Origin of the sequence: Methanothermobacter sp. KEPCO-1 (assembly GCF_008033705.1) — an archaeon.
Classification (GTDB): Archaea; Methanobacteriota; Methanobacteria; order Methanobacteriales; family Methanothermobacteraceae; genus Methanothermobacter; species Methanothermobacter marburgensis.
In genome coordinates this window covers 1,283,932-1,339,325 of sequence record NZ_CP042937.1, presented here as the reverse complement: position 1 = coordinate 1,339,325, position 55,394 = coordinate 1,283,932, and the positions used below count along the sequence as shown (strand labels likewise).

67 protein-coding genes and 2 tRNA genes (2 of these 69 only partly in view) are annotated in these 55,394 nt (G+C 47.4%); 41 read left to right on the top strand and 28 right to left on the bottom strand.

Translation table 11 applies throughout. The features are described from left to right. The 4 genes from hemC to FVF72_RS07170 all read left to right on the top strand — a co-directional run. Window positions 1-478, top strand: partial view of a hydroxymethylbilane synthase gene (gene hemC, locus FVF72_RS07185; protein WP_147671691.1) — the 3' portion only. The gene continues 392 nt to the left of window position 1, outside the view; the window shows 478 of its 870 coding nt (coding positions 393-870); the start codon falls outside the window, past its left edge; it ends in the stop codon at window positions 476-478. After that, complete coding sequence (locus FVF72_RS07180; RefSeq protein WP_147671690.1) at window positions 475-1,431, top strand: Gfo/Idh/MocA family protein; 957 nt, start codon at window positions 475-477, stop codon at window positions 1,429-1,431. The genes hemC and FVF72_RS07180 overlap by 4 nt, the downstream gene beginning before the upstream one ends. Window positions 1,432-1,441: 10 nt before the next feature. Further along, window positions 1,442-2,050, top strand: coding sequence for an orotate phosphoribosyltransferase-like protein (locus FVF72_RS07175; RefSeq protein WP_147671689.1), 609 nt, complete (start codon window positions 1,442-1,444; stop codon window positions 2,048-2,050). Window positions 2,051-2,398: 348 nt separating this feature from the next. Next, window positions 2,399-3,262 (top strand): UbiA family prenyltransferase, encoded by an 864-nt coding sequence (locus FVF72_RS07170; protein ID WP_147671688.1) that lies wholly within the window; start codon window positions 2,399-2,401, stop codon window positions 3,260-3,262. 29 nt (window positions 3,263-3,291) lie between these two features. Here FVF72_RS07170 and prf1 read toward each other — a convergent pair whose 3' ends face one another. Further along, complete coding sequence (gene prf1, locus FVF72_RS07165; RefSeq protein ID WP_147671687.1) at window positions 3,292-4,515, bottom strand: peptide chain release factor aRF-1; 1,224 nt, start codon at window positions 4,513-4,515, stop codon at window positions 3,292-3,294. A 153-nt stretch (window positions 4,516-4,668) separates the two neighbouring features. On the opposite strand from prf1, the gene pyrH reads away from it, so the two are divergent. Next, complete coding sequence (gene pyrH / locus FVF72_RS07160; protein WP_147671686.1) at window positions 4,669-5,343, top strand: UMP kinase; 675 nt, start codon at window positions 4,669-4,671, stop codon at window positions 5,341-5,343. A gap of 96 nt (window positions 5,344-5,439) precedes the next feature. Continuing rightward, window positions 5,440-5,628: a DUF2116 family Zn-ribbon domain-containing protein gene (locus FVF72_RS07155; RefSeq protein WP_013296085.1), complete on the top strand. Its 189-nt coding sequence runs from the start codon at window positions 5,440-5,442 to the stop codon at window positions 5,626-5,628. Window positions 5,629-5,647: 19 nt separating this feature from the next. Here FVF72_RS07155 and FVF72_RS07150 read toward each other — a convergent pair whose 3' ends face one another. Together FVF72_RS07150 and FVF72_RS07145 are read right to left on the bottom strand one after the other, a co-directional pair. After that, the gene (locus FVF72_RS07150; RefSeq protein WP_147671684.1) at window positions 5,648-6,127 is read right to left on the bottom strand and encodes a DUF308 domain-containing protein; all 480 of its coding nucleotides are present in this window, start codon (window positions 6,125-6,127) and stop codon (window positions 5,648-5,650) included. A 121-nt stretch (window positions 6,128-6,248) separates the two neighbouring features. Beyond that, the gene (locus tag FVF72_RS07145; protein WP_147671683.1) at window positions 6,249-7,028 is read right to left on the bottom strand and encodes a sulfite exporter TauE/SafE family protein; all 780 of its coding nucleotides are present in this window, start codon (window positions 7,026-7,028) and stop codon (window positions 6,249-6,251) included. Window positions 7,029-7,129: 101 nt separating this feature from the next. Here FVF72_RS07145 and FVF72_RS07140 point away from each other — a divergent pair, with 101 nt between their 5' ends. Continuing rightward, window positions 7,130-8,113, top strand: a complete 984-nt coding sequence (locus FVF72_RS07140) for a hypothetical protein (protein ID WP_147671682.1) — start codon at window positions 7,130-7,132, stop codon at window positions 8,111-8,113. 12 nt (window positions 8,114-8,125) lie between these two features. Next, window positions 8,126-9,880, top strand: coding sequence for an MJ1255/VC2487 family glycosyltransferase (locus FVF72_RS07135; RefSeq protein ID WP_147671681.1), 1,755 nt, complete (start codon window positions 8,126-8,128; stop codon window positions 9,878-9,880). Window positions 9,881-10,099: 219 nt separating this feature from the next. Here FVF72_RS07135 and FVF72_RS07130 read toward each other — a convergent pair whose 3' ends face one another. The 5 genes from FVF72_RS07130 to FVF72_RS07110 form a co-directional block, all read right to left on the bottom strand. Continuing rightward, window positions 10,100-11,032, bottom strand: a complete 933-nt coding sequence (locus tag FVF72_RS07130; RefSeq protein ID WP_147672016.1) for a transcription initiation factor IIB — start codon at window positions 11,030-11,032, stop codon at window positions 10,100-10,102. Beyond that, window positions 11,029-11,307 carry a Gar1/Naf1 family protein gene (locus FVF72_RS07125; protein WP_147671680.1) on the bottom strand — a complete coding sequence of 93 codons (279 nt, stop codon included), beginning with the start codon at window positions 11,305-11,307 and terminating at the stop codon, window positions 11,029-11,031. Before FVF72_RS07125 ends, FVF72_RS07130 begins: the two co-directional genes overlap by 4 nt. Window positions 11,308-11,420: 113 nt before the next feature. Continuing rightward, complete coding sequence (locus FVF72_RS07120) at window positions 11,421-12,476, bottom strand: UPF0104 family protein (protein ID WP_147671679.1); 1,056 nt, start codon at window positions 12,474-12,476, stop codon at window positions 11,421-11,423. A gap of 9 nt (window positions 12,477-12,485) precedes the next feature. Next, window positions 12,486-13,145, bottom strand: coding sequence for an RraA family protein (locus FVF72_RS07115; protein ID WP_147671678.1), 660 nt, complete (start codon window positions 13,143-13,145; stop codon window positions 12,486-12,488). Between the two features lie 4 nt (window positions 13,146-13,149). Further along, window positions 13,150-13,443, bottom strand: coding sequence for a DUF211 domain-containing protein (locus FVF72_RS07110; protein ID WP_013296094.1), 294 nt, complete (start codon window positions 13,441-13,443; stop codon window positions 13,150-13,152). A gap of 154 nt (window positions 13,444-13,597) precedes the next feature. On the opposite strand from FVF72_RS07110, the gene FVF72_RS07105 reads away from it, so the two are divergent. The 10 genes from FVF72_RS07105 (at window position 13,598) to FVF72_RS07060 (ending at window position 20,871) form a co-directional block, all read left to right on the top strand. Next, on the top strand, window positions 13,598-14,014 hold the full coding sequence (locus FVF72_RS07105) for a toprim domain-containing protein (RefSeq protein WP_147671677.1): 417 nt from the start codon (window positions 13,598-13,600) through the stop codon (window positions 14,012-14,014). Window positions 14,015-14,075: 61 nt separating this feature from the next. Further along, window positions 14,076-15,221 carry a DNA primase DnaG gene (gene dnaG / locus FVF72_RS07100; RefSeq protein ID WP_147671676.1) on the top strand — a complete coding sequence of 382 codons (1,146 nt, stop codon included), beginning with the start codon at window positions 14,076-14,078 and terminating at the stop codon, window positions 15,219-15,221. Window positions 15,222-15,240: 19 nt separating this feature from the next. Beyond that, window positions 15,241-16,746, top strand: a complete 1,506-nt coding sequence (locus tag FVF72_RS07095; protein ID WP_147671675.1) for an ATP-binding protein — start codon at window positions 15,241-15,243, stop codon at window positions 16,744-16,746. A 31-nt stretch (window positions 16,747-16,777) separates the two neighbouring features. Continuing rightward, window positions 16,778-17,713 carry a site-specific tyrosine recombinase/integron integrase gene (gene xerA, locus FVF72_RS07090; RefSeq protein WP_147671674.1) on the top strand — a complete coding sequence of 312 codons (936 nt, stop codon included), beginning with the start codon at window positions 16,778-16,780 and terminating at the stop codon, window positions 17,711-17,713. 119 nt (window positions 17,714-17,832) lie between these two features. Beyond that, complete coding sequence (locus tag FVF72_RS07085; RefSeq protein ID WP_147671673.1) at window positions 17,833-18,801, top strand: permease; 969 nt, start codon at window positions 17,833-17,835, stop codon at window positions 18,799-18,801. Between the two features lie 13 nt (window positions 18,802-18,814). Further along, window positions 18,815-19,045, top strand: a complete 231-nt coding sequence (locus FVF72_RS07080; RefSeq protein ID WP_013296100.1) for an MTH895/ArsE family thioredoxin-like protein — start codon at window positions 18,815-18,817, stop codon at window positions 19,043-19,045. Window positions 19,046-19,067: 22 nt separating this feature from the next. After that, window positions 19,068-19,262 (top strand): hypothetical protein, encoded by a 195-nt coding sequence (locus tag FVF72_RS07075; protein ID WP_147671672.1) that lies wholly within the window; start codon window positions 19,068-19,070, stop codon window positions 19,260-19,262. 8 nt (window positions 19,263-19,270) lie between these two features. Continuing rightward, window positions 19,271-20,026: a pyrroline-5-carboxylate reductase gene (locus tag FVF72_RS07070; protein ID WP_147671671.1), complete on the top strand. Its 756-nt coding sequence runs from the start codon at window positions 19,271-19,273 to the stop codon at window positions 20,024-20,026. Window positions 20,027-20,058: 32 nt separating this feature from the next. Continuing rightward, window positions 20,059-20,502, top strand: a complete 444-nt coding sequence (locus FVF72_RS07065; RefSeq protein WP_147671670.1) for a universal stress protein — start codon at window positions 20,059-20,061, stop codon at window positions 20,500-20,502. A gap of 15 nt (window positions 20,503-20,517) precedes the next feature. Then, the gene (locus tag FVF72_RS07060) at window positions 20,518-20,871 is read left to right on the top strand and encodes a helix-turn-helix transcriptional regulator (RefSeq protein ID WP_147671669.1); all 354 of its coding nucleotides are present in this window, start codon (window positions 20,518-20,520) and stop codon (window positions 20,869-20,871) included. A gap of 31 nt (window positions 20,872-20,902) precedes the next feature. Here the strand turns inward: FVF72_RS07060 and FVF72_RS07055 are convergent, their stop codons facing one another. Then, on the bottom strand, window positions 20,903-21,958 hold the full coding sequence (locus tag FVF72_RS07055; RefSeq protein WP_255503680.1) for a histidine kinase dimerization/phosphoacceptor domain -containing protein: 1,056 nt from the start codon (window positions 21,956-21,958) through the stop codon (window positions 20,903-20,905). Window positions 21,959-21,960: 2 nt separating this feature from the next. Further along, window positions 21,961-23,343: a sensor histidine kinase gene (locus FVF72_RS07050; RefSeq protein ID WP_147671667.1), complete on the bottom strand. Its 1,383-nt coding sequence runs from the start codon at window positions 23,341-23,343 to the stop codon at window positions 21,961-21,963. Window positions 23,344-23,473: 130 nt separating this feature from the next. On the opposite strand from FVF72_RS07050, the gene FVF72_RS07045 reads away from it, so the two are divergent. The 11 genes from FVF72_RS07045 to FVF72_RS06995 all read left to right on the top strand — a co-directional run bounded on the left by FVF72_RS07045 (window position 23,474) and on the right by FVF72_RS06995 (window position 32,759). Further along, complete coding sequence (locus FVF72_RS07045) at window positions 23,474-24,409, top strand: DUF523 and DUF1722 domain-containing protein (RefSeq protein ID WP_147671666.1); 936 nt, start codon at window positions 23,474-23,476, stop codon at window positions 24,407-24,409. 10 nt (window positions 24,410-24,419) lie between these two features. After that, window positions 24,420-25,754, top strand: a complete 1,335-nt coding sequence (locus FVF72_RS07040; RefSeq protein WP_147671665.1) for a deoxyribodipyrimidine photo-lyase — start codon at window positions 24,420-24,422, stop codon at window positions 25,752-25,754. A 144-nt stretch (window positions 25,755-25,898) separates the two neighbouring features. Further along, window positions 25,899-26,561 (top strand): biotin transporter BioY, encoded by a 663-nt coding sequence (locus tag FVF72_RS07035; protein ID WP_013296109.1) that lies wholly within the window; start codon window positions 25,899-25,901, stop codon window positions 26,559-26,561. Beyond that, window positions 26,515-26,946, top strand: a complete 432-nt coding sequence (locus tag FVF72_RS07030) for a DUF1284 domain-containing protein (protein WP_147671664.1) — start codon at window positions 26,515-26,517, stop codon at window positions 26,944-26,946. Before FVF72_RS07035 ends, FVF72_RS07030 begins: the two co-directional genes overlap by 47 nt. Window positions 26,947-26,952: 6 nt before the next feature. Next, on the top strand, window positions 26,953-28,062 hold the full coding sequence (locus tag FVF72_RS07025; protein WP_147671663.1) for an aldo/keto reductase: 1,110 nt from the start codon (window positions 26,953-26,955) through the stop codon (window positions 28,060-28,062). Window positions 28,063-28,071: 9 nt separating this feature from the next. After that, complete coding sequence (locus FVF72_RS07020; RefSeq protein WP_013296112.1) at window positions 28,072-28,269, top strand: hypothetical protein; 198 nt, start codon at window positions 28,072-28,074, stop codon at window positions 28,267-28,269. Between the two features lie 273 nt (window positions 28,270-28,542). After that, on the top strand, window positions 28,543-29,166 hold the full coding sequence (locus tag FVF72_RS07015) for an RIO1 family regulatory kinase/ATPase (RefSeq protein ID WP_013296113.1): 624 nt from the start codon (window positions 28,543-28,545) through the stop codon (window positions 29,164-29,166). Window positions 29,167-29,195: 29 nt separating this feature from the next. Further along, window positions 29,196-29,612, top strand: a complete 417-nt coding sequence (gene tfx / locus FVF72_RS07010) for a DNA-binding protein Tfx (protein WP_074359241.1) — start codon at window positions 29,196-29,198, stop codon at window positions 29,610-29,612. Between the two features lie 77 nt (window positions 29,613-29,689). Continuing rightward, on the top strand, window positions 29,690-30,232 hold the full coding sequence (locus FVF72_RS07005) for an FmdE family protein (protein WP_010876550.1): 543 nt from the start codon (window positions 29,690-29,692) through the stop codon (window positions 30,230-30,232). A gap of 17 nt (window positions 30,233-30,249) precedes the next feature. Next, window positions 30,250-31,452 (top strand): formylmethanofuran dehydrogenase subunit C, encoded by a 1,203-nt coding sequence (locus tag FVF72_RS07000; RefSeq protein WP_013296115.1) that lies wholly within the window; start codon window positions 30,250-30,252, stop codon window positions 31,450-31,452. Further along, window positions 31,449-32,759: a formylmethanofuran dehydrogenase subunit B gene (locus FVF72_RS06995; RefSeq protein ID WP_010876552.1), complete on the top strand. Its 1,311-nt coding sequence runs from the start codon at window positions 31,449-31,451 to the stop codon at window positions 32,757-32,759. Before FVF72_RS07000 ends, FVF72_RS06995 begins: the two co-directional genes overlap by 4 nt. Window positions 32,760-32,766: 7 nt before the next feature. Here the strand turns inward: FVF72_RS06995 and FVF72_RS06990 are convergent, their stop codons facing one another. The 10 genes from FVF72_RS06990 to FVF72_RS06945 form a co-directional block, all read right to left on the bottom strand. Beyond that, window positions 32,767-33,840, bottom strand: coding sequence for an ATP-binding cassette domain-containing protein (locus FVF72_RS06990; protein WP_013296116.1), 1,074 nt, complete (start codon window positions 33,838-33,840; stop codon window positions 32,767-32,769). Next, window positions 33,818-34,567 (bottom strand): ABC transporter permease, encoded by a 750-nt coding sequence (locus FVF72_RS06985; RefSeq protein WP_255503679.1) that lies wholly within the window; start codon window positions 34,565-34,567, stop codon window positions 33,818-33,820. Before FVF72_RS06985 ends, FVF72_RS06990 begins: the two co-directional genes overlap by 23 nt. Window positions 34,568-34,608: 41 nt before the next feature. Beyond that, the gene (locus FVF72_RS06980; protein WP_187239623.1) at window positions 34,609-34,803 is read right to left on the bottom strand and encodes a Rossmann-like domain-containing protein; all 195 of its coding nucleotides are present in this window, start codon (window positions 34,801-34,803) and stop codon (window positions 34,609-34,611) included. Further along, window positions 34,784-35,317, bottom strand: a complete 534-nt coding sequence (locus FVF72_RS06975) for a hypothetical protein (protein WP_147671661.1) — start codon at window positions 35,315-35,317, stop codon at window positions 34,784-34,786. The genes FVF72_RS06980 and FVF72_RS06975 overlap by 20 nt, the downstream gene beginning before the upstream one ends. 21 nt (window positions 35,318-35,338) lie before the next feature. Further along, on the bottom strand, window positions 35,339-36,121 hold the full coding sequence (gene modA, locus FVF72_RS06970; protein ID WP_010876557.1) for a molybdate ABC transporter substrate-binding protein: 783 nt from the start codon (window positions 36,119-36,121) through the stop codon (window positions 35,339-35,341). A gap of 2 nt (window positions 36,122-36,123) precedes the next feature. Next, complete coding sequence (locus FVF72_RS06965; RefSeq protein ID WP_010876558.1) at window positions 36,124-36,834, bottom strand: Rossmann-like domain-containing protein; 711 nt, start codon at window positions 36,832-36,834, stop codon at window positions 36,124-36,126. Between the two features lie 32 nt (window positions 36,835-36,866). Beyond that, entirely contained in the window at window positions 36,867-37,865 is a 999-nt protein-coding gene (fwdF, locus tag FVF72_RS06960) for a tungsten-dependent formylmethanofuran dehydrogenase subunit FwdF (protein WP_013296119.1), read from the bottom strand. Beyond that, complete coding sequence (locus FVF72_RS06955; RefSeq protein ID WP_048175579.1) at window positions 37,855-38,058, bottom strand: ATP-binding protein; 204 nt, start codon at window positions 38,056-38,058, stop codon at window positions 37,855-37,857. The genes fwdF and FVF72_RS06955 overlap by 11 nt, the downstream gene beginning before the upstream one ends. 168 nt (window positions 38,059-38,226) lie before the next feature. Next, window positions 38,227-38,622, bottom strand: a complete 396-nt coding sequence (locus tag FVF72_RS06950; RefSeq protein WP_048901217.1) for a hypothetical protein — start codon at window positions 38,620-38,622, stop codon at window positions 38,227-38,229. Window positions 38,623-38,777: 155 nt separating this feature from the next. Continuing rightward, entirely contained in the window at window positions 38,778-39,473 is a 696-nt protein-coding gene (locus FVF72_RS06945) for an endonuclease/exonuclease/phosphatase family protein (protein WP_013296121.1), read from the bottom strand. A 159-nt stretch (window positions 39,474-39,632) separates the two neighbouring features. Between FVF72_RS06945 and FVF72_RS06940 the strand changes: the two genes are divergently transcribed. The 5 genes from FVF72_RS06940 to FVF72_RS06920 all read left to right on the top strand — a co-directional run bounded on the left by FVF72_RS06940 (window position 39,633) and on the right by FVF72_RS06920 (window position 42,917). Continuing rightward, window positions 39,633-40,460 carry a hypothetical protein gene (locus FVF72_RS06940; RefSeq protein WP_013296122.1) on the top strand — a complete coding sequence of 276 codons (828 nt, stop codon included), beginning with the start codon at window positions 39,633-39,635 and terminating at the stop codon, window positions 40,458-40,460. Further along, window positions 40,432-40,929 carry a MarR family transcriptional regulator gene (locus tag FVF72_RS06935; RefSeq protein WP_048901218.1) on the top strand — a complete coding sequence of 166 codons (498 nt, stop codon included), beginning with the start codon at window positions 40,432-40,434 and terminating at the stop codon, window positions 40,927-40,929. Before FVF72_RS06940 ends, FVF72_RS06935 begins: the two co-directional genes overlap by 29 nt. 4 nt (window positions 40,930-40,933) lie before the next feature. After that, window positions 40,934-41,665: a DUF6544 family protein gene (locus FVF72_RS06930; RefSeq protein ID WP_013296124.1), complete on the top strand. Its 732-nt coding sequence runs from the start codon at window positions 40,934-40,936 to the stop codon at window positions 41,663-41,665. A gap of 74 nt (window positions 41,666-41,739) precedes the next feature. Then, a complete protein-coding gene (locus FVF72_RS06925) occupies window positions 41,740-42,471 on the top strand; it encodes a nitroreductase family protein (protein WP_013296125.1) in 732 nt (243 codons plus the stop codon). A gap of 2 nt (window positions 42,472-42,473) precedes the next feature. Further along, complete coding sequence (locus FVF72_RS06920; RefSeq protein WP_013296126.1) at window positions 42,474-42,917, top strand: hypothetical protein; 444 nt, start codon at window positions 42,474-42,476, stop codon at window positions 42,915-42,917. Window positions 42,918-42,927: 10 nt separating this feature from the next. Here the strand turns inward: FVF72_RS06920 and FVF72_RS06915 are convergent, their stop codons facing one another. Both FVF72_RS06915 and FVF72_RS06910 read right to left on the bottom strand, forming a co-directional pair. Continuing rightward, window positions 42,928-43,218 carry a carboxymuconolactone decarboxylase family protein gene (locus tag FVF72_RS06915; RefSeq protein WP_013296127.1) on the bottom strand — a complete coding sequence of 97 codons (291 nt, stop codon included), beginning with the start codon at window positions 43,216-43,218 and terminating at the stop codon, window positions 42,928-42,930. Window positions 43,219-43,251: 33 nt separating this feature from the next. After that, window positions 43,252-43,647 (bottom strand): metal-dependent transcriptional regulator, encoded by a 396-nt coding sequence (locus FVF72_RS06910; RefSeq protein WP_013296128.1) that lies wholly within the window; start codon window positions 43,645-43,647, stop codon window positions 43,252-43,254. A 66-nt stretch (window positions 43,648-43,713) separates the two neighbouring features. Here FVF72_RS06910 and FVF72_RS06905 point away from each other — a divergent pair, with 66 nt between their 5' ends. Next, window positions 43,714-44,013 carry a TIGR04076 family protein gene (locus tag FVF72_RS06905; RefSeq protein ID WP_048901219.1) on the top strand — a complete coding sequence of 100 codons (300 nt, stop codon included), beginning with the start codon at window positions 43,714-43,716 and terminating at the stop codon, window positions 44,011-44,013. A 15-nt stretch (window positions 44,014-44,028) separates the two neighbouring features. Beyond that, entirely contained in the window at window positions 44,029-44,364 is a 336-nt protein-coding gene (locus FVF72_RS06900) for an Mth938-like domain-containing protein (RefSeq protein WP_010876571.1), read from the top strand. On the opposite strand, the gene FVF72_RS06895 is transcribed toward FVF72_RS06900, so the two are convergent. From FVF72_RS06895 to FVF72_RS06880, 4 genes are read right to left on the bottom strand one after another with little or no spacing between them, the layout of a single operon-like run. Beyond that, the gene (locus FVF72_RS06895) at window positions 44,361-44,927 is read right to left on the bottom strand and encodes a M48 family metallopeptidase (protein ID WP_010876572.1); all 567 of its coding nucleotides are present in this window, start codon (window positions 44,925-44,927) and stop codon (window positions 44,361-44,363) included. The genes FVF72_RS06900 and FVF72_RS06895 overlap by 4 nt on opposite strands. Before the next feature lie 4 nt (window positions 44,928-44,931). Next, on the bottom strand, window positions 44,932-47,973 hold the full coding sequence (locus FVF72_RS06890) for an HsdR family type I site-specific deoxyribonuclease (protein WP_147671660.1): 3,042 nt from the start codon (window positions 47,971-47,973) through the stop codon (window positions 44,932-44,934). A 12-nt stretch (window positions 47,974-47,985) separates the two neighbouring features. Beyond that, the gene (locus FVF72_RS06885) at window positions 47,986-49,227 is read right to left on the bottom strand and encodes a restriction endonuclease subunit S (RefSeq protein WP_147671659.1); all 1,242 of its coding nucleotides are present in this window, start codon (window positions 49,225-49,227) and stop codon (window positions 47,986-47,988) included. Next, window positions 49,224-50,996 carry an N-6 DNA methylase gene (locus FVF72_RS06880; protein WP_013296131.1) on the bottom strand — a complete coding sequence of 591 codons (1,773 nt, stop codon included), beginning with the start codon at window positions 50,994-50,996 and terminating at the stop codon, window positions 49,224-49,226. Before FVF72_RS06880 ends, FVF72_RS06885 begins: the two co-directional genes overlap by 4 nt. A gap of 230 nt (window positions 50,997-51,226) precedes the next feature. Between FVF72_RS06880 and ppcA the strand changes: the two genes are divergently transcribed. The 5 genes from ppcA (at window position 51,227) to FVF72_RS06855 (ending at window position 55,075) form a co-directional block, all read left to right on the top strand. Next, entirely contained in the window at window positions 51,227-52,678 is a 1,452-nt protein-coding gene (ppcA, locus tag FVF72_RS06875) for a phosphoenolpyruvate carboxylase (protein ID WP_147671658.1), read from the top strand. A 132-nt stretch (window positions 52,679-52,810) separates the two neighbouring features. Next, window positions 52,811-53,635, top strand: a complete 825-nt coding sequence (heR, locus tag FVF72_RS06870) for a heliorhodopsin HeR (RefSeq protein ID WP_147671657.1) — start codon at window positions 52,811-52,813, stop codon at window positions 53,633-53,635. A 108-nt stretch (window positions 53,636-53,743) separates the two neighbouring features. Then, window positions 53,744-53,815, top strand: a tRNA-Gln gene (locus tag FVF72_RS06865). 67 nt (window positions 53,816-53,882) lie between these two features. Beyond that, window positions 53,883-53,954, top strand: a tRNA-Gln gene (locus FVF72_RS06860). A 26-nt stretch (window positions 53,955-53,980) separates the two neighbouring features. Then, the gene (locus FVF72_RS06855; protein WP_147671656.1) at window positions 53,981-55,075 is read left to right on the top strand and encodes an ATP-grasp domain-containing protein; all 1,095 of its coding nucleotides are present in this window, start codon (window positions 53,981-53,983) and stop codon (window positions 55,073-55,075) included. Window positions 55,076-55,129: 54 nt separating this feature from the next. Here the strand turns inward: FVF72_RS06855 and FVF72_RS09265 are convergent, their stop codons facing one another. Both FVF72_RS09265 and FVF72_RS06850 read right to left on the bottom strand, forming a co-directional pair. Further along, window positions 55,130-55,294, bottom strand: a complete 165-nt coding sequence (locus tag FVF72_RS09265) for a hypothetical protein (protein ID WP_187239679.1) — start codon at window positions 55,292-55,294, stop codon at window positions 55,130-55,132. Then, window positions 55,294-55,394, bottom strand: partial view of a DUF61 family protein gene (locus FVF72_RS06850; RefSeq protein WP_147671655.1) — the 3' end only. The gene runs 307 nt beyond the window's last position; the window shows 101 of its 408 coding nt (coding positions 308-408); its start codon lies off the right edge, out of view; it ends in the stop codon at window positions 55,294-55,296. Before FVF72_RS06850 ends, FVF72_RS09265 begins: the two co-directional genes overlap by 1 nt.

Sequence of the window (55,394 nt, the reverse complement as noted above, 5' to 3'; positions counted from 1 at the left end):
CCAAAAAAATTTTAAGATGGAGCCCCTAAGAGGAAATATAGATACTAGGATAAGAAAGGTGATGGAAGGGGAAGTCCATGCAACCATAATGGCCGAGGCGGGTTTAAAGCGTCTAGGACTCGAAAATTGCATTAAAAAAAGATTCACTCTGGAATACTTCACGCCCGCCGCTGGGCAGGGGGCCCTGGCTGTTATAACAAGAAGAGACAGTGAACTGAGGGAATCAATTGAGAGGATAACCCACTACCCCTCCCAGCAGGAGGTCGCAGCCGAGAAGGCTCTCCTCCGGGAACTGGGTGCTGGGTGCCAGTGCCCACTTGGCGTTATAGCAAGGGCCTCTGATGGAGAGATCAATCTCTATGCTGTTCTTCTAACAAGAGATGGTGAGATACTCAAAAGAGTTAATGTTAAAGGATCTGTTGATAAAGCAGAGGAAATCGGTAAAAAAGCTGCCAAAGAAATGGAGGATTATATTTGAGAAAGATAAATGTGGGTGTAATCGGCGTTGGAGCCATGGGTTACAACCATGCCAGGGTTTACTACAGACTTAAAAATGCGAATCTTATGGCCGTATCCGACATAATGAAGGGAACACTCCAGAAGGTTGCCAACAAGTACGATGCTGTAGGGTATGTGGACTACGAGAACCTCCTTGAGATACCAGAGATAGAGGTAGTCAGTGTCTGCGTGCCAACCACCCACCATTACCGTGTGGTCATGGATACCCTTGAACACGATAAAAACGTTCTTGTGGAAAAACCCATTGCATTCACACTTGAAGAGGCCAAGGAGATGGTGAAAACAGCCCGCAGGAAGGGTCTGAAGCTGGGGACAGGACATGTTGAAAGGTTCAACCCTGCTGTTCAGAAGGCGAAGGAGTTAATTGAAAATGATGTGATAGGGGACGTGGTTTCCGCATCTGCAAAGAGGGTAGGCCCATTCCCTCCAAGGATAAAGGACGTTGGTGTTACAATTGACCTTGCGATACATGACCTTGATGTCATGCACTACCTCTTCAGTGAACCCGTGGCAGAGGTGTACGCGGTCATGGGGAGCATACTAGAGAAGTGTGAATATGAGGACCATGCAGAGATAATGACAAAGTTCAGAAGCGGAATCACAGGGATGCTTGAGGTTAACTGGCTCACCCCCTACAAGAGGAGGAAGCTCGCCATCACAGGAACAGATGGTATAATAAACGTTGACTATATCGATCAGAAGCTGGATGTGTACGGAAAGTTCGCCCAGGACATCCAGATCAAACATGAGGAACCCCTCAGGAATGAAATCAAATCATTCCTCTCATCGGTTATCAACGATGAGGAGCCTGAGATAACCGGTGAGGATGGCATATACGCCCTTAGAACTGTACTTGCAGCCATGAAATCTGCGAGGGAACACAGGCCCGTGAAACTTAACGGTGATATTTGAGGTGCTTGTAATGGAAAATGAGCTTATAAAGAAGGCTAGGGAACTGAGGAAAAGGGGTTTTACAACAGGGGAAATTGCAGATGAACTGAACGTATCAAAGGATACTGCCAGGTGGCTGACGCTTCAGACCGCCAGTTCAGTTTCCCCAAAGGAAGTCCCTGTGGATTTTGCCATCAACTGGGAAAGCCTCGGCGGCAGTTCATCCCGTATGAGGTATGTTTCGGCTGCAATGGCAGACATGGCACTCAAGTACGGTGTTGCAGATGTTGTGCTCGGTATAGCCATAAGCGGCATACCATTCGCCACCCTCATGGCCGATGTTATGGGAGCTGAGACAGGTCTTGAAACATCCCTTGCCGTCTTCCACCCCGTGAAACACAGGAAGGATGAGGGGGCAGAGGGTGCCATAAGCAGCAACTTTGCAAAGGTGAAGGGCAAGAGGGTTGTGGTTGTTGATGATGTGATAACCAGCGGGAGGACCATAGGTGAGGTTGTAAGGGTCCTCAGGGAGCATGGAGCCAAACCCCTGGCGGTCACCGTCCTCATAGATAAGAAGGGGATCTCTGAGGTTGATGGTGTACCGGTCGAGTCACTCATAAGGGTCAGCAGACTTGGATGATAACCATCCCAATTCATTATCCCCACCTTACCCATGAGCACATCCCTAAAGACTTTTTTCATTCTCTAAAAACCTGAAATTTCACTCTAAATCCTTTTATGGTTTTTATACCCTATTTAACCTTTTAAATGGTTTTAAACCTTAATATCATCCCATTCAATTAAATGTGCTCTCCAGCACCTGTATACTGAACTCCATTTTTTAAATGCATTCAGTGTTCTGCCTAATACTGGGCTGCAGATCAGATGATTGATTAAAAGATTACCACAATCCCATCTAATTTTGAATTATTTTTTCAGATAAAATCGTCAGATATCGATAAGATTTCATTTAAACATAGTTAATACTATGTCAGGTCATGTATATGAAATCGGTTTTCTGAAAAACGTCAAAATTTTAAGGGAATTTTTTTCAGCCCTGAAAGACCTGTTCATTTATGGTGGAATTCTCCCCGGGCTCTGGGGGCCATCACTCCTTCTGGCATCGTCCGCACTTCTTGAAAAACAGTGCAGCCCCATAAACGTAGCGATATCCTTCATACTCCCCCTAACTGTGTACGCCTACGACTACCTTGCAGACTCCAGAGTGGATTCCCTCACAGACCCCCGGAGGTCCCTTTTCAGCGAACGGTGGGGTAAATCGATTATTGCATCATGTGCAGTCACAATTATCGTGCTGCTTGGCATATGCAGGGACCCCTTCATAACAGCTCTTACCGTGGTTCTTCTGACAGCAGGGATCCTCTACACAGGATTCTTCAAGAACCTCACAAGAAGAATTACTGGCTTTAAAAACATCTACTTGGCCATCATATGGAGTTCATGGACCGTTCTACCGGTAGATCCCTGTACCCTCACAGCATCGCACCTCGTGGTGTTCACATTCATTTTTCTGAAGGTATACGTGAACACCGCCTTCAGTGACTATAAGGATGTTGAATCAGACAGGCTGAAGGGACTCAAAACACTTCCTGCAGTTTACGGTGCAGATGGGAGTTCAGTTATCCTGCAATTTATAAACGCCTCTGGCGCGGTTTTTCTGTCTGCTGCTATAATCCTTGGACTTGTACCTGGTACAGGTGTTGCTGCGGTGATCCTTACCATCTACACCGGAATTTACCTACATCTGAAGGGGGAGATGGATATAAAAAGAGCCACACTCATTGCGGACCTTGAGGGTCCCCTTCACTTGATACTTATTCTGGGATCCTAAGGTGCCGTTTCAATTAAACCCCCTAAGGATCAGGGGCGGTACCTCAGTATCGCCCCTATACCCCCAAAGGCCCTCAGGAGCTGCATACCCTCCTCTGTCTCTGTTGATATGATCTCAACCTCGGTTCCAACCTCCTCGGCCATCTCAACCAGGTCATCGATCATATCCCTCCTGTCTGAGAGCCTCATCTGATCGTTACATTCTGGACAGGTTTCGGTGTCCGGTAGATCCTTACCTGTCTTCTCCATACTGTGACCACATGAGGCGCACTCGTAGGTTCCCCTCTGGTATTTGATGTCCTCTGAGAGCAGTAAAACCTCAACTGCGCCCATCTGGAGGTGCTGTCGGACCTCCCTCTCACCATAGGATGCAAGTCCATCCTCATTTATGAGTTCCCTCAGGAAGCGCTGGACCAGTTTCTTCTCCCTCATCACATCAATTTCACTCAGGACGTCCATTGACTTGTCGATGACCTCCCTGATACCGAATTCCCCTGTGTATGATGTGTCCACCGTGGTTATGACCTTCTTCTTGAGTTCATGGTGAAGGTAGTCCCCGTTGAGGAACTCCTCCTTGGTGTGTCCAGGGCCCCCGAGAATGATGCCCTTGAGGTCCTCTATCTGGAGGAAGGCCTCGTTCATGTGCTCCCCTATCCTCTTGAGGAACTCGTGGGCTGCCAGGTCTATGAGGCGGTCGAACCTCCTCTGGGACTGACCACCCGCCTTGTGCTTACCTGGAACACCACTTGTGAGGGTCTTTAGGATGTCTATCCTCTTACCCCTGAGGGTTGCAATGGTCGCCTCCTTCCTGTCAAGTACAGCCAGGCCGTAGGTCTCCTTCTCCTCAAGCATCTCCCTGAGGGGTTCAAGGTAGAACTCCGAGTTACAGTGGTATATGTAGGTCTTTATGGGTTCAGGTGGCTCGAAGACGTAGGTTTCCATCTTCTCTGTGCCGGGGCCTCCGCGGGGGACCATTCCCACGAACATCACAAGGCCCTTCTCGGGTGGTCTCGGGAAAAGCTTCAGCCTCTGCATTATAACCTCAATTGCTGACTGCACATTCTTCTTGGTCTGCTTGCTCTTGATGTTGGCGCTCTGGCTCAGCTCCTCCCTCATATGCTTTGCAACGTCACTGATCTGCCTGTCGGGGGGTATGTATACCGATACAAGCTCTGTCCCCCTTCCCCTCTTATCTGAGAGTTCCTGGAGGGTTCTCTTGAATTCGAAAAGCTCCTTTGATGATGGTTCACTCACTATGAATCACTCCTCGTGAAAATGATAAAATAAACTGTAACTGTATATGGGGCGGGGTAATTATAAAGTTTACTGGATACCGGGAGAAAAGATATAAGTGGATTCAATCATAACTGGAAAGGAAGAGTCAACTAATTTTCGCGGTGGATCGTTATGAGAATTGTTATTACCATTGGAGGATCAATCCTGATAAGTGAATTCACACATGAAATGTTCAGGGCATACGCCGATATTCTGAATTCACTGAGGAATGAACATGAACTGTTTGTGGTTGTGGGTGGGGGCAGACCAGCCCGTGATTACATAGGGGTTGCAAGGAAGCTGGGGGCAGGGGAGGCCCAGTGCGATGATATAGGAATCGATGTCACAAGGTTGAATGCCAGGATCCTGATAACAGCCCTCGGTGAAAGTGCGTACCCATCTGTACCTGAAAACTTCAGGGAGGCCGTCAGGTTTGCAGCGTCGGGCAGAATAGTTGTGATGGGTGGTACCGAGCCTGCCCACAGCACCGACGCAGTTGGGGCTATACTGGCTGAAACCGTTGGGGCCGACCTCATGATAAACCTCACATCGGTTGATGGTTTCTATGACAGGGACCCCCAGAAGTACCCGGATGCAAGGTTCTACCCTGAGATCAGTGCCAGTGATATGCTGGAGCACCTCAGTGAATCCGATGTTAAGGCCGGCACCTACGAGTTCTTTGACCATACAGCCCTGAAGATGATAAAGAGGTCAGGGATAAAGACCATCATAGCCAATGGCAGTGACCCTGAGAACCTTCTGAGGGCAATCGATGGTGGGATAGGAACCACTGTTATCCCTGAATAAATGTGGAAACCTAAATTCATCAGGTGGGATAGGAACCACTTTTATCCCCGAATAAATTTAGAAGTTTAAATTCATCAAAAAATGGAGGTAAAGAGAATGGTTGAACCGCACAAGCACTGTCCTGTATGCAGCACCCCCATACCCATGGATGAGGTGACCTGTTCAGAGAGGTGCCAGGAGATCCTATCAAAGAATCAGCAGAGGGTGAGGAGAACAAGGACAATCTTCTACCTTGTATTCGCGCTTTTCATTGTGGTGTGGGTTGTGCTCTCCATAAAAAGGTAGCTGATTTTATTCGGGTGGCTCACGGTGACCTCAGCACAGCCACCCCATACACAACAAGTATAAGACCAACTGCGACACCCACGAAGGCAGGGTTGAACGAGAGCGCCCCCATAAGGATGTATATGACCCCCAGGATGGCGCTGATTATACCAGCATTTCTTTTCAGGTAACTCTGGGAACCTGCTGCAAGTATCAGTATCGCCGCAACAAGCAGGAGGATGCCCGTAACGTAAAGCCAGGCCCCGGCAAGCTGATTTATGAGGAAGACCCTGAAGACAAGCATGAGGCCAACTGCAAGGGTTATAACTGCAAATATCATCCAGAGTATCCCCACCTCCATGTACCTCCTGGCCATGATGGCATTTGCAAGCATCCACACGCCAAGGCCCGAGAGCACAAGACCCGTGAGTATGCTTATGGCTGTTACACCTGAGATCGGAGATACAAGAAATACAATACCGAGAATAACCGAGAGGAGACCCATCCATTTTTTCAGCATCATCTCACCGGTCTGTTATTATGTTCATCTGATTTTATATATTTTATGAAATTTCATCTGATTTTTACATAAACCTGAGGATCACCACGAAGCCCCTGACAAGAAGCAGGACTACTCAAACCTAAATGATCATCCTGAAACCCGTGACAAGGAGCAGGGCTATGAAAAGGTACCTTATGTACCTCACGTCAATCCTGTGGGCTACCATAACACCAAGACGTGAGGCCGGGACACTCATGAATGCAATGGCCGTGAACTGGACCAGGTTAACATATCCCACAGAAAACTGGCCCCCAGGTCCGCTCAGGAGATAGGAGACTGTACCCGATGCTGCGGTCATCGCAATCACAACCGAGGATGTCCCAACAGCCTCAAGGACATCGAAACCTCCAACCAGCACCAGGAGTGGTACGAGGACCACTCCACCACCGATGCCAAGGAGACCTGAGAGGAAACCTGCGATGAAGCCCAGTGAAATGGCGGCATTCCTTTTCCCATGGGATGGTGAAACCCTGGACGACAGGAGGAGCTGCAGTGAAACAAGGATCAGGAGCAACCCAAATACCGCCTTTAGGACCCCTGCGGGTGATGATGTGGCAGTCAGAACCCCCAGGATGCTTCCGCATACACCGAGAGCCCCCATGGGTATGGCCCTGCCTGCATCAACACAGCCCCTCCTGTAATGTGAGTAAGCCCCTGTGAGGGCAGCTGGGAGAATAACTGCAAGGCTTGTTGCAAAGGCTGTCCTTATTGCAATATCCTCTGGTGTGCCTGAGGACTCCATTAAAAAGAAGAGCACCGGCGCTATTATGAAGCCTCCCCCAACACCCAGGAGGCCCGTTGCAAGTCCAGCCACGATTCCCGTAAGAAGAAGTGCCGCAATATAGAATACCGGATCCATCTTATAACCTGAGTTGTTCAATCATTACCGCGATTAATTTATAAGTGACAAGATCCATATCTCTCCCTGCTAATTAAATTAATTTCTTCTGGTGAATAACTTTGAGATCAGACAGATTCATGGCAGCCGGCATAATCTTCATTGCACTGGCAATCACACTCTTCACCACAGACATCCTCGACCCCATAATAACACCATTCACACACGTATTCCTCATGGGCTCCTCAGAGGGCAAGGATGTGATATTCTTCACCATAATGGGGACAATGTTCCTCCTTGCACCCCTCTTCAGGGAGGGTGGAATTTTTGGCCCTGAATGCCTCGATAAGAACACCTACCTCTACATCTCGGCGATCGTAGCATTTGTAACATACCTCACGGGCCTTGCAGTCGAGTTGGCACTCCGCCTTCAAATGGGCGTATCACCATTCACGACCTTCATATCAATGAATCCAGCTGCCTCAACAAGCCTGACCCACTCCCATGTATTCAAGGCAAGCCTCAGCCCCCTCACCGGCCTTGTAGTGCCTGCCTCATCAGGCATCCATACAGGTTCATCACTGGCAGGTCATATCCCCTTCCTTCTCCCGGTTACAATCATCTCAATCACACTGATATACATCCTTGGGCTTCTATCAACTGGGGACAGGAGGGATTTCCATGTGGCGATAGTCATATTCGCCACAGCATCCACAATAATAGGTATAATAGACGGGGGCCTCTTCTCAACCCCCGCACTTGTCGGGCTATCCGGGATTATAGGTATGAGCGCCCTAAGGGTCCCCTTCAGCCCAGGAAACCTTAAAATCCCGGCCCTCATAATAGCCTCACTGGTGGTTCTGAGGGTGCTCCTTGGAATCCTGGGGTCAGTGCCCGGGTACTATGAGGTCACCATCCTTGAGCCATCCGGCAACCCCAACCTTGAGGGGCTCCCTGTTCTCTCAGAGGAGAGAAAGGGTGATACGCTGGTACTGAAACTTTCACCGGAGCAGAACGAGATGGTGCTCCTTGATAGGTTAACCCGCCGCCTTGATGGCAGATGCGGCGGGTTCTTCATGACATGGAACTTCTTTTCATTCTTCTGAAGGAGGATAATGATGAAACTCAGCATAATCATACCTACATACAATGAGGAGGAATATCTACCGGCGCTGCTTGAGAGTATAAGGAAACAGGACTTCACAGACTATGAGGTTATAGTGGCAGATGCAGACTCTGAGGATAATACCAGGAAAATTGCAGAGGAGTACGGCTGCAGGGTGGTTGAGGGTGGCATGCCCGCAGCCGGTAGAAACCGGGGGGCTGAGGTCGCCAGGGGCGAACTCCTCCTCTTTCTGGACGCCGACCTTGTCCTCACCGAGGGGTACCTCAGGGATGCTGTGGAGGAATTCGAATCAGAGGACCTGGGAATCGCCATAACCCAGATGATACCCCTCTCAACCAGAAGGCGTGACAAGATACTCCACGAATTCGCAAACAGATTCATGATACTTGTTGAATCCATTAAACCCCACGGGGCAGGCTGCTATGGAATAATCACCCGTAAGGAACTTCATGAAAGGGTCGGTGGTTTCGATGAGTCCCTTGACTTCGGGGAGGATACCGACTACATTGAGCGCATAGGTAAGATAAGCAGGTTCAGGGTTCTGAGGAAACCCAGGGTTCTGGTATCCATAAGGAGGCTTGAAAAGGAGGGCCTCAGGAACCTGGCATTCAAGTACACAAAGAGCACAATATATGACTTCATGGGAAAAAAGGTGAGTGCAGGTGACCTCAAATATGAATTCGGGCACTCCAAGAAGAAGAGGGTTCTCTACTCTGTCTGCGGTGAGGGGATGGGGCACGCCATAAGGAGTGGGGTGATTCTGGACAAGCTAACAGAGGACCATGATGTCCTCATATTTGCAAGTGACCGCGCCTACAGGTACCTGAGCAGCAAATTCGATAATGTCCATGAGATATACGGCTTCAACACTGTCTATGAGGATAACAGTGTAAATGACATCAAAACATTCGTAAAGGCCATGAAAACATTCCCCAGGGACCTCAAGGAGAACCTCAAACTCCTCTACAGGATAGCGAAGGATTTCAGACCGGATGTGGTGGTGTCTGACTTTGAGTTCTATGCCAGTGTCATAAGCAACATGCTCAGGATACCCCTAATAAGCATAGACAACATGCACGTCATAACCCAGTGCAGGATAGAGTATCCTGAGAAATTCAGGCGGGACAAGATCAAGGCTGAGGCCGTTGTGAGGTCATTCATTGTGAGGCCCAGGCGATATCTAATAACCAGTTACTTCTTCCCTGAGGTTAAAAACCCAAAAAAGGTATCCATGTATCCCCCTGTCCTGAGGGAGGAAATAATGAATCTTGATCCTTACTATGGGGACCATGTGCTGGTCTACCAGACCAGCAGGTCAAACAGGAGGCTCATTGAGATCCTGAAGAGCCTGGACAGGGAATTCATCGTATACGGCTTTAACAGGGATGAAGTGAATGGGAACCTCACCTTCAGGAAATTCAATGAGGACCAGTTCTTCAGGGACTTTGAGTCTGCGGCTGCGGTTATAACAAATGGGGGCTTCACCCTGATAAGTGAGGCCCTCTACCTGCGAAAGCCAGTCTACAGTGTTCCTGTTAAGGGACAGTTCGAGCAGATACTCAACGCGGTGTACCTTGAGAAGCTGGGCTACGGCGAATTCCATGAGGAGACAGAAAGGGAGACTCTTGAGGGGTTCCTTGGGCGACTTGACGTCTACAGACGGAACCTTGAGGACTATGATGGGGGTAACAACGAGATAATAGATGCCCTTAAGAGGGCAATAGATGAATGTTCAAGGGGATGTTAAACTGCAGAGCCGTTCCTGAAGGTTCTTTAGCAGTTTTTCTTATTTTTAAGTTCTGAAGAACCGATAAATTTGAAAAAATAGAATATTGTAGTGTCTATCTGAAAAATCCATGATTTCAGAACAGATATACAAATATAGAAAATTTTATTCTGAATTTCCCAAAAAACAGTGCAAAGAAAGATCCTGATAAAAACTCATTAAAAATTGTTCCTGGTGTAACTAGAGTGTCACACCAAGATCAAGCTGCTCTGTGAGCTCCTTGTACCTGTTCCTTATTGTCACCTCGGTTACACCTGCAACCTCTGCAACGTCCCTCTGGGTCTTGCGCTCCCCTAGGAGGACCGATGCTATGTACAGGGCTGCTGCTGCAACACCGGTGGGGCCCCTACCTGATGTGAGGCCGTTTTCCATTGCCATCTCTATGATCTCAATGGCCTTGGACTGGACCTCCCCTGAGAGTCCCAGTTCACTTGCGAACCTTGGTACGTAGTCAACAGGGGATGTTGGCGGCAGCTTTATGTTGAGTTCCCTTGTTAAGAACCTGTAGGTCCTTCCAACCTCCTTCTTGCTGACCCTTGAGACCTCCGCGATCTCATCAAGTGTTCTGGGGACATTGCAGCTTCTGCATGCCGCGTATAGTGACGCTGCAACGACTCCCTCAATGCTTCTTCCCCTGATGAGTTTGTTCTCAACGGCTCTCCTGTAGACCATTGATGCGGCTTCCCTGACGCTTCTCGGTAACCCAAGTCTTGAGGAGTCACGGTCGAGTTCGCTCAGGGCAAATGCGAGGTTTCTCTCTGTGGCCCCTGAAATCCTTATCTTCCTCTGCCATTTCCTGAGGCGGTACCACTGGGCCCTGTTCCTTGCTGGGATGTCCCTTCCATAGATGTCCTTGTTTCTCCAGTCTATCATGGTTGATAGACCCTTGTCGTGTATGGTGTAGGTTATGGGTGCCCCCACCCTTGTCCTCTTGTCACGCTGTTCATGGTCAAAGGCCCTCCATTCTGGACCCATGTCAACCAGGTTATCGTCTATGACAAGACCGCACTTTCCACATACTATTTCAGCCCTTTCGTAGTCGCCCCTGAGATCCTCAGAGCCGCACTCAGGGCATTTTGTTTCCTTCTCTATTTCAGAAACATCAGACCTCATTTTCTCCTTCGTTTCCTTCGCCCCCATTTTTTCACATTCTTTATACCCACGTATAAAGTCTCTCCAGCTCGGTTCTCAAACTTTTCAGGTTTTATTGCACGAACTGGTTTTACTGATATGTATGGATTTCGTGTTGGACCGAAGATGTCGTGCACTTTCCCTATCATTCTCCCTTCAGAAGTAAAAACGGGTGCTCCAAGCTGCGGTGTTCTGGCGGAACGTACTATGATTCTTCCCTTGCTGGAGACATGTGAAATATTCCCTAAACTCTTCATAATTCACCGAAAATTTTATATAGTGTACTCTTTACTTACTACTATATAAATGTTTCGATAATTTTATATTAAAATAGTGTTTGATGTACAGGGATGTGCATGGTTTTCTTGAGTCAATCCCCAGGGGCCATTATGTATCTCCCGTAATACAGCGCTGCGAGAAAACCTATAATGGTGGGTGCAAAGTAACTTGCGATTCTATCAACCACACTGGCAGCCATGACATAATCAGCCCCTATCCCTGCAACAGCAAATAGACCCACAAGTATGCCCTCCCTTAGTCCGAGAGATCCAGGTAGGAGTGGTAAAAGTGATATCAGGATCCCCACTGTGTAGATTATTATGAGGGGCACTGCAGGTGGTGAAACCCCAACCGCCAGGAAGCAAACATACAGACGACAGACATCAAGGGCCCACATTCCAAGCGAAACAAAAAAACCTGCCATAAAGACCCTCTTATCAGTTATCGCTGTTGAAAAGCCCTCACTGAACCTGTTTATATAGAATATGACCCTCTCATGTATTCTTGAGAAACTGATATCACCCTTCCTGAACCTTGAAACCCACTCCACAGCTCTTCTCACAACAGATAGGGCAAGCCTCTGGGCAATATCACGGTTCATTCCGGCATAGATTGCAGCGGAAAAAAATGCTATTGTGAAAAAGATCAGGACACTCACAACAACCCTCGTCCAGATGGATATGCTCCAGGTCATGATGAGGACCGCTGAGAGAATTGATATAACCGCAAAGGGTATGAACTCAAAGACCCTGTCTGCCGTTGAAGACGCGAAACCTATCTCAAATGGCGTCCCTTCAACCTCCCGCAGGAGGTATGCCCTCAGTGGCTCGCCACCTGCGGCCCCTGGGGTTATGTTGTTACCGAAGATGCTTGCAAAAAGAAGCATCATGAGCCTGGGAAACGATGGAGCATCATCAACCAGGTTCAGTATAAGCCTCCATCTCAACGTCCACAGCACAAGTATAAGTGCCTCCAGGAGAAAGTTCAATGCAAGAAAATAGGGGCTGGTCCTCTCAAGGGCCCTCAGAATATCCCCAAAGCCTGCAAATAATCCTATAATGAATATGAGAACAGCAACAGCAATGAAGGAGAGAACTATGGTACGCTTATTCTCCCCAATGTAAGCAAAAACGTCCCTCTCTCCCATGGAAACCCACTACTTCAATCCAAGAATCTCAGAAAGGGTGAAGCCCTCGGCAAGTTTCTCCTTGATGGATGATTCCTTCTTTTTGATTTCCATTGCTGCACGAACAACTTCAGGCACAATCTCAGCGGGAACCACAACCACTCCAGATTCATCTCCAAATATGAGGTCTCCACTCTCAACTCTGACACCGTCGCACTCAAGGGTCACGTTGAGCCCCCCCTCTGCGAGGGGTTCCCCGGCGCATGGGACATAATCCCTGGAGAATACCGGGAAGTCAAGTTCAAGAAGGGCATCCATATCCCTGCAGGATCCATAGATCACAGCACCTGCTATGCCCTTAGTCATGGCGGTTTTTGATGTGAGCTCTCCCCAGACGGCCATATCATCGCCATCAGTCCCTATGAAAACAACATCACCTTTACCTGCAGCGTCTATGGCCAGTACAGAGGTCCCCCAGTCACTGCTTGATGTGCTTGCGGTCACAGCCCATCCGCAGAGCCTGAGGTTGTTAACAGGCTTTATGGAGTGTATAACCCCACTTATACCTGCCACCGCCTTGAGTGCATCTGAAACCTGGGGGGCTGATATGTCAGAAAGGAGCCTCAGGGGATCCCGTGGGCTGCGGAAACTTCTCAGGCGTTCAATGGGTTTTATGCCCTTTATGGCCATGTAATCAATCCTGAGGAGTTGTAACTTCTTCTACCATGGTTTTTCCAGCTACAACTTCGTCAACGCTGTGAATGGAGCCCCCATAACTCTCAATGGCCCTTGTTATCTCATCAAAATCCAGGTCGTTTCCCTGAATCGTGACCTTGATGTTCTCTGTCTCCTTATCGATTTCCATGAGGGTTATGTTAACACCCTCAACGCCCCTGAGTTCACTCAGGTACTTGGCATATTCAGGTATTATGGGTTCGTGTGGTTTTAGTATATCCAGAACAATTCTTATAAGGCCCTTAGCCACCATCTTTCCTCCATGATTCTTTAAAATGATATGGGTATTATGATAGAAAGGATATTTAAATATAGTCCCATTCCAGAGCGGGACATCTGTGATTATTTTATATATCAGTATCTCCATATAAAATATAGATATTATCAAGCTACTGAAAGGGCTTAATATGTCTCTTATAAAGCTTCAGCAGATAACCCATGAAATAGATGAACTTAAATACCAGGGAGAACTTGGAGTACCCATTCTCATCGAGGGCCGGAAGGACGAGGAGGCCCTGCGGGAACTGGGTGTCGAGGGACCCTTCATAAAGGTTTCAGGTTCCATGATGGGACTTTCTGAAATCGCCCTCCGGGCAGCAAGTGCCTCGAGGGTCATCATACTTACAGACTTTGACAGGAAGGGCAGCGAACTTGCAAAAAGATTGTACGCTGATATACAGAGCCTTGGAGCGAATCCAGACCTCAGAATACGCCGGAGACTCATGGGAATGACCAGAAAATACATCAAGGACATACAGAGCCTTCCATCATACATAGAAAGGCTGAAGCTGGAGGTATGCCCATACCCCCTTGATAATATCTGAAAACTGTTATCATCATATTTTTCAATTTGATAACCAGTTCATTCCTCAAAGGAGGGTTTACATGGGAAAAGAAGAAATAAGTACAACCAAATACCTCATTCACGCTCAAATTAATGCTAACGGAATCGTTGAGAAACCTGATGTTGTTGGGGCAATATTTGGACAGACTGAAGGTCTTCTCAGCAATGACCTGGATCTCAGGGAACTCCAGAAAACAGGTAGAATCGGGAGGATCAAGGTCAACATCACATCCAGGGGTGGTAAATCAAAGGGGGAGATAATCATACCATCAAGTCTTGACCGCGTTGAAACCGCCATCCTTGCAGCTTCCCTTGAAACAATAAACCGTGTCGGACCATGTGAAGCCTACATTCAGGTCACAAAGGTTGAGGACGTCCGTGCGGTTAAACGTAAAAGGGTCGTTGAGAGGGCCAAGGAGATATACGCCAGTATGATGGAGGAGGTTACCCCTGAAAGCCTCAGAATGATTGAAGAGGTCAAGGAGGCCATGAGGGTCCATGAAATCACAGAGTACGGTGAGGAAAAGCTTCCAGCAGGGCCCAATGTTGAGACCTCAGACGCCATACTTGTGGTGGAGGGAAGATCCGACGTCCTCAACCTCCTTAAGTACGGTATAAAGAATGCCATTGCAGTTGAGGGGGTCAGTGTACCCCGAACCGTTGCCGAGCTCACAAAGAAAAAAACTGTAACGGCCTTTGTAGATGGTGACCGGGGCGGTGAACTCATCCTCAAGGAGCTCCTACAAGTGGGGGACATAGACTACGTCACAAGGGCACCCAAGGGCAAGGAGGTGGAGGACCTTGAGAAGGATGAGATCATGATGGCCCTCCGAAACAAGGTGCCGGTTGAGCAGTTCTACCATGACCTTGGGATGCAGAAGGAGAAGAAGAAATCAGAGGACAAGATGGTGCTCCTTCGGAACATCCTGAAGGAACTTGAGGGGACAGGAAATGCTGAGATACTGGATGACGCCCTCAACATACTGAAGGAGGTCAAGGTTGAGAACCTCTACGATGAACTCAGCCGCGTCAACAACCACCCCTACGCGGTGGTCTTTGATGGCGTGATAACACAGCGCCTTGTTGACCTCTCATTTGAGAAGGGCCTCAGATACCTTGTGGCTGTGAGGAGTGGGGACATTGTCAAGAAACCCCACAACCTCAAACTCATAACAGGCCACACCTGAACCCATAGAAGGCATCAAAATGTATGTCGACATGAACCGTGAGTACCTGAAGGATATAAACACAACAGAAGACGTTAAGATACCTGAAGATCCCCTTGAGAGGGTCATAGGGCATGAGGACGTCATGCCCATGATAAAGATAGCTGCAAAGCAGAGGCGGCACCTGCTTCTCGTGGGACCGCCAGGTATAGGAAAGTCCCTGCTTGCACAGGCAATATCATTTCACCTCCCTGAACCATCAGAGGAGATAACAGTTGTTCACAACCCTGAAAGGCCTGAAAGGCCATTCGTTGAGGTTAAAAGCCGTAAGGAAATAGAGGATGAAATCCTTGAGATTGAAAGGGCTGAGGGTGAACTCATAGACCCCCATAGTGTCCCCGAGGCTGTTGCGGAACGCCTGGGATTCAAGTGCATACACTGCGGCGAGTACAGCAGCGCCTACAACAGCATCTGCCCAAAATGTGGCGGTGATAAGTTCTCCCACATTAAGGCGAGGCGGAAGCACATCGGGGACCTCCTCGGTATGTTCGAGATGAGTTCAGGGAGCCTCAGCGTGCCCCAGAAGAGGGTCACAACCACCAGGATCATGGATGGTGTTGAGGAGGTTGTGATCTACGAGAGGGTTGGCGGAGACAGCATCAAGGTCCTTGATCAGAGGGCCCTTGAAAAGAGGAGGCAGATGGTTGAAGAGAAACCCAGGAACGTCATAGTCCCCCTTGAGAGGAAAACCTTCATTCAGGCCACAGGGGCAAGTGAAACCGAACTTCTGGGTGATGTACGCCACGATCCCTACGGGGGACATCCTGACCTGGGTTCCCAGCCCTATGAACGTGTGGTCCCCGGGGCAATCCACGAGGCCCATGAGGGCGTGCTCTTCATAGACGAGATAGTCCACATAGCAGGCCTTCAGAGGTTCATATTCACTGCCATGCAGGATAAGACATTCCCAATAGTCGGTAGAAACCCCCAGAGCGCCGGGAGTTCAGTTAAGGTCGATGAGGTCCCCTGTGACTTCATATTCGTGGGGGCCTGCAACATTGCTGATCTCCAGTACATACTCCCCCCTCTTCGCTCAAGGGTGCAGGGGGAGGGCTATGAGCTTCTTCTGAATACTACGATGCCTGATACCGATGAGAACAGGGCAAAAATTGCGCAGTTTGTTGCACAGGAGATAGAACTTGATGGGAAGATACCCCATGCCCGGGCTGCTGCAGTGGAGCTCCTTATTGAGGAGGCAAGGAGAAGGGCAAGGGTGATTGATGACATGGATGATGCCCTCACACTACGCCTCAGGGACCTTGGTGGTGTTGTGAGGATGGCCGGGGACCTTGCTGTGATGGATGGCAGCGAATATATCGAGACCAAGCACATGGAGGTTGCAATAAGGAAGGCTGTTTCCATTGAGGACCAGATCCTCAGAAGGTACAAGAGCTATGAGAAGGCCCTTGAGAAGGACCTATCAAGTTCACAGAGGATGTCACATCAAAGTTATAACAGTGAGAACATAGACCGAAGCTACATGTGATACCTGATCCGCAAGATTTAAGTGGGCATTTATGGTAGATACCATGAACATGAAGAGAGAGTCAGAGGAAAAACAGGGTCTTCTTGAACGCTACAATTTCCCGGAACTCATTGAGGACTACCTTGTGGAACTTGAAATCAGGAACTACTCCCCCAACACCATCAAAACCTACAGGTCAATTGTTAAAAATTTCTACGAATTTCTGATGGAGGAGGATGACCTCTACGATGATAGAAGGGTTCTGAGGTCCTTCAAGAGGTACATACAGTACCTTAAGAGGGATAAGAACGTCACCCAGAACTACATTTATCTTGTTACCGTTGTTATCAAGAAGTTCTTTGAGTTCAGTGAAATAGACTGCCTGCAGGAGGTCAAGGCTCCCAAGAGGACGAAGTCCCTCCCCAAGTCCCTCAATGAGGATGAGGTTATGAGGCTCATAAATGCCGTTGAACTCTCAGATGATGGTTCGGCCATTAAGAGGTTCATAAAGACCAGGGACAGACTGATACTCTCGCTCCTTTATTCTTCGGGTCTCAGGGTCTCTGAGCTTGTTTCACTCAAGGTCAATGATATTGACACCGGTGAGCGGACAATTAGGATAAGGGGTAAGGGTGATAAGGATCGTATAGTCCTCTTTGATGAGAGCACAAGGGACCTCCTTGTGGAGTACCTCAGTAGGAGGATCCATGAGAGTGAGTACCTCTTCCTCAACCGCTTCGGGGACCCCCTCACACCGAGGTACGTCCAGATGATGATAAAGAACTACGCCCGGAAGGCGGGTATAAACAAGAAGGTGACCCCCCACATCCTCAGGCATTCCTTTGCAACCCATCTCCTAAAGAATGGTGTGGACATAAGGGCCATACAGCAGCTTCTGGGGCATTCAAATCTTTCAACCACCCAGATCTACACCAGTGTGGATATGCAGACCCTTAAAAATGTTTATGATCGTGCAAAGCTCCTTTAGCTTCAATCTTATTTTTTCAGCGGGTCATCTCAGTGAGTGGTGTCTGATACCAAATAATTATATAAACTACAACAGCAATATATCCATAGATTTGAATATATTGATCTGGAGGTTAAAGGTTGTTACAGGAATTTGCCGATTATGTAACCTACAATCTCATTGGGCTTGAACCCGCGTCACACTTGGGAAGCGCTGTTAACTTCTTCATATACGACACCATAAAGATATTCATCCTCCTTGCAACACTCATATTCGTCATATCATTCATAAGGACATACATACCCCCCAACAGGGTCAGGGAAATCCTTGAAAAAAGGCACAAGTATACAGGAAACTTCATTGCAGCCCTTGTAGGTATAATAACACCATTCTGTTCATGTTCTGCGGTCCCCCTATTCATAGGGTTCGTTGAGGCTGGCGTGCCCCTGGGAGCCACATTCTCATTCCTTATATCCTCCCCTATGATAAACGAAATAGCAATAGTGCTCCTCCTGGGACTCTTCGGGTGGCAGATAACCGCGTTCTACATCATATCAGGTTACATAATAGCTGTGGTCGGCGGTGTGCTCATAGGAAAACTCAAAATGGAAAGCCAGCTTGAGGACTACGTCTATGAGACACTTGAGAAGATGAAGGCGCTGGGCACAGCCGATGTTGAGCTCCCTAAACCAACCCTCAGGGAAAGGTACATGATAGCAAAAAACGAAATGAAGGATATACTCCGCAGGGTCTCACCCTACATAATAGTCGCGATAGCCATAGGCGGATGGATACACGGCTATTTACCATCCGATTTCCTGCTGGAATATGCTGGTTCAGACAACATCCTCGCAGTCCCCATGGCTGTACTCATAGGTGTCCCCCTCTATTCAAATGCTGCGGGGACCATACCCCTCATATCAGCACTCATAGAAAAGGGAATGGCTGCTGGAACCGCCCTGGCACTTATGATGTCAATAACAGCCCTATCCCTTCCGGAAATGATAATCCTCAGGAAGGTTATGAAGCCAAGACTCCTTGGAACATTCATAGCAATACTCGCAGTCTCCATAACAGTTACAGGTTACCTATTCAACCTGATAATATGATTGAGGTGATAAGATGAAGATACAGATATACGGTACAGGATGTGCAAACTGCCAGATGCTTGAGAAAAATGCAAGGGAAGCCGTTAAGGAACTGGGAATAGATGCAGAGTTCGAGAAGGTGAAGGACATGGACGAGATACTTGAAGCGGGACTCACAGCCCTCCCTGGACTTGCAGTTGACGGTGAACTCAAAATCATGGGAAGGGTCGCCTCAAAGGAGGAGATAATGAAGATCCTCTCCTGATCCACTTTTTATGGTGAATCCAATGGTCAAGGAAGAAAAGGGTTTTGAGGGTAAAATAAAGGCCATGATCTCCTCAAGGGCCTGCGCATGCCAGACAGGTATCCTTGAAAAGAAAAAATCAGGACTCAGATATGTTAACTGTAAGGGATGCGGCAAACTATTCAAAACCGACAGGGACACAGATTACTGTATGGACTGTGAAAGAAAAATGAAATGATGATCTAAATGGAAATATCATTCATAGGCGGGGGGCGGGTAGTAAGAATAATCCTTGGAGGCCTTCAGAGGGTCGGGAGGACTCCAGAGGACGTTATGGTCTGTGACACCGATGGGGGAACACTGAAGAGTCTGGAGGAAGAGTTCAGTGTTAATACATCAACCGACTGCAGAAACGCTGAGGGGGACCTGATCTTCCTGGCGCTCCACCCACCTGTCCTGAAGGATGTCCTCGCCAATATAAAGCCGCCCAGGGATTCCCTGGTGGTATCCCTTGCACCAAGAATAAGCATGGGTTACATGCAGAATGCCATGAACCACCCGAAGGTTGCGAGGGTTATACCCAATGCCCCATCAATCATCAACAGGGGATACAACCCATTCTGCATAGCCACTGAAGCATCCCAATCAGATAAAGAAAATCTGAAATCAATTTTTGACGCTTTAGGAGACTTTCCAGAGGTTGATGAGGAAAAACTTGAGGCATACGCAATTATAACTGCAATGGGCCCCACCTATCTATGGTTCCAGCTGGATGAACTTGAAAGGTTGGCCGTGGACTTCGGGATGGACGCCGAAGAGGCCAGGGCGGCAGTCTCATCAATGACCCTTGGTGCGGTTGAAGCATTCTACAGCTACCCTCAAAGAGATGTGCTCATGGACCTGATTCCCATAAAACCCCTCTCCACTGAAGAAGACCATATAAGATCCATTTACAGGGATAAACTCACGGCACTCTACAGGAACCTTAAGGAGAAACTTTAAGTGTTTATGGATGAATTATCTGGAGGTAAAGGATGTATAAACGGATACTGCTTGCAACAGATGGATCCGAATGCTCAATGAAGGCTGCGAAATACGCCATTGAAACCGCCAGGCAAAACCAGGCAGAGCTCATAGCACTCTCAGTTACCGAAACAAAGGCGCTCCAGAATCTCCCGGTTGAGGAACTAACAAAGAAGGTTACAGAACTCTTCAGAAGGGAATCAGAGGAAGCTCTGGAGAGGGTCGAGGAACTGGCCAGTTCCATGGAAGGCTCAGTTAAGGTCAGGAAGATGATTCTTGAGGGGCCATCTGCAGATACCATCCTCAGGGTCGCTGATGAGGAAGATGTTGATCTCATAGTCGTTGGTGCTTCAGGAAAGCACGCCCTTGAAAGGTTCATTCTGGGGAGTGTCTCAGAGAAGGTTGTAAGGCACGCTGCCGTCCCGGTGCTGGTGGTCCACAGCAGAAAAGATTGAAGACAGGTAATCGTTATGAGGACATGTTCAGCAGATAAGCCAAGCCCTGAACAGCTTGAGAGACTTAAGGAAAGACTTGAAAGGCTACCTGATGATGATAAAATAGAAAGGGATGCGAATGCCCTTAAAGCCCTCGCCGACCCGACGAGACTCAAGATAATCCATCTCCTATCTGAAGGGGAGCTGTGTGTCTGTGAAATCATGGCAGCACTCGAAAAGCCCCAGCCAACGGTCTCACATCACCTCAACATACTCAAAAGGGCCGGTTTCCTTAAATCAGAGAAGATAGGGGTATGGGTCCACTACATGCTATCAGATGACAGCCTCCCCTCAAAGGTCGAATACCTCCTGAATGACCTGGAATACTGAAATGGTTCTGGGCATCCAAAGATTTCTTTTATCATGACATCCTGTCACTGTAGACCTGTTCCGTGAATTCAAATGTAAACTTAACTCCCCTTTCAGGTTTTTCCACCCTCATATTTCCCCCAAGCTGGATGGAAAGGTTTTCAATCATCCTGAAGCCAAAGGACCCCCCATCCGGGAATTTTATTCCCTCAGGTAGTCCCCTTCCATCATCAGAGTATACCAGCAGGTAGAAGCCATTCATTTTTTCAATGGAAATTGTTATCCTACCCTTACCCTCAAATGCATGTTTCAGTGAATTTGATATCAGTTCCGATATTATGAGTGCCAGTGGGACCGCGGTGTCCATATTCAGGCGCACATCATCTGCCATTATATCCAGACGGACAGATGATGATGCACCATATGATTCTAGAAGCTGTGAGGAGATGCTTCTGAGGTAATCACCAAAATCAATAATGTAGCTGCCACCTGATGGGTACGCCCTCTCATGTATAACCGCAATTGACCTCAGCTGGTTAACGTAGTCCCTGAAGAAGTGCTCCATGGCGGGATCCTCAGCATACCTTATCTGAAGTGAAAGGAGACTTATGATAAGCTGAAGGTTATTCTTGACCCTGTGGTGAAGTTCTCTGAGAAGAGCTTCCTTCTCAGCTATTGACCTCTTAAGGTATTCATTCAGGGTTCTTTCACGGATGAGTTTAAGTCTGTTCCTCTTTGCCTCATGCTTGTGGATTGCCATCTCAAGGTTGACCTTGAGGTCCCTCTCATGGAATGGCTTCAGCAGGTATGCATAGGGCTCTGTTTCACCGGCCCTCTTGAGGATATCGTTGCTGCTGTAGGCTGTGAGGTATATGATGGGTACGTCCATCTTCTCTGTTATGATCCTCGCAGCCTCTATCCCATCCATTTCACCGGCAAGCATGATGTCCATTATTATGGAGTCTGGCTGGAGGTCCTCAATTCCCTCAAGGAGGTCCTCAGCCGAATGAAATATCGCAGGAACCTCATAGCCAGCATCTTCGAGTATAGCCCGGATATCCTGGGCCACCAGCTCCTCGTCCTCCACAATGACAACCCTTCTCCTCATCATCAACCACCAAGATCGAATGTGATCCTGAATACCGCGCCATTCTGATTTTCTGCCGAAATTGAGCCCTTAATTCTGCTTAACATGAAATTAACCAGTCTGAGACCGAAACCCGGAGGATCTGAAAGATCAAGGTCCTCGGGTAAGCCAGAACCATCATCGGCAACCATCAGGACCCCTGAACCTTTGAATGATTCAAGTTCAACTTTTATCTCCCCTGAATCCCCCGTACCGTGCTTTATGGCATTTGTTACAAGTTCGTTGACTATCAGACCAATGGAAACCGCTGTGTTGATCCCCACCTCAACTTCAGCCAGGTTCACCCTGAACACCACATCCCTGCCGCGGCACATGCCCTTAAGTTCACCAATGAGTTCCTCAATGTAGTCAGATAGGTTCACGGCCATGCCGTTTCTGGAGCCATAGAGCCTCTCATGTACGAGGGCTATTGAACGCACCCTGTTCTGGCACTCAGTGAATATCTCAAGGGATTTCTCATCATCTATGTACCTGGACTGGAGCCTCAGGAGGCTTATGATAAGCTGAAGGTTATTCTTGACCCTGTGGTGTATCTCAGACATCAAGAATTCCTTCTCCCTCAGGGAAGCCTCCAGGGATTTTCTGATATTCTTGTCCTCTGTTATATCCTGCTTTATTCCTATCATGGATGTGGGGTTCCCGCGGGAGTCATAGAGTACCTTTGCCCTGAAGAGTACATATGCCACTGATTCATCCCTCATCACCCTGTACTCCCCCTCAAATGGCTCCTTTTTTGTGATTGAATCAATGAATGACTCCCTGTCTTCCGGGTGGATCCTTGATACCATCTCATGAAGGGTGCCCCCAAAATCCTGTTTTCTGATTCCAAGTATCCTCAGGGCCTCATCGGAACATGAAAGTGTTTCTGAATCAAAATTCCACTGCCAGCTTCCGATCTTACCTATCCTCTGAGCCTCCTTTAGCTGCCAGTGACTTTCTGCGAGGGACCTTCTTGTCCTCTCAAGTTCCCTCTCCTTTTCAACCTCCCTGAGGGCTCTTCTTATTGCAACTGGAACCTTTGAGAAGTTGCTCTTAAGAACATAATCTGTGGCCCCACTCTTAAGTGCCTTCACAGCGAATTCCTCACCTATCTTTCCACTTACGAATATGAAAGGCACATCTGGACACAGCTTGCGTGCTATTGCCAGGGCAGAGAGGCCGTCAAAGGATGGTAGTGAATGGTCAGCCAGTATAACATCTGGATTGAATTCATGAAGTGCCCTTACAAAGTCCTCCTCACCTTCAACCGTTTCTGATATGAAGTCAATTCCTGAGCGACTTATCTCCCTCTCCATCAGTTCGACGTCAAGGGGGACATCCTCAAGTATGAGAATCCTGCATGTCATCCTATCCTCTTTTAGCTATGATTCATAAATTAATGTTTTTAACAAGTCTTATTTATCCGCCACAAGCATGATCTATAACACCTAAATCTGCTGGGCAAGTCTTATTTATCTGTCTCCCTATAATATACTTATGAGAAAATTCAGAAGACCCCTCGTTGTACTCAGCCGCTGCATCGAACATGATCACTGTCGCTATGACGGCTCAATGATACCCAGTCCCTTTGTGAGGCAGTTCTCTGATTACGCTGATTTTATCACGGTCTGCCCTGAGGTTGAGATGGGTCTGGGTGTTCCAAGACCTCCAATACATATAACCATGAAAAAAGGGGAATTCAGACTTTTTCAACCCGAAACCGGCAGGGATCTGACAGAGGAGATGAATTCATTCATAACCTCATTTCTGGATTCACTGGACAAAGTCGATGGATTCATATTAAAGAACAAGTCGCCCTCCTGCGGTATAAGGAACGTTAAGGTCTACATGGGCGCCGGTAAAAGACCTGGCAGCCATGGGGTGGGGTTCTTTGGAAGGGCTGTGATGGAAAGGTTCCCCCACCTCCCCCTTGAGGATGAGGGGCGCCTCAGGAACCTGCAGATAAGGGAGGATTTCCTCATAAAGCTCTACCTGGTGAGGGACTTCCGTGCGGTGAGAGACCTGGGTGACCTCATAGAGTTCCACACATCAAACAAGCTGCTCCTCATGTCCTACAGTCCAGAGGGGCAGAGAACACTCGGGAGGATAATAGCAGATCAGAAGGATCATGATGACACCCTCAAGAGATACTCTGAAACCCTCTGCAGCGTTATAAAAGATCCGCTGAAACCTGAAAGAATCATAAACAGCCTCCTGCATGCCTTCGGCCACTTCTCATCAGAACTGAATGGAAGGGAGAAGAGTTATTTCCTTGAATCAGTTGAGGGGTACCGTAAGGGGATCATGCCACTTCTTGTGCCCCTCAGCATACTGAGGTCATGGGTCGTGAGATTCGGGGATGAGTACCTTGAGGGCCAGACCCTCTTTGAACCATACCCCCGTGAACTTGTGCCGGTAACCCTCATCGTTTGAGGTGGCGGTGATGATACATGATGAAAGGATAAGGAGCCTCAACACTGAAAAACCAGCTAGGGATGGTAAGTACGTCATCTACTGGATGCAGGCCTCGGTGAGGGCACACTGGAATCATGCCCTTGAGTATGCAATTGAAACTGCCAACAGCCTCCATAAACCGCTGATTGTCATATTTGGACTCACAGATGAATTCCCCAATGCCAACTCCCGCCACTACAGATTCCTCATAGAGGGTTTGAGGGATGTTGGGGATGCTCTCATGAAGAGGGGTGCGAGGCTCGTGGTTGAAAATGAAAGGCCCCCCTCAGCTGTTATTAAATACGCGGATGAGGCCTCCGCAGTGGTGGTGGACAGAGGATACCTTGACATTCAGAAAGAATGGGTGGATGAACTCGCTGAATCACTCCACATCCCCCTGATGCAGGTTGAAAGCAACGTTATAGTACCCGTTGAAACAGCCTCCCCCAAGGAGGAGTATTCCGCAGGGACCTTCAGGCCAAAGATAACAAGGGAGCTTGAAAGGTTCATGGTTCCACTCAAGGAGCGAAGGCTGGCTGTGGATTCCCTTGACCTTGACCCTGGCCCTGATCTTAATGATGTCACCGGAAAATTCAGGGCCTCTGAGGAACTGGAACCCTCCATCTTCAGTGGTGGGGCCTCTGAGGCAATAAGGCTATTTGATGAGTTTCTTTCAGAAAAACTTGCATGCTTTGAGAAGTACAGGAATGACCCTGTGAAGAACTGCCTATCAAATATGAGCCCGTACCTTCATTTCGGACATATATCACCGCTTTACCTTGCCATGAAAGCATCAAAGACGGGTGAATGCCCTGAATTCCTTGAGGAACTCATTGTGAGAAGGGAACTCAGCATGAACTTCGTGCACTACAGTGATAATTACAGCAGCATAAGGTGTCTTCCTGAGTGGGCCCAGAAAACCCTCATGGAGCACGCAAGGGACCCCAAGGAATACGAATACACCCTCAGGGAATTTGAGGAGGCCAGAACCCATGACCCCTACTGGAACGCCGCCCAGAAGGAGATGGTTATCACCGGGAAGATGCACGGTTACATGAGAATGTACTGGGGCAAAAAGATCCTGGAATGGACAGATCACCCTGAAAGGGCCTACGACATAGCAATTTACCTCAATGATAAATATGAGATAGATGGAAGGGACCCCAATGGCTTCACAGGGGTTGCCTGGTGTTTCGGTAAACATGACAGGGCCTGGGCCGAAAGGGAGATATTCGGAAAGGTAAGGTACATGAATGACCGTGGACTTGAACGAAAATTTCGGATAGGTGAATATGTGAGGAGAGTTCAGGAGCTGGAAGAGTAAATGACGCACACATTATTTTATCACAGAGAACATTCCACAGAACAAACACCTAATGAAAAACCCTCACCCAGCAAAACTTTTTTATCATCCTACACCCAATTATCTAAGGGATTCCAATTATTCTCACTCCATGGAGGTTATGATATGAACATTGACCTTGAAGGATACTACAGGATACGTTACAGTCTATTCAGATGGAGACACAATCAGACATGGATCAGCAAGACAGTCATGGCATTTTTCATGGCCTGTGTAACAGGGATAATGGCCCAGGTTGTGATTCCACTACCCTGGACCCCGGTACCCATCACAGCCCAGACACTGGCAGTCCTCATGTCCGGTGTTGTCCTTGGAAGGTACTGGGGTGGGCTGAGCCAGGTCATATACATCCTCATTGGTGCCGCTGGAGTGCCCTGGTTTGCCGGTATGACAGGTGGAGCCGCTGTACTGGTGGGTGCGACCGGAGGATATCTCATTGGATTCATTCTTGCAGCGCTGCTGCTGGGCCACTTCGTTGACAGACACATAAGATCAAGGAAATTCACACCGATGATGGCCCTGATGCTTGTTGCAAACTTTGGCCTTATCTACATCCCAGGACTTCTTGTTCTGGGGCTCTGGACCCTGCAGACAACAGGGACCATGCCATCAGCATGGGAACTTCTTGCCATGGGGCTTTTACCGTTCATACCAGGTGATCTGCTTAAGATAACAGGGGCTGCAGCAGTTACAAGGGCCATAACACCAAAGGAGCCCTACGGTGAAGAGGTTGACGTCCATAAATTCCCTGAATGGAGGCTGCCCTGAACTGATAATCAGGGCACATCACCTCCTCTGTATGAGGGGGTTTCAGGGATACGGCTACAGCAGGGAATTCGTTGATAATATGGAGAGGATCCTCAAGTGGATCCATGATAATCCCAAGAAGTCAATAATGATTGTTGATTTTCCAGATGATATCTGTGCTGCATGTCCATTCCTTGATGGATCCGCCTGCCTGAGGGCCGAAGACACCGTGAGGCTCATGGATCGGATGCTCATGGATTTACTGGGTATAAAGAGCGGGGATGAACTGACATCCACAGAAATCGATGACCTCATCTCCCCCCTCATAGATTCCCCTGAATTAACTGATATATGCGGTGAATGTTCCTGGATTGATGTCTGCCTGGTACACAGAAACCCGAGGTGAAAGATAATGATCCGGCGAAAACTCGGTTCAACTGGCATATCTGCTTCGATACTGGGGATTGGGGTCATGAGGTTCCCTGAGGTGAATGGGAGACTTGAAAGAGGGTCTGCAGCGAAAATTATGAAATTTGCCCTTGAGAGCGGCATAAACTACATTGACACCGGTTACACCTACCATGGTGGTGAAAGCGAGGTTTTCGTTGGGGAATTCCTCTCAGAAAATGGTGACTACAGGGACGATGCGGTCGTGGCAACCAAGCTTCCCACCTGGCTCGTTAACAGAAGAGAGGACATGGATGTCTACTTTGAGGAGCAGACGAAGCGCCTCAGAGGCAAAATTGATATATACCTCCTTCACAACCTCAAAAAGGATTCCTGGCTGGCTCTAGACGATATGGGTGTCCTTGATTTTCTTGATTCACTTCGAGACGATGGAATCTATGTTGGATTCTCATTCCATGATACAGCCGACGTATTCTTTGAGATAGCCGACTCATACAGCTGGGATGTCATTCAGGTCCAGCACAATATAGTGGATGACCACCAGGCAAACCCCACCACCCTTGCATATGCCCACGGACTTGGTGCCGGTACTGTGATAATGGAGCCACTGAGGGGAGGCTCACTTGTACGTAACATCCCACAGGAGGTCCAGGAGATATATGAAATGGCCAGGACCCCCCGAAAACCTGTGGAGTGGTGTCTGAGGTATCTATGGGATATGGATGATGTTGACGTGGTTCTAAGCGGTATGGGCAGTGTATCAGAGATCAGGGAGAATGTTGAAATTGCATTGAACTCACAGGAGCTCACGGAAGATGACCGCGAAATTTTGAGGGAAGTTAAAAGGGCCTACCGCATGAGGAAGAGTGTCCCCTGTTCAGAATGCGGATACTGCATGCCCTGCCCTGAGGGCGTTGACATACCCCGTAACTTCAGGCTTCTGAATGAGGTATACAGGTTCATGAGCACTGGGGGCGTGGAAACTGAGTACAGGAAGATCATGGATGACAGGGAGCGGGCATCAAACTGTTCAGGGTGCTGCTCATGCATGCCCTGCCCCCAGATGATCGATATACCCTCTGAACTCAGGAGGGTCCATGAAAAACTTGGATAGGTGAACCCCTTGATTGAAAGGATCAAATACTCAATCAAGATTGCATTGATACTCGCTGTGCTTGGCTCAGCCGTCCTCTTTATATGGGGGATGATTGGGAGAATGGCTGTGGACTGGAACGTTCTGAGATCGGCCCTTGAAGGTTTTGTTGCATTTGGAATATTTGGATTCATACTGGGATTTCTGATATATGACCTTGAACCCTAGATTTGAATGGAGTTACAGAAGGCAAAATGGAGCTAAAGTCTCTGATATGTGATTGAATCATAGCTACATGAAAAAGAAACACTGTTAGCACTGGGATCACTAGAGTCAGAAGTTTGTTTTTCATTTCAATTTTCACCTCCATTTAAATCATAAATATCGAGTTACATTTTTATGTAATTCGTGTATAAATAGGTATGTGAATCCACAGAACTGCAGTACTCTGCCGAGGAGAAAGATCAGTTTTAAAAGAATAACTGGGTGTGAAATGCAGATATGATGATTCATGGATTTAAAAGACTTGAAAGTAAGAGAAACCATGTATACTTAATCCAATCAGGTACAGAAAGTTTCATCGTCAAAGTACACAAAACCAGCGAAAAATCTTACCTCGAATCAGAAAATGTGAAACTACTGAGGGATAAAGGAGTCAGAGTGCCTAGAATACTTGGTGTATCCAAGAATATCTTGATTGAGGAGTTCATCGAAGGAAAAACCATTGGAGACCTGATATCTAGGGCAGACACAACATGGACAGAAAGCCTTGGAAAGTGGTTCTCAGAAATCCACAGTATAAAAAAACAGTCAAAGACCCTTTTAAAAGGTGACTGCAATCTTAAAAACTTCATATTCACAGAAAAAGAAATTTTTGGGGTTGATTTTGAATATATACACTATGGGAATCCCTATGATGATCTTGGAAAACTATGCTTCTTCATAATGGATAGTAACTCACAGATGTCCATGAATGACAAAAAACACCTTATAAAAAGGTTTCTGAGTGCCTATGAAGATCACTCAAAAACTGTTGTAAATCCAAAAATTGTGGCTGAATACATGGAAATCGAGAAGAAAGGGGCCCTGATAAGGAGGGAACGTCATACTCCTAAATGGTTATAATTTGAATAATCGAGCTAGGAGGGATAATTCTGAGTAAAAAAACTTTCCTAACCGAAAGACAGAAAACCGTTCTTGAAATGAGGGAGAGGGGATGGTCCCAGAAGAAGATTGCAAGGGAATTGAAGACCACAAGACAGAACGTGTCAGCAATAGAAAGAAAGGCCATGGAGAACATAGAGAAATCCCGGAACACTCTAGATTTTGTTAAATTCCTAAAATCACCTGTAAGAATACTTTGCAGACGCGGGGATACCCTTGATGAAATTATAAAGAGATTATTGGAAGAATCAAATAAAGAGGGCATACATGTAATACATGACTCAATTACACTCGCATTTCTGATAAGGGAAAAGGCCAGCCACAGGATCGTTCACAGGGTTGTTAAAAGCGATTTTGAAATAGGAGTGACAAGGGACGGAGAAATTATCGTCGATCTAAATTCCTAGAATTTATAAAAAAATTTTTATAGTACCTCCCATATACAACGAGATGCAGATATATGCATATCGTGTGGTGATCAAAGGTGGGGCAGGTCAGAGAATACCTTGATTTAATAAAAAATTTCAGTGGGTTCGCAAGCCCGGGCAGTGTCATAGGAGCTCATATGTTACTAATAGCCAGGAAGGTCCTTGATTTTGAAGTCGATGAAGAAATTTATGTTACATGTGAAACGACAAACTGTTTACCCGACGCATTCCAGGCCATATGCAAATCAACAATAGGAAATGGGAGACTGAATATCCTGGACACTGGAAAAATGGCTGTCATCATCAACAGAAAGGGTATGCCTGGAGAAACAGTCCAGGCTCTTAGAATAATACTGGATCCTGAAAAGACCGTCAATTACCCGATCATACATGAATGGTACATGAACACCCGCAAGGTATCCGCAGAAGAAGTGAATCCAGAACTCATAAGAGCCGGTGAAAATCTATATTCCTGGTATTTTGTTGATGTGATCGTTCCAGAAAAAGAAAAGAAGATAATTGAAATCTGTAATCTTTGCAACGAACCTTTCATAAAAAGAAATGAGCTGGATCTCTGTCCAGCTTGTCTGAAAAGATAAACATGAGGTGAAAAAAGATGGGATTTGTGTTGGTACCAAAATCAGATTTCCAGATACCTCTGGAAGCAGATACCATAAGACCCGATCTGTTTGAAGGGCTGGATCTTGATGAAATTCGTTCCCTTCAAGTATACGAAGGGAACATCAAAAGACCCCTAGGCGAATTTTTTGAGATAGCAGAGACATCCCATGAAGATCAGTTAATACGGATCGATGGGGATGTCAGCAGGGTGAAGTATATCGGTTCAGGGATGAAATCCGGAAAAATCATCATAAACGGCGATGTCGGACTCCAGCTTGGCTGTGAAATGAAAGGCGGTGAAATAGAGGTAAATGGAAATGTTTCTTCATGGATCGGCATGGAAATGCATGGTGGCACCATAAAAATTAATGGAAACGCGGGGGATTATGTTGGCTGCGCATATAGGGGAGAGTGGCGTGGCATGAAAGGAGGTAAAATCATTATACAGGGTAATGCAGGGAACAATATTGGGGGTGGTATGATGGCCGGAGAAATTTATATAGGTGGAGATGCAGGTAATTTCTGCGGCATCCGAATGAATGGGGGTGAAATAACAGTACGCGGGGATGCTGGAAGGGCCCCCGGAGCAGAGATGGTATCAGGTATCATCAAAATTCATGGACGGATCTCCTCTCTCCTCCCGGGATTCAAGGAGATCTCAACATTCAAAGAAGATGGATCCCTTATGATCCTATTCAAAGGAGATCTATCCGAAAAAAATCCGGAGGGTAATCTATACATCAATTATAATAAGAACCTTCACATTCTAGAGAATGAGACCGATGAAGGGAGAGTCATCACAAAAAAGGGAATTAAAGTAATCTACAACAGTGGAAGTACGATCCGTGAAGGGCAGATAATAAAGGGAGGCAATAAACTCACAGATGATTATATAGATGAATGTGCACGCTGCTGTATTAGTCCTGAAGACTATAAGCTCCTAGGTGAACCCGAAAATGTTGTCGTATCATCACATGGAAATGAAGTTGTTCTGAGAGCTGTTGAGGACCCTGGAATCCAGATGGGAACAATATTCATACCCAGAGGTATATGGGCCAATGTGCTAACGCCACCGTATACCGAGTCAACCGGTTCCCCAATGTATAAAGGAGTGCCGGTTTATCTTAGAAAGGCTTCACAAGGTGAAAGGATCCTGAGTGCCGAGGAACTTGTAGAGGAATACGGGGTGGGAAAATGAGCGTCTATAAAAATGTGACATGTCCCGTCTGCGGAGGGTCTTGTGATGACATAGAGGTTCTCTATGATGGGAAAACAATAAAAACAAGGAATGCTTGCAGGATGGGGAATGCAAAGTTTCAGGAGATGGTCAGCTCCCACAGAATACTTAGACCCCAGATTAAAACTGAAAGTGGTTTCAGATCCGCAGAATGGGATGAAGCCCTTGACGCTGCAGCAGAGATACTTACAGAGTCAAAAAGACCAACCCTATTCATGGGTAGTGAGATGTCAACTGAAGCCATGGCTGCAGGTCTTGAACTTGGTGAGTATCTAAATGCCATGGTGGATTCAAATGCAACCATATGTCATGGCCCCACATTAATGGGAATCCAGGAAGCTGGACAGAGCGCTGCTACGGCAGGTGAGATAAAGAATAGAGCTGACGTCATCATTTATTGGGGTACAAATGTTATGGACTCCATGCCTCGCCACATGTCACGTTACAGCATATTCATGCGCGGATTTTTCAGAGAACGTGGTAAAAAAGATAGAACTGTCATCTCCGTGGATCCCCGTGAAACAGCAACAACTAAAGCCTCCGATATCCATCTGCAGCTGAAACCAAACTCAGATTATGAACTTTTTTCAGCACTGCTTACAGTTATAAGGGGCAATGAACCGCACAGGAGTATTGAGAGTATAACAGGGATATCAGTTGAAACCATAAAGGAAGTCGCAGACATAATGCTGAATGCGCAGTTTGGAGCCATCTATGGAGGTCTTGGACTTGCATCATCAGAAGGTAAGCATAGAAACGTTGAGATGGTTCTCAAACTGGTAGCTGCACTTAATGAACACACCAAATTTACAATAGGAGCCATAAGAGGTCATTGTAATGTTGCAGGATTTAATCAGGTGGCTTCATGGGAGTATGGTTTCCCCTTTGGTGTTGATTTTACAAGGGGTTATCCACGCTACAACCCCGGAGAAACAACTATAGTCGATCTTCTCCAGAGAAAAGAATCCGATGCGGTCCTCGTTATATGTTCAGATCTTGGAGCTCACCTCCCCAAAGAATGCGTTGAGTATATGAAAGAGATTCCTGTAATATGCATAGATATTGCCCCATGTCCAACAACACTTGTATCTGATGTTGTGATCCCTGGAGTTATTGATGCTATGGAGTCCAGCGGCACCTTCTACCGCTTTGACAATGTTCCCATCCACCATAAGGCATTCACAACATCACCATTCCCTGAAACAGAGAGCAACGAACATACTCTTAGACAGATCCTTGAGAGGGTTAAATCAATTAAAGGCGAATAAATATCTGCTAACCATTTTTATTTTTTTCTCCTATGATACAGACATTCGTGGCTTTAATCAGAACTTGAAACTCTTCGCCCGTTCTTATACCAAGCTCAGTGACTGCGCCTGGAGTTACAGCCGAGGTCAGAACTATATCCCCTATCCTCAAGTTTACATAAACAATCCTTGAAGTTTCTATAATGTCTTCAACTGTACCCTTGAAGATATTCTGTGCAGATGCCATAAACGGATCAGCTGCTATCATTATATTTTCTGGTCTGATGGAAAGTATCACAGACCCCTCCCCGCAGTCAACTGTCCTGAAGATATTTGAATTAACATTTACAGAGGTGAGCCCATTCACCTGGCCTTCAACAGTCCCTTCAAGTATATTAGCACCCAGAAAATCTGCAACAAAGTAGGACGATGGTTTATTGATGACTTCCTCCTTTTTACCCATCTGAATGATTTTTCCATGGTTCATCACCGCCACCTTATTTGAAAGCCACCATATATCATCAAGGTCATGTGTAACATGGATCACAGTGGTTTCAAAATTATCCCTGATATCTGCGATAAGTTTTCTTAGGGATATCTTTGTTCTCTGGTCAAGGGCACTGAATGGTTCATCCATCAATAGCAATCGGGGATTCACTATGATTGCCCTTGCTATCGATGCCCTCTGGAGCTCACCTCCACTGAGGGTTCCAGGGTATCTATTCAGTACGTGATCTATACCCATCATAGCTGCGATTTCATGGACTTGTCTGTGAATATTTTCCTTCATCTCTGTCTGCTTACGAAGGCCGTAGGCTATATTCTCCTCCACGGTCATGTGAGGGAAGAGACAGTGATCCTGATATACTATGCTAACATCACGTTCCTCAGGTGGGAGGGTGGTTAGATCCGCCCCATCAAGAGATATCGTCCCCGAAATCGGTTCAAAGAACCCCATGATGGTCTCAAGAAAGATAGACTTACCACTACCAGTCGGGCCGATTATAACAAGATAATCTCCCCTCGAAAGGTGGAGTTCATCTACCCTGACTACGAATTCGCCAAGGTCGATTTCTAAATTATCTATATCCAGAAAACTCATTCCCATAAGCCCCCATTTTTTCAAGGAAAAATATTGTTATGAATGAAATTATCATAAGGAAGATACCGGATGCCACAGCCATCTCCACGTTTCCATAGGATAAATTAAGATACAGAGATATAGGCAGCGTATCTGTTTTCTGATAGGTACCTCCAGCAACTATCAGTACCGCTCCAAAGCAGCCTATGCATCTTGAAAAGGTAATTATTGTTGCAGCTAATATTCCATCCCTTGATAAAGGGATCATGATATTCCTGAATGTCTCAAATTCTGTATATCCAAGGGAACGGGAAACAAATTTGAGTCTCCTATCTATGTTACAGAATGTGGAGTAACATATTCTGACCGTATACGGTAAAGAGACAAAGAACTGTGCACAGATGACTCCAAGATCCGTGAAGACTATCTGAATACCGAGTCCATCCATCATATAATTTAGAGGGGTGTTTCCAAGAAATATGAGAAGCATTATACCTATAAGAATTTCAGGGAATGCTATAGGAATATCCAGCACTGTTTTAACAATGGATTTCCCTCTGAAGGAGTCCTCTGATAGTGAATAAGCAATGAGCAGCGCAGATAACATCACAATCACTGTTGTTATAGTGGATGTTAAAAGAGATAATTTCACTGAGTGGATCATATCAGCACTTGTGAATGAATTCAGGATGGATTGCGGAGAGGATACTGTCCAGAGTGAAATACATATTATAAAAAATGCGGCCACAAAGATGACCGCAAAGAATCTGCAAGTACCTCTGAAAATACTCACTCGCTCAATGGACAAAACCGTTCAACTCCCATCAGTGCTGCTAACCCTGCTATCGTTGTTCCATAAAATATTACTCTTTTATCTGATGCCATGGCCATGATATCCTCAAATGTACCGTTAGCTACAGTAGAACCGGTTACCACTAAAACATCAGAATTATGAATTATCTTCTTATTGCTTTTTTTTTGCATCAAATACATCTACACCATATTTTTTACCCTTATTTCCAGGATTCAGATCTGTAACCTGCAATCTGTCTCCAAATGTCTCGTGAAGTTTCCTTACAAACGCCGGTTGAAACCCAAGCAAAGCAACTCTGTCATATCCCAGCAATTCAAGGTAATCTGAAAGTAATTCAGCACACCTTTCAGGAGCGTTTCCAGTGCAGTGAACTGTCCTATCAATGAAACCCTTCTTCCTCATGAGTGCATTGAAAGTAGCTATCAAACACGATTGTTTCCCTTTTACTAAAAGTTCCCCGAGGGTTCCTCTGAAATGAGTGGGAGTAGCTGTGAAGCACTCCCCTACAGTACCATCTTCAAGAGTCGCTCTGAGCATGACCTCTCTCCCCTCAACAAGAGGATAATCCTTGATGGTTGATGTATCAAGGAGAGGGTTCTTCACAGAGATCTCGACATATGTGGACTCCATGGCTGACGAATGTATCAGATAGTTCATTTTATCCCTGATAAACTCATGTATCATGGTATCAGATCCTGGTTTAAATCAGAAAATGACTTTGAACCCCCATTTTTCCCATATAACCCTGGCCTCATCTGATTTAATGTATTCAACGAATTCTTTTGATGTTTCAACGTTTCCTGAAATTGAAGTGACCGCTGCGGGTATTGTCTGGTTCTTTGCTCCCTCGATTTCAATCATTTCCAGCTTTGATTTACTGTTGTTCCATGTCAACATGTCCTCCCATATTATAACTGCATCTACCTGTCCTGAGAGGATGTATGTTAAGAGCTGATTAACTGTTGGAGTCTTTGCAACTAAATTTTCATTTATATTTACGCCCTCTTTATCAAGCATTTTCTGGGCGACTTTGCCTATCGCGCATGCCTTGGGATCTCCTATCGCAACTCTCACGTTTTCTTTACCCAGATCTTTAAGGGAGGTTATGTTCTTCGGATTTCCCCTTTTAACGGCTATGACGGGTTTATGTGAGGTTACATTCACAATGGTATCATTGATTATGTAACCCTTTTCTTTTGCCTTGTCCATTGTCGTATATTCGCCTGTTATGAGTACATCGCCCTTTTTTGATGTCATCAGTGTTGCAAGAAGTTCTCCTGAACCCCCATACTGAACATTAACCTTTTTTCCTGTCTTTTTCTCAAAATTAGTTATTATCTCATTCATTGGTTTCATGAGCCCTGCCCCTGCAAGGACTGTGATCTCTGATCCCTTCATAGTCTTTGAATTTCCTGTGATAAGATACGCTCCTGTAACCGCTGAAAGGATCAGCAACCCTATTACAAACGCCATTATCTTCTTATCCATGATCAGGCCTCCATTACCCTGTAGATTATTCCTCCATCTTTTTCATGTAACATGCCCTCATTGAACCTTATTTTCTTTAGAATATTAACAGGATCAGTTATTTCAACCCCTGCAATCATATCAACCCCGTATTCAAAAAAAACATCTGTCATTGGCGTTGTGGGTCCTATGATAGCCACAAAAGCATCAAGTTCTGCCAGTGCAAGGTAACGTTCTGTGCTGTGATTGACCAGTGTGCTGCCAGTCACTGCAAGTACATCAACCCGGGGGATAATCTGTTCAGCCGCTGTTTCAGGAAAAACACCCCTTTTAGGATTGACCTTAAATGGATTGATCTCCAGAATATAGAACTCGTCCGAAACCGTCCTTATCCTGTCAGTGTAGCGGCGTGGGAATTCACCCACCATAGCGATTTTTCGATTTCGGCATTCCTCCATCAGTATATCAAATGCATTGCATCGTTTACCACCTCCCTCGATCACTGAGTTAACAGTAGCAATTCCCAGGCTGGAATAAAATGGGTCCCATGACCTTGAAAGTTCAAGTAATTCATGAGTCATCTCTGGAATTTCAAAATCTCTGATGAATCCATTATTACTGGCTATACCGCAGGAGCTGCTCCAAACAGCCGTCCATGATCTGCCTATGGCCACATCCCTTACTCTGATTTCAGGCATGTTCTCAATCTCATCCAGTATATCATCAAGTATCATAATAGCACCAGTATAATGGCAATTTCGGGCATTTATTTCTGGAGTGCCGTCTTTATGATGTGTTCCCATGCCACTGACTTTAGATTCCTGATCCTTAGTTCAGACCTTTCAATAGAGAGGAGTCCATCGGGACAGACACTGGAGCATGCTCCGCAGAATACGCAGAATTTCTCATCGATCCGGGCAGTACCATTTATTATACTGATTGCATTACAGGGACAAACATCCACACACGCGTGGCATGACTCACCCCTGCATCGCTCATCTGCCTGGCCTATGGTTCCTCTGATGGGTTTTTTAACGGTGATCGCATTTGCCGGGCATATTTCCATACACCAACCACAGTGAGCACATTTTTCATCAATTGTTATGACAGCACCCTCAACAGTGGCCTTCAGTTCCTCCTTATACATGCATGTCAGACAGCTCATACGGATGGCGCCAACAGGACATATCCTTTTGCATATGCCGCAGTAGAGACATTTATCCTCATCCACCCGGATTCCATCGGCTATCGCCATATTTGATGAATCCGGGTCTCTCCAGCTTATTTCAATGGCTGATACAGGACACATAGCTGCACATTCACCACAATAGATGCATTTTTCCATTGATACATTTATCTCCCCTTTTACAAGGGATTTACGTTCAGGAAGATCCCTGATGGTTAAGAGTGCATTCCTTGGACATGCATCGGCGCAATTACCGCATAAAAAGCATTTTTCGTCATCAATTTCAAGTTTAAAGTCCCAGAACGGATATTCATCGGCGCCCCTTATGCTTTTACCATCCTTCTGGAGATCTATGGCTCCGAAGATGCATACTGAAGCACATAACCCACATAGAACACACTTCTCCTTGTTGAAGGACACTCTGTTCATTTTGATTAAACCCCTCGCTATTGGGAGAAGAGGAGCTATATCTATAGCGTCCACAGGGCATGTCTCTGAACATAACCCACAACCCGTGCATAGATCCGGATTGTAATTCAGTGTCCTCCTTTCAGAACCCATCCTTTCATTAACCAACATCAGTATCTACCTCAGAAATAGCGCCGTTTGGGCAGTTAGAGATGCAAAGCCTACAATTATCACATTTATCATTTATCACAAGGGGAAATCCGTTGTCCTCAATTATTGCATCCTTTTCACAGATGAGAATGCAGAGGCCTTTTCCCGCGCAGTTTTCAACACCGCTACATTTCTCCCTATTGATGACTATCATAGACCAACCTCGAAATGTAATTTTTTGCATATCGTATATTCCAAAAGTCCATATATAAATCTTTCTTAATGGACCTCATGAAAACAGTACTGTTTTACATGGCAGCTGAAGACCCCCGCAGTTATAATGGATATCCTCACATATTTCCTGAAAAATAAAAAATTAAAATTAATCTGTTCTTCCAGGTCCAAAGAAGTACCCCAGACCTAGAAGGCCCACTATCGCCACTATACCAACTATGGCATAGACAGGTAGCCCGGTCTCCGGGTTAGCTGAACCTGAGGCGCTGCTGACCTCATAGGCCTTACCCTGGTTTTCGCCCGCTGAGGAATGAGTTGCTGCCTCCACTCCAGGTGCTGATGTTGAAACATCTGAACCCTGTGATTCCTCGTGATGTGGCTCCCCCTTGTCTGCTGATGTACCCGGTGCCTGTGGCTGTCCTGGATTTGATGGTGCTGTCGGTGTGGATCCTCCATCGGGGGATAGTGCGAATGCTGAGCTCTTCGTGGCAGCGTAAAGCTTCTCCCTGACCCTTGAGAGAAGGTCCGGGTTCATGTACTGCATGACTCACTCATTAATACACGCATAATAAAGGTTAATCTGGAAAGCCCTTTAAATGTTCAAAAAATCGGAATCGATCAATCAACTGAAGAGGCCATTTAGTGCCATTCAATGCACCGGTTATGTAAAATTATATTTAATAAATTAATCACAGGGTGCTAGATCTCCAGGGTTACCCTGAGGGGTATATGATCAGATAACCTTGGCCTGGTCTCTATAATTTCACCTGCCGGAGGGTGCCAGACGTCAAGGATCTTCACTCCTTCCGGGACAAAGAGGTAATCAATCTGGTATTTCCCCCCGTTAGGTGTCATGAATGTGAATGGATCTTCCTCCTCCCTGAGAACATCCCTGAATCCAAGTTCAGAGAGTCTTCCGGTCATCTCCTCTGCAAGGAGTGCTAACCTCCTCAGGGATGGGCTGAAGTTTTTATTGATGTTGAAATCACCGCCAATTATGATCAGGTCCTCTCCCTCCTCAATGTAGTTATACAGGAGGTCAAGGAACTCAGAAAAGTCACTATCTGCTGGCCCAATGTAATTGTATATGCTAAAGAGGGAAAGACTATTTCCTCCGATTTCTATTCTGCAGGAAACATAAAAATCTTCTATACAGTGGTTGTCTGAGATTTCAAGGTAGTTCCTTTTCATGGAATCCAGCATGAGATCCTTATGAAGAAGTAATGTGTTCATCTCCCCGCGGAAGGTATGGTAATTCCACCTTACCTCATTGGGTATCATGTAGACCTCCTGGAAAAATCCTGCATCAAATTCCAGTTCCCCCATATAACTCCAGAGTTTCCTCCGCCTGTAGGATGCCCGGTTCAGGTTCCATGTCAGAACCTTAAGTTCCATTCAATCACCCCCAGGTTCAGGTTCCATGTCAGAACCTTAAGTTATCCTATAGAAAATTGTGATGCCCATTAACTTAAACACAACCGGAAACATTTATATGGGAAGAATGTAATATATTACCTAAACATGTAATATATTACCATAGGAGTTTTTGAGAAGATGAAAATAAATAAGATCCATACACTAACAGCCCTCATAACACTTATGGGGCTCTTTGCAACACTATCTGGCCTCCTGGACCAGAATACATACATCAACGACTCATTATCAGCAACTGCACAGATGATGGGCCAGGACCTCGTGACACTCACCACAGGGATCCCCCTCCTAATCATTTCAGCATACCTTAGCCGTTCCTCGGCCAAAGCCAGGCTGCTGTGGATGGGTGGAATGTTCTACTTCACCTACACCTATGCCTCCATGGCCTTCCTCGCATCCTACAACAGTCTCTTCCTCCTGTATGTGGGCATACTTGCCTTATCACTCTACGGCCTCATGGGAGAGCTGTTCACAACCACCTACAGGGTTAAGGTTGATGAAAAAAAATCAGGCTTCACAGCCATCTACCTCACCCTCACCGGATTAATGCTGGCAGCCATGTGGATCAAGATGATCACAGATTCCCTGATAACCGGCATGGCCCCGGGGGCCCTTGAGGGCTACACAACCCTCGTCATACAGGCACTCGACCTCGGCGTCGTGGTTCCAGCGGCCCTCCTCACATCATACTTCCTCCTGAAGAGAGAAGTGTGGGGCTACATACTTGCACCGGTATTCCTTGTCAAGGTATCATTACTGGGAACAGCCATACTCTCAATGGTGGCCTTCATGGCCATGGAGGGGGTCCCATTCAGCTGGGGGCAGGCTGCCTTCTTTATGGTCCTCACCTTCACAGGCCTGGCCGTCACCGGGATTTTCTACCGGGGAATGGCAATCACATCAGGGAGGTTGACACTGGATGAAGGATATGCAGGCAATACGGGATGAACACCGGGAGACAAGGGAGTCCATGGAGAGGTACATACTGGTAGCCCTCTTCCTCATCGAGCAGCGCTGGAGCTACATAGTGAGCCGCGAGTTCCGCGAAGATGGCATAACAGCAAAGCAGTGGCTCTTCATGGTGATCCTTGGAAACGTCTTTGAAAGGCCCCCCTCAATGCAGGAGATGGCTGATGCCATGAGCACCACCCACCAGAACGTCAAGCAACTTGCAGTTCGCCTTGAGGATAAGGGACTCCTGAGAATAAAAAAGGACCCTGAAAACAGGAGGATCCTGCGCCTCGAGCCAACAGGGAGGTTCCATGAGTTCTGGGCTGGTAGAGATGAGAGAGACTCCGCCACCCTGAAATCCCTCTTCGATTCACTTGACGATGAAGAGGTCAAAAGCCTGTTTAACGTATTTTCAAAGCTTGAGGAAGCCTCAAAGCAGCGATATATGGAATACCGTAAGAGATGAGCATATGCTAAGAAAAAGATTTGAAATGGAAGTTAGAGAAGAACTCAGAAAGGTTTATAATCTGAATGAGAGGGAACTACCAGGGTTACTTGCAGGATACCTTGAATCCTCCGGTCTCCCCCATGACCCTCAAAACCTCCTGATCAGGTGGGCTGACTCAAAAATAAGGAGAGGACCCCGCTGGATGAATGTGGACATGACCCAGATCAACACTCCAGCACCCTTCAGGAGCGTTTACATAAAGGGCCGTTTTTTAGGAATACCCCTTGAGGGCCTTGACATATATTCCGGAGGCCATGGAGAGATGACCATCAGGGCACTGAAATTTCTGAAGGTCGCAGAGGAGCGTGGAGATCCTATGGACGTGTCAGCCCTTGTAACTCTACTCTCAGAGGCCCCATTTCTCCCATCCCTATTCCTTGCAGAGTGTACGGAATGGTCACAGCTGGATGATGAAAGGGTTGAGGGTAGAATCAGGGACCATGGCATCACTGCCAGTGGTCTGTTCACCTTCGATGAGCATGGAAGGTTCCTGAAATTCTATACAGAGGACAGGTACTGTGTAGAGTTCAACATGGAGCAGCACCCCTGGAGTGTTGAGGTGCTATCATACAGGGATGCCGGGGGTTTTATCTATCCCGCGGAGTGCACAGCAACATGGCACCTCCCGGAGGGTGACCTGAAGTACTTCCATGGAAGGATCAGAGACGCAAAGTTCAACATAAGGACGCTTTAACTGTCCGGATCACTCCAGGATTGAAGAAAATTCAGGGCACTTTAAATATATTATGAAACATAGGAGATACTGTTATGAAAGAACTCTATCCATTCATTTTCAGAAGAAAGTCCACGAGAAAGTACAGGGGCCCTGCATCAGAGGATGAGCTCAGGGAAATTGAGGACCGCCTTGAGAAACTTGAACCCCTGCTGGAGGATGTTGATACCGAATTCAGGCTCCTGGAGAGGGATGATGTGAGGACCCGGATGCAGCAGCCGGCCCCCCACTATATAGCAGCCTTCTCAGATGGCTATGTGGGGAAGGTGAATGTGGGATTCATGCTCCAGCAGATGGACCTCAGAATCTCAGGCATGGGCCTCGGGAGCTGCTGGCAGGGGATCCCACGGCTGAGGGCTCATGTGAAGTCTGAACTTGATTTTGTCATACTCCTGGCCTTTGGTGCTGCAGCTGAACCCGTCCACAGGGAGCACTCCGAGTTCAGGAGGAAGCCCCTCAGTAAGATAACGGACATGGAGGGGATGGATGACGTCCTCGAGGCCGTGAGACTTGCACCCTCAGCTGTCAACAACCAGCCATGGTACTTCACCGGTGGAGATGGAAAGATCCATGCCTACTGCCAGGTGCAGAGCCCCCTCAAGAGGCGCCTTGTGGGGAGGTGGAACCCCATAGATATGGGGATAGCCCTTGCACACCTCAGGATCTCACTTGAATACCACGGGTACCGGTCTGAATTCAGAATCCTCGACGGGGTGGATGAACTTAAAAACTACAGCTACACCGGTACATTCATCTATGGGGACTGAAAATGGAGAATAAAGCTCTGGTGGAATTCCTGGGGGATAAGGAATTTAGAAACTCTGAGTTCGTGGCTGGCATTGTAGCCAACCTCGTCCTCCTCTACATCATAAACAGTGTGATGAACTGGGATATCTCCTTCATTGCAGATTCCTTCAGGGACCTTATACCATTATTAAATGCTGTGATAGGAGCCAATCTGGCTGCGAATGCCTGTTTCCTCATCTACGGGAGGCAGTGGTTCTGGACGTTCATGCAGATCATCCTGAGTGCACTGGGGTACCTTATGGTCTCATCCCTTTACAGTGTATTCCCCTTCACCTTCAGGAACATCTATGTGTTCTACTCTGTCAGATTCGCCCTCCTTGTTGCAATGGTCGTCCTTGCGGTCGCCGTATTCCTTCATGGCCTCAAATTTGTGCTGAAGTTCGTCCTGAAGATTGACCTGGAATAGAATTCGGGAATCAGTCCCTGAATATGGCTGAGGCCGTGTTCATTGCAGAGCCGGCCCTTATCAGTGCCGCCACCGCCGCGGCCTCTGCCAGTTCCCCCTCTGTTATACCTGCCTCAAGGGCCTCCTCTGCGTGTCTCCGTGTGCATGCATCACACCTGACTGCAACCGAACATGCCACCGATATGAGAAGTTTCTCCCTCTCTGTGAGTTTACCCTCAGATCTAACTGCTTCCCTGAAGTTTTTGAATGATTCTGCAACTTCAGGTAGTTCCCCAAGAAATCTGTCTGCTCCTGTCTTCATGTTCCTTAAGCTGACATCATCACTTAAATACCTTCAGGGTATGGGTATGCCGTGGGGGCACCTTGCCGGGTTCCTCAGGTACCTCATGAGTGCCAGCTCTGTTTCCCTGAAGAGCTCGTGCTTCATGCGGGAGGCCTCCTCATAGGATGAGTCGAGGTCCATTCCAAGGACGTTGTGGAAGAAGCACTCCAGGATCATGTGCCTCCTCAGAACCATCTCTGCAATCTCCCTTCCCTCATCTGTGAGTTCAGCCCCCAGGTATGGGTGGTAGATGACAAGGCCCATTTCATGGAGTCTCTTGAGCATCTGGGTTACACTGGCTGGTCTGACGTTCATCCTTGATGACAGGTCAGAGGTTTTAACGATCCCGTGACTACTTAACCTGTATAATGTCTCGAGGTAGTTTTCCATGCTCCTTGTGAGTTCCATAAAGACACCAATTGAATATATATTCAAAACCTATTTAAGTTTTGTCATTTATATTCATGAAAGGTGATGGATGTGCTTGAGATACGCGTGCATGAGATAAGGGGTAAGTGCCCGGTGCACCGGGAGGGGGACCGGATAACAGTTGACGACCCTGAGATAGACCTTGAAAGGACAGACGCCCTCTGCACACACGCCCTATCCACGATCCTGCACTACACCACAATCCTTGAGAGGAACTGGTGTCCTGTGGAACTTGGACTCACAGTGGACGGCGACGAGGAGCACGCCTACATGCAGTGCGTGGACCCTGGCGAACCCTACACAGATGGCGGCACAGTCATATTCCAGGTTAGGGGACTCAGATAAGCTGGAAGGGAAACCATGTTCTCAGACTGCAGATTCGGCTCCGTGACCTACAGGGGACGTGAATACAGATCAGACATCGTGGTGCACGTTGATGGGAGTGTGACACCAAGGAGGAAGGAGATATCAAGGAGGAAATACGGGACATCCCATGTCATGGCAGAGGAGGAACTTGAGGAACTCCTGGAAGAGAAACCTGAATCCATAATCATAGGCTCAGGGGTCCATGGAGCCCTTGAAACCGGGTTCAGATCAGATGCAACAGTTCTTCCCACCTGTGAGGCCATAAAGAGGTACAATGAGGAGAGGAGTGCCGGTAGGAGGGTTGCGGCCATAATACATGTGACCTGCTAATCGACAAGGCCCTCCATGTAAAGCCGGGCCCAGTAGTACCTCAGCATCCTCCTCCTTTCGGTGCAGTCCGGCATCTCAGATTCGAGGATACCCCAGAACCTCGGGCTGTGATTCATCTCCCGGAGGTGGGCCAGTTCATGGAGCACCACGTACTCCACCATCCTGTCCGGGAGATGGGAGAGGAGGGTGTTGAAGCTCAGATTGCCCCTGGAGCTGCAGCTACCCCAGCGGGACCTCATCCTCCTGAAACGGACCCTCCCATATTCGACGCCCAGGACATCAGAGTAATGGTCCAGGAATCCGCTGACCAGTGATCTCAGTTCCTTATCCCGCCGGTACTCCAGTTCCATGTCAGATGCCCTCTCAAGCATCTCATGGAACTCATGGATCTTCCTCTGGATCCAGTCACTCCTGGATGATAGAACCTCCATGGGGTCCCCGGTGAAATCTGCGGGGAGTATCAGGCGCAGGCTGTCGAATCTCAGCTCAATCCTCGGGTTCTTAACCCTCCTGTATATGACCTCACATCTGACCTCCAGGTCCCCGGCCATGAATCTGTCCATTTTATCACTGATACCTCTCAAATATTTTCATAAGATCTTCCTGTGCTTCATCGGCGATCTGCCTTCTTTTGGGCGCATCCTTCGGGAGGTTCCTCAGGAGGAAAACCCTTATGATTCTCATAACATTCCTCTTAACGCTCTCCTGGGACGTCCATCCAGGGAATATGTTCCCATCAACCTCCTCTGTAAGGGCAACAGCATATTCCTTCAGTTTATCCTCTGGTATACCTCTACCCCTGAGGGTCATCAGGACCGCGAACTCCTTCTCGTCAAGACCGAGCTCCTTCATTCTGCGCTCCTCCTTCCAGATCTCTCTTATGATGGCAGCGCCCTCCCTGTAGAGTTCCTCGTAGTCCATGGTTTTCTCCCTCCACTGTTCCAGGAGGCGTTCAACCTTTTCAGCCACCGATTCATAGATGGGGTTCCTTGTGCCATTCCTGAGGACATATGAGTTGAGTGTGTAGACTGTTAAGGCAGCCTTATCCCTTATATCCCTGACCTTCCTGAGGTTTTCAAAGTAATCGGAGTCAAATTCTATTACCGGGAGTTTACTTTCTATTTCCCTGAACTCTGTGGTCCTGTGGATGTATTTGAGGGTTTTCTGGTAATACCTTTCAGTTTCGGCTTCAACTGATGGTTTCCTTGATACGACTCTCTGATAGTATGTGTAGATGACCGTGAGCCACCTGTAATCCTTGAGGCCATGCCTTATGAAGGGCTGGTCAGAGAGCAGCTCGAAGAGCCTTCTGAGTTCACGGTAATTCTCTGTGAATTTCTTTTCGAGTTCTTCATCAGAGGTTATGAGTTCAACCGCGTCGGAGAGGACCTCAATATCCATCCCATCCCATTCAAGGTCGCTGAAGATCCTGAGGGTCTCCCTGAGTAGCTCCTCGTATTCCCTCTTCATGGATTCCATATCGTATACTGCGCCCTCATACTCCTCCTTACTGTAGAGCTCAAATGCGCGCCTCAGTTCCGCCCCCATGACTCCAATGTAATCTATTATGAGGCCTGCCTCCTTGACGTCCCTGTAGGGTCTGTTTGTTCTTGCAACTGCCTGCAGCAGTCTGTGTTCCTTCAGTGGCTTGTCGAGGTACATGGTCTGGAGTATGGGTGCGTCGAATCCTGTGAGGAGCATATCCGTCACTATGAGTATCCGGGGGTTCCTATCAGGGTCCCTGAACCTTTCCAGTACCAGGTTTTTAATCTCATGGTGGCTCCTGCCATGGTATTTATCCATGAGTTCCTCCTCATAGGCCCTTATTATCTCCTCGTCCCGTGGAGTGTAGGTCATTACGATCTCAGAGTACTCTGGTGGGAGGTGCCTGTCGAGTTCCCTCTTGTAGAGGACGCATGCCCTTCTGCTTGGAGCCACAACCATGGCCTTGAATCTTCCATCAATGTTCTCTTTGAAGTGTTTCGCGATGTCCTCTGCTATTATCTCTATCCTGCGAGGGTTCTCGAGGATGGTTTTTATGGTGTCCAGTTTCCTTTTAACAGATTCCTCAACGTCCTTCCTTATGGATTCTGGCAGTTCCTCGAATTCCACGCCGATGAATGCCTCCAGGTGTTTCCTGTCAAGGTGGACGTCACCTGCGAGTCTCGGCTGATAGGTTATCTTCACGGTGAAGCCGTCCCTTATGGAGTCTGTTATGAAGTACTGGTGGATGTATTTCTCTTCGGGGGGGTATGCGAACCTATCATAGGTGTCGCGTTCCCTCTTTGATATGGGTGTTCCTGTGAAGCCGAAGAAGAACGCTGATCTCAGCATGTCCTTCATCTGGGCTGCCAGGAGGCCATACTGACTCCTGTGGGCCTCATCAATGAAGACTATGACGTTCTTCCTGTCCATTATGGTTTCTCCTCCATGTTCCCTGAGTTCGGCTGTTATATCATCAAGTTTGTCTGTGAATTTCTGTATGAGTGTTATGAAGAGGCCCCTCTTTCCCCGGTAGTCATCGCTGGCTATTGTTCTCTTTAATTCTGCTATGGATTCTATTCTCTCAGGCTGGTGGATTTCCAGTGCCGCGAGTTCTGCGTATAACTGTTCCTCAAGTTCTCTGCGGTCCACTATGAAGAATACTGTTGGGTTCTCCAGTTCCTTCATCCTGTAGAGTTTACTGGCCGCGAATATCATTGTCAGGGTTTTGCCTGATCCCTGCCAGTGCCATATAAGGCCCCTGTTCCTTTTATCTTCTCCCCTGATGTTCCTCAGGACCCTTTCAACTATCCTCTCAGCTGCATGGTACTGCATGTGCCTTGCTATTACCTTGGTTGTTGATCCGAATTCTGTCCTTATGTAGATGTAGTTCCTGATGAAGTCGAGCACCCGTTCTGGTCTGAGGAGTGGGAGTATATCTGCGGCAGGGAGTCCTGTATGGTGCTCATGGTCCTGTTTTCTGGATTGTGGAGGGAGTTTACCATCCGTCTCATTCCACTCGAAGGTGGGGACCTCATCAAGCCAGGGAACTACCGGGAAGTACCTTGCAAAGTCTTCAGCAGCGACACCCATCTGTACGTATTTGTAGAGTTCCGGTACTGTCTTCTCATAGTCCTTTATCTGCCGGTAGGCGTCCGCCCATGTCTCTGACATCCCCACGGGGTTTTTGAGTTCTATGTTCACGAGGGGGATGCCGTTGATGAAGAGCATTATGTCTGTCCTTATGGTCTGGTCACCGCGACGGAATACGACCTGCCTTGATGCTGTGAATGAGTTGTGGCCCGGGGTATCGTGGTCAAGGATTTTGACCTTCCTGGGTTCCCCTGTTGTGGCAGATTTTATGTAAACGCCATTTTTAAGGTATTCAAGTATCGATTTGCATCCCTCAATGCTTGCTGCTTTACCCCGGAGCTCCTGGATGACCTGCTGTATATCATCATCCTCTATATACTGGTTGATCCTTCTTATGGAGTCTATCAGCTCAGATTCTATGAGGGGGTTTTCAGGGTCATCCCTCCCAAGTTCGGCGGCCGGTATATCATTCCAGCCCATTCCCCTCAGTTCCTTCATGAAGTAGTCTTCAAGGGCCTCCTCATTTAATTTCATGTTCTATCCCCCCTATGATGTTATTCTGACCCTCCTTTTACCTGTCAGGAGGTCGTTCATGAGCCCCCTCTTTATATTTTCAAGTTTAACCTTCCTCTCCGTGAGGAGCTCGAGCCTTCTGTCCACATCCTGGAGTATCTCTGAAATCCTTTTCTGCTCCTCAAGAGGGGGTACCGGTAAATAAATTTTTTCCAAAGTTTTTTTATTGAGTTCTTTGAACGTGCTGCCTCCGCTGAGGTCTTGCAGGCGTTTTTTATTTATTAATAGATAATATGCAAAATATCTCGTGTCAACATGTGATTTAGGGACTAGTGCTTTGCATCCTTGATTAAACACACATTCAACCGTATTCAATGCAACGTATCCAACTGGTGCTCTTGTTGAGATGAGAATGGAAAGTTTAGGGATAAGATTAAGATTTGTTCTTTTCAGCGCCTTCACAGTAACCTTTCTTTCGCTGTCTGCTATCATAATCCCGTTAAGATTACTCATATCAGCAGGTGTAACCCAAACAACATCACCATCATCCCAGAACTCATCTATTTTAGTTGATGGTGTAGTTCCAGTAAAAACATCAAAAACTTCCGAAACTCTGGAAACACCCCAATCCACAGGAATCCTGCCAACATGAGAATCCTTAAATTCCGTATGGTTGATGCCCTCCATCAGAAGCCTCTGCATGAGACCCCTCTTAAGTTTCTCTGTAACCCCTATCTCCTTATTAACCTTCTCTATCGCACCATCAACATCCTGGAGTATCTCTGAAATCCTTTTCTGCTCCTCAAGAGGAGGAAGAGCCATCCTAAATTTACTAATTGCTTTCCACGATGTCCTTGGATGGTTAGTTCCTGAAGTCGTAGATACTGCTCTTTGAATAAATTGATTTGTATGAATAAAATAGATAAGAAATTCAGGAATTATCCTATCGGAGGGTGTTAAGACTATTAAATCCGTTGAACAAATTCCATTTATATCCGCTAATACTGCTTTATCGAGATACGGTCTCAGTTTACCATATAAAATATCTCCAGTGTAAAATCTGTACTTTGTACTGCGGATACCTTCATCAGACACATATTCACAAAGTTTAGTTTCTCCAGATCTTATATGTTCTAACCCAACAAAATTATTTTTACCTTCCCCCGCGGGTTGAATGGACTCTCTTCTCTGATCCACAACCTCACCCAAACTGACAACATCCCAATCCACAGGAATCCTGCCAACAGGAGAATCCTTGAATTCCACAGTATTCACATTTTCACCCCCATATACCCAAGTTCATCCAGGTAACCCCTTATCCTCTCATCAACTTCAGCGAGTTCCTCCTCGATCTCTGAGAGGCGCATCCACTCACCCGCCACATCAATATCCTCGAGCTCCTCCTCAGGGAATGCGTAGAGGGGCACGTTCAGATTATAATCATTCTCACGGATCTCATCAAGGTCAACAACCCTTGAGAATCCATCATCATCCTGGAACTCCCTGTAGGCCTCAAGTATCCTCTCAATGTTCCCATCAGATAGGATGTTCAGCTTCCTGACCTCAGGGTGCTTCTCATACTCCTCACCTGCATTGATGAAGAGGACCTTACCCCTCCTTTCCTCATCCTTATCCTTGTTGAGGATTATTATTGCCCCCGGGGCACCTGTATTGTAGAATAATTTTTCAGGGAGAAGTATAACCGCCTCTATGAGGTCGTCCTCCAGTACAGCTGACCTTATACTCTTCTCACGGCCACCCCTGAAGAGGCAACCATTATCTATAACCACACCTATCCTCCCGTCATCCTTGGCAGAGGCTATCATGTGCTGTATCCATGCCCAGTCAGCGGACTGCTTGTTCACAAATCCGTACCTGAATCTCTCCCTCCAGTAATCCCCCTTCTTGAGGGTGTCCTCACCGTAACCATCCTGGTTCCATGGTGGGTTGGCTATCACTACGTCGAACCTCATGATCCCGTCTGATTCCTTGAATTTGGGGTAGAGGAGTGTGTCACCATGGGCTATGTGGTGATCCTTTATGTCATGTATGTACATGTTCATTGATCCTAAGGCCATTGTCTTCCTGTTGACCTCCTGTCCGTAGAGGAAGAGCCTTTCGGCCTCACCATAGGTCTCCTTAACGTACTTGTGGGATATTATGAGCATACCATTGGACGCTGATGCCGGGTCGTAGACGCTTTCGCCGGGTTTTGGGTCGAGTATCTCGACCAGTAGCCTTATAACCTCCCTGGGTGTGTAGACCTCGCCCTCCTTGGCCTTGGTTGGGGCGAAGTATCTCAGTATCCATTCATAGGCGTCTCCAAGGATGTCGGGGTCAACGTTTGTGAGTTTCTTCTCACTGAATAGTTCAACGAGCTGCCTGAGTATCTCCCGGTTCTCCTGACTCTGTGTGAACTCCACGAAGTCAAAGGCGTCCACCACGTCCTTGAAGGCAGGGTTGAGTTCTGCGAGGTTCTTGAGGGCCCCTGCAAATTTTATGGGCAGGTTCTCAACGTCCTTCCTTATGTTGTCCCACAGGTAATCCTCCTTTATGTCAAGGTCATGGTATGCACTGTTACGTGCCTCAAGCCTCGCCTCCTCCTCACTGAGGCCATACTCCTTTATGGCATCCTCGTATGCCTTCTGGTACTCCATCATCCACTTGTCACTCATCTGTTTCATGAACAGGAGGACCAGGATGAACTTGTAGTCGACCCTTGTCCTTATGAGGTCTGCTGCCCCCTTGAGTATCCTCTCTATGTCTGCACGGCCAAGTTTATCGTCCTTGAGGGTGAGGTAATCCTGTATGATCTCTGATTTGGGTCTGAGCATGTAGATACTTCTTCTCTCATCAGCGGGATCCTTTCTTGTCTCTATCCACCCCTTCTTCCTCATCTCGGATATTGCAGCTGAAAGGGACTTTTCATCAATTAGATGTTCCTTTCCAAGTATTTCAAGGGCCTCAGTGCTCCTGAATTCCCGGTCCTCAAATTTATCCCAGAGGAGGTCATATTTTTCTTCAAGCCATTTTGGTAGTTTCATATTATCACCTTCAGTTAAGGTGGCAGTCCTGCCTGCAATGATCCATGTCCAGATTATACAAGCTAATTAACTTACTACTTGTATAATTTATAACTTTTAATATAAATATCTTTGTGCGGTATGGTGCTGTAAACCAATTACATAGCATGTCATTTCAAGGTCCAGGTTCATTATCCTCATCATCATCCTTATATTCCAGTCCACAGAAATATCACCCCGGAGTGTTAAACATGAAGGTTCCAAGATGCATGAGTACACAGCATCCAGACAATGTGAACCCGCCGTTCTTTGCAGCAGAACCTGAACTGGGTGGTGAAGACGAGATAAGGGAGGCCTACTATGTCTTCTCACACCTCGGCTGTGACGAGCAGATGTGGGACTGTGAGGGCAAGGAAGTTGACAACTACGTCGTTAAGAAGCTCCTAACAAAGTACCAGGCCTTCTTCAGGGACCATGTCCTGGGGGAGGACCTCAGGTTAACCCTCAGGGTTCCCAACCCCACCGTGGAGAGGGCCGAGGCCAAGATACTCCTGGAGACCCTTGAGAGCATACCGAGATCCTATGACACCGCAGGCCTCTTCTACGGGATGGACGTAGCCCCTGTATTCGAGGTCATACTACCCATGACCTCCTCCAGCAGCTGCCTCAACCGGATCCACAGCTACTACCTGGACTTTGTGAAGGGAAAGGAGAGGCTGCAGCTCGCAGATGGTGTGACCGTCAAGGAGTGGATAGGTGAATTCCGGCCCGACGAGATCAACGTTATCCCCCTCTTTGAGGACTATGAGGGGATGCTCAACGCAGCCCGTATAACAGGGGAGTACCTTGATGGTAAGGACCTCACAGGGCAGAGGGTATTCCTTGCAAGATCCGACCCGGCAATGAACTACGGTATGGTCTCAGCCACCATACTCAACAGGATAGCCCTCAGAGACTTCAGGGCCCTTGAAGAGGAGAGTGGGGTTAAACTCTACCCCATCATCGGTATGGGTTCAGCCCCATTCAGGGGAAACCTCAGGCCAGATAATGTGAGGGACGTTACAGGGGAATACAGCGGGGCATACACATTCACTGTCCAGTCCTCCTTCAAGTACGACCATGAACCCTCAGAGGTCATAGGGGGGATAAGGGAGCTGAGGTCTGCAAAACCTGGCAGGGCATCTGATATTGATACCGACCGTGCCCTTGAGATAATCTCAGCCTACTGTCGGGAGTACCGGAGGCAGGTCATGGACCTCGTGGATATCATAAACAGGGTTGCAAGGTACGTCCCGGGCAGAAGGAAGAGGAAGCTCCACATCGGACTCTTTGGATATGCCAGGAGTATGGGTAACGTTTCACTTCCAAGGGCAATAACATTCACCGCAGCCCTCTACTCCCTGGGGGTTCCCCCTGAGGTTCTGGGGTTCAATGCACTGTCCTCTGAGGACTTTGAATTCATAGAGGATGTCTACCCTGGTCTCAGGCGCGACCTTGGAGATGCTCTGAGGTACGCCAACCCTGACTCGCCATTCCTCAGCCCTGAGGTTAAATCCGCGGTTGAGGAGTACATTGAACCTGAATATGATGAGGACCACCGCAGGGTCACTGATGAAATCATAAGGGCCCTCAGGGTTAACAGAACCGCCAACCTCCAGGAACTCATACTTGAGGCTGCAAGCCAGAGGAGGTTCCTGGGGTAACCTCCCTTTTTTCAACCCCACATTACAAAATATTAAAAATAAAAGTTCTGGAACAAATTCCCCCTTTTCAACCCCCCATATTACAAAATATTAAAATAATTTAAGAAACATAATAAATCTGGGGGTTGTTTTATGGATAATGTTGAAAGACTTAAAATGATTGAGAAGTCCCCTATAACCTTTGAGGGACTCCGTAAACTGAACATTGCGGCCGGGACACTGCACCTCCTGCAGGGTCTCCTGATGGTTGCACTGGGATACCTTCTGACCTGGGACAGGGACATATACACTTTCTACCTGAAGTTCAAGGTGATATCCCTGAACCCACCGTCCTTCCAGGTGCTCCCGAACCCGGAGGTGGCGTTCACGGTTAGCTACCTTGGGGTGATACTTGCATCGTTCCTGCTGATCTCTGCGGTGGCACACTTCACCATTGCCTTCCTGAGGAATGAGAGTTACGTTGAGAACCTCAAGAGGGGGATGAACCCCTACCGCTGGTACGAGTATGCGTTCTCCAGTTCAATAATGATCGTCATACTGGCCACCTTTGTGGGTGTGTGGGACCTCTGGTCACTTGTGATGATCTTTGTGCTGAATGCCTCAATGATAATGTTCGGTTACCTCATGGAGAAGATCAACCAGTACACCGAGAAGATCGACTGGTCACCCTACCTCCTTGGCTGTATTGCTGGTTTCACGCCGTGGATCGTCATTGCAGCATACTTTGTGGCGGCCCTTGGTTCATCAGAGACCCAGCCACCTGACTTCGTGTACCTAGCACTCCTCCTCTACTTTGTGATGTTCAACACGTTCTCCATCAACATGCTGCTCCAGTATAAGGGTGTCGGTAAGTGGAGGGACTACCTCTACGGTGAGCGGGTGTACATTATACTGAGCCTCGTTGCCAAGACCATACTGGCCTGGCTGGTATTTGTAGGGGTCTTCTCACCATTCTAACCGCCAGGTCTTCCAACCATTCTAATTTTATTTTTACCGTAACCGCAAACTATTTATATGGCTTCCACTTAACACATATTTTGCCGATATGAACTGTTTTTCAGATACAGTCCCGTGGGGTAATGGCAATCCTGATGGACTCTGGATCCATCGATAGCGGTTCGACTCCGCTCGGGACTATTCCCCCCAAAACCCCCTCTTTATCGAAACCTATTTATTATGAACCTCACCACCTATTAACTGTCATAGTCCCGTGGGGTAGTGGTAATCCTGCTGGGCTTTGGACCCGGCGACAGCGGTTCGACTCCGCTCGGGACTATCAAATCAACTTATTCTGTGTCTAGAATGGAAAAACTTCTCATAATAGGTGTCAACACAAGACCCGTCGCTGAATCAGCCTTCAGGGCGGGTTACAGTGTCTACTCTGCATCCTACTACTGCACCCTGGACTTTCGTGGATACACGGAGAGGAGGTGCATCCTCCAGGAGCGAAGGGGTGAAAGCTGCGGGAGGTTCCAGGAGAACTTCAGCACAGAGAAACTCCTTGAAGCAGCATCGGATTTCATGGAAAGGGCTGATGGTATAATACCCCTCACAGGGGCCCCTGGACTTCCAGAGAATAAGGTGCTAGGTAACCCACATGCAGACCACGTGGAGGACAAGTACAGCTTCTATCAGAGGATAAAGAACTCATACCCCACTCCAGAGACCCACCTCATCACCGACCCCCAGGAGGCCCTGGAGATTGTATCTGGTGGGGAGAAGAGGTACCTCATAAAGCCTGTGAGGGGTGCCGGTGGCTTTGGTGTGATGGATTTCCAGGAGGCCAGCGGCGAGTTCCTGCTGCAGGAGTACATTGAGGGTGTACCTGTGAGTGCCTCGGTGCTATCAACGGGTTCTGAGGCAGTGACGGTCCTTACAAGCAGGCAGATCATCAAAAGGGACATCCCTGGATTTGAGGGCCAGTTCATCTACGCCGGTAACATAACACCCGGGCCCCGTGGTGTGATGGAGGAGATGGCAGAGGACCTCATACTTGACCTCTCGCTCAGGGGCTCCAATGGTGTCGACTTCATAATGAAGGGCTCTGAGCTTTATGTTGTGGAGGTGAACCCCCGCATCCAGGGGACCTTTGAGTGTGCCGAGGCATCTCTTGGTATAAACATGACTGAGGCCCATGTGACGGCCTGCATGGGGGAACTCATTGAAAAACCAGACCCTCGCAAGTATGCTGTTAAGAGGATACTCTACGCCCCCTCAAGGTGCATGGTGGGTGAGATAAAAATCCCTGGAGTCCATGACCTCCCATTCCCCGGTGCAATAATTGAAAAGGGTGAGCCCCTCGTAACTGTGCTGGCTGCACATGAAACCCCTGAAAGGGCGTTCTCAGCTGCATCAATAAAGTGCTCAATGATCAGGAAAAGATTGAAAGCCCTCTAGACACAAAATAGTGACACCCTGAAGTGCTCAATGATCAGAAGATTGAAAACTATGTTATATTATGCCAAGAAGCAGGAGTATCAGTATTATGGTGCCTATGGTTATGAGCACTGTGCTCAGAATCATGCCACCTGTCATTAAAAGGAAGAGTTTCGCCCTTCTATCCGGGTCCTTAAGGTACTCCTTAAGCGGATCCTTACTCATATCATCAACCTCCATTAAAATTCCCTCACAAGGAATATGTACTGTGTTGCCGTTGGAAACCTCGCCCTCAACACCCTGATCTCGGGCCTGTAGATGTAGATCTCATCCCCCTCAT

Excerpts from the sequence above, each read along its gene's own strand:
- FVF72_RS06930 (WP_013296124.1), top strand. The coding sequence starts at position 40,934 with ATGCTAAGAAAAAGATTTGAAATGGAAGTTAGAGAAGAACTCAGAAAG.
- FVF72_RS06990 (WP_013296116.1), bottom strand. The coding sequence starts at position 33,840 with ATGAGTTTTCTGGATATAGATAATTTAGAAATCGACCTTGGCGAATTC.
- pyrH (WP_147671686.1), top strand. The coding sequence starts at position 4,669 with ATGAGAATTGTTATTACCATTGGAGGATCAATCCTGATAAGTGAATTC.
- FVF72_RS07050 (WP_147671667.1), bottom strand. The coding sequence starts at position 23,343 with ATGACATGCAGGATTCTCATACTTGAGGATGTCCCCCTTGACGTCGAA.
- FVF72_RS07060 (WP_147671669.1), top strand. The coding sequence starts at position 20,518 with ATGAGGACATGTTCAGCAGATAAGCCAAGCCCTGAACAGCTTGAGAGA.
- FVF72_RS06955 (WP_048175579.1), bottom strand. The coding sequence starts at position 38,058 with ATGATAGTCATCAATAGGGAGAAATGTAGCGGTGTTGAAAACTGCGCG.
- FVF72_RS07125 (WP_147671680.1), bottom strand. The coding sequence starts at position 11,307 with ATGAAGAGTTTAGGGAATATTTCACATGTCTCCAGCAAGGGAAGAATC.
- FVF72_RS06975 (WP_147671661.1), bottom strand. The coding sequence starts at position 35,317 with ATGATACATGAGTTTATCAGGGATAAAATGAACTATCTGATACATTCG.
- FVF72_RS06905 (WP_048901219.1), top strand. The coding sequence starts at position 43,714 with ATGGATGTGCTTGAGATACGCGTGCATGAGATAAGGGGTAAGTGCCCG.
- FVF72_RS07000 (WP_013296115.1), top strand. The coding sequence starts at position 30,250 with ATGGGATTTGTGTTGGTACCAAAATCAGATTTCCAGATACCTCTGGAA.
- FVF72_RS06915 (WP_013296127.1), bottom strand. The coding sequence starts at position 43,218 with ATGAAGACAGGAGCAGACAGATTTCTTGGGGAACTACCTGAAGTTGCA.
- FVF72_RS07145 (WP_147671683.1), bottom strand. The coding sequence starts at position 7,028 with ATGGATCCGGTATTCTATATTGCGGCACTTCTTCTTACGGGAATCGTG.
- FVF72_RS06925 (WP_013296125.1), top strand. The coding sequence starts at position 41,740 with ATGAAAGAACTCTATCCATTCATTTTCAGAAGAAAGTCCACGAGAAAG.
- FVF72_RS07040 (WP_147671665.1), top strand. The coding sequence starts at position 24,420 with ATGATACATGATGAAAGGATAAGGAGCCTCAACACTGAAAAACCAGCT.
- FVF72_RS06855 (WP_147671656.1), top strand. The coding sequence starts at position 53,981 with ATGGAAAAACTTCTCATAATAGGTGTCAACACAAGACCCGTCGCTGAA.
- FVF72_RS07075 (WP_147671672.1), top strand. The coding sequence starts at position 19,068 with ATGGTCAAGGAAGAAAAGGGTTTTGAGGGTAAAATAAAGGCCATGATC.
- FVF72_RS07120 (WP_147671679.1), bottom strand. The coding sequence starts at position 12,476 with ATGGGAGAGAGGGACGTTTTTGCTTACATTGGGGAGAATAAGCGTACC.
- FVF72_RS07170 (WP_147671688.1), top strand. The coding sequence starts at position 2,399 with ATGTCAGGTCATGTATATGAAATCGGTTTTCTGAAAAACGTCAAAATT.
- FVF72_RS07110 (WP_013296094.1), bottom strand. The coding sequence starts at position 13,443 with ATGGTGGCTAAGGGCCTTATAAGAATTGTTCTGGATATACTAAAACCA.
- FVF72_RS07025 (WP_147671663.1), top strand. The coding sequence starts at position 26,953 with ATGATCCGGCGAAAACTCGGTTCAACTGGCATATCTGCTTCGATACTG.
- FVF72_RS07055 (WP_255503680.1), bottom strand. The coding sequence starts at position 21,958 with ATGAGGAGAAGGGTTGTCATTGTGGAGGACGAGGAGCTGGTGGCCCAG.
- fwdF (WP_013296119.1), bottom strand. The coding sequence starts at position 37,865 with ATGTTGGTTAATGAAAGGATGGGTTCTGAAAGGAGGACACTGAATTAC.
- FVF72_RS07115 (WP_147671678.1), bottom strand. The coding sequence starts at position 13,145 with ATGGCCATAAAGGGCATAAAACCCATTGAACGCCTGAGAAGTTTCCGC.
- FVF72_RS07065 (WP_147671670.1), top strand. The coding sequence starts at position 20,059 with ATGTATAAACGGATACTGCTTGCAACAGATGGATCCGAATGCTCAATG.
- FVF72_RS06935 (WP_048901218.1), top strand. The coding sequence starts at position 40,432 with ATGAAGGATATGCAGGCAATACGGGATGAACACCGGGAGACAAGGGAG.
- FVF72_RS06980 (WP_187239623.1), bottom strand. The coding sequence starts at position 34,803 with ATGCAAAAAAAAAGCAATAAGAAGATAATTCATAATTCTGATGTTTTA.
- FVF72_RS07135 (WP_147671681.1), top strand. The coding sequence starts at position 8,126 with ATGAAACTCAGCATAATCATACCTACATACAATGAGGAGGAATATCTA.
- FVF72_RS07175 (WP_147671689.1), top strand. The coding sequence starts at position 1,442 with ATGGAAAATGAGCTTATAAAGAAGGCTAGGGAACTGAGGAAAAGGGGT.
- FVF72_RS06895 (WP_010876572.1), bottom strand. The coding sequence starts at position 44,927 with ATGGACAGATTCATGGCCGGGGACCTGGAGGTCAGATGTGAGGTCATA.
- FVF72_RS07015 (WP_013296113.1), top strand. The coding sequence starts at position 28,543 with ATGATGATTCATGGATTTAAAAGACTTGAAAGTAAGAGAAACCATGTA.
- FVF72_RS07150 (WP_147671684.1), bottom strand. The coding sequence starts at position 6,127 with ATGCTGAAAAAATGGATGGGTCTCCTCTCGGTTATTCTCGGTATTGTA.
- FVF72_RS07130 (WP_147672016.1), bottom strand. The coding sequence starts at position 11,032 with ATGAGGTCTGATGTTTCTGAAATAGAGAAGGAAACAAAATGCCCTGAG.
- FVF72_RS06890 (WP_147671660.1), bottom strand. The coding sequence starts at position 47,973 with ATGAAATTAAATGAGGAGGCCCTTGAAGACTACTTCATGAAGGAACTG.
- FVF72_RS06900 (WP_010876571.1), top strand. The coding sequence starts at position 44,029 with ATGTTCTCAGACTGCAGATTCGGCTCCGTGACCTACAGGGGACGTGAA.
- FVF72_RS06880 (WP_013296131.1), bottom strand. The coding sequence starts at position 50,996 with ATGAAACTACCAAAATGGCTTGAAGAAAAATATGACCTCCTCTGGGAT.
- ppcA (WP_147671658.1), top strand. The coding sequence starts at position 51,227 with ATGAAGGTTCCAAGATGCATGAGTACACAGCATCCAGACAATGTGAAC.
- dnaG (WP_147671676.1), top strand. The coding sequence starts at position 14,076 with ATGGGAAAAGAAGAAATAAGTACAACCAAATACCTCATTCACGCTCAA.
- FVF72_RS07080 (WP_013296100.1), top strand. The coding sequence starts at position 18,815 with ATGAAGATACAGATATACGGTACAGGATGTGCAAACTGCCAGATGCTT.
- FVF72_RS07095 (WP_147671675.1), top strand. The coding sequence starts at position 15,241 with ATGTATGTCGACATGAACCGTGAGTACCTGAAGGATATAAACACAACA.
- FVF72_RS06910 (WP_013296128.1), bottom strand. The coding sequence starts at position 43,647 with ATGGAACTCACAAGGAGCATGGAAAACTACCTCGAGACATTATACAGG.
- FVF72_RS06940 (WP_013296122.1), top strand. The coding sequence starts at position 39,633 with ATGAAAATAAATAAGATCCATACACTAACAGCCCTCATAACACTTATG.
- FVF72_RS06950 (WP_048901217.1), bottom strand. The coding sequence starts at position 38,622 with ATGCAGTACATGAACCCGGACCTTCTCTCAAGGGTCAGGGAGAAGCTT.
- modA (WP_010876557.1), bottom strand. The coding sequence starts at position 36,121 with ATGGATAAGAAGATAATGGCGTTTGTAATAGGGTTGCTGATCCTTTCA.
- FVF72_RS06995 (WP_010876552.1), top strand. The coding sequence starts at position 31,449 with ATGAGCGTCTATAAAAATGTGACATGTCCCGTCTGCGGAGGGTCTTGT.
- heR (WP_147671657.1), top strand. The coding sequence starts at position 52,811 with ATGGATAATGTTGAAAGACTTAAAATGATTGAGAAGTCCCCTATAACC.
- FVF72_RS09265 (WP_187239679.1), bottom strand. The coding sequence starts at position 55,294 with ATGGAGGTTGATGATATGAGTAAGGATCCGCTTAAGGAGTACCTTAAG.
- FVF72_RS07070 (WP_147671671.1), top strand. The coding sequence starts at position 19,271 with ATGGAAATATCATTCATAGGCGGGGGGCGGGTAGTAAGAATAATCCTT.
- FVF72_RS07045 (WP_147671666.1), top strand. The coding sequence starts at position 23,474 with ATGAGAAAATTCAGAAGACCCCTCGTTGTACTCAGCCGCTGCATCGAA.
- FVF72_RS06920 (WP_013296126.1), top strand. The coding sequence starts at position 42,474 with ATGGAGAATAAAGCTCTGGTGGAATTCCTGGGGGATAAGGAATTTAGA.
- FVF72_RS07105 (WP_147671677.1), top strand. The coding sequence starts at position 13,598 with ATGTCTCTTATAAAGCTTCAGCAGATAACCCATGAAATAGATGAACTT.
- xerA (WP_147671674.1), top strand. The coding sequence starts at position 16,778 with ATGGTAGATACCATGAACATGAAGAGAGAGTCAGAGGAAAAACAGGGT.
- FVF72_RS06945 (WP_013296121.1), bottom strand. The coding sequence starts at position 39,473 with ATGGAACTTAAGGTTCTGACATGGAACCTGAACCGGGCATCCTACAGG.
- FVF72_RS06965 (WP_010876558.1), bottom strand. The coding sequence starts at position 36,834 with ATGATACTTGATGATATACTGGATGAGATTGAGAACATGCCTGAAATC.
- FVF72_RS07035 (WP_013296109.1), top strand. The coding sequence starts at position 25,899 with ATGAACATTGACCTTGAAGGATACTACAGGATACGTTACAGTCTATTC.
- FVF72_RS07155 (WP_013296085.1), top strand. The coding sequence starts at position 5,440 with ATGGTTGAACCGCACAAGCACTGTCCTGTATGCAGCACCCCCATACCC.